Genomic DNA, 57,671 nt, shown 5'->3' on the forward strand with positions numbered 1-57,671 from the left:
GCAAGGGCATCGTGGTGCACCGCATGGATTGCCCGAACCTGGCCGAGCTGCGCAAGTCGCCTGAGCGCTGGGTGCCGATCGGGTGGGACACCACCGTCTCCGGCGACTACGACACCTCGCTCGTGGTGGAAGTGGAGAACGGCACCGGCGTGCTGGCGCAGCTGGCCGCGGCGATCGCGCAGAGTCACTCCAACATCGAGCGCGTGGATTACCTGGACCGCGACTTCAACGCCGCCGTGCTGGCATTCAACATCCAGGTGCGCGACCGCAACCACCTGGCCGAAGTGATGCGCCGCCTGCGCCGCCTGTCGGTGGTGCAGTCGGTGCGCCGGCAGTGACCCGACCCCGGTAGCGCCGGCCGCTGGCCGGCAATCGTGGTGAGGCACGCCCTGCGTGGATGATGTTCCGCGAACGTGGCGCATGGAGCCAGAGCCGTTTCCCGCCGGGGAACGGATCCGACCCCAACCCCATCACTTCACCTGTTCGCGCCAGTAGGCATGCAGCGCCGCGATATCCCCGGCGGTCAGCAGCGGCATCGCCGTCTGGATGTGCGCCAGCGGCCACTCCCACCATGCCATTTCCAGCAGCCGCGCGATGTCCTCCGCTGCGAACCGGCTGCGCAGCACCTTGGCCGGGTTGCCGCCCACGATCGCGTAAGGCGCCACGTCGCGGGTCACCAGCGCCCGGCTGCCGACCACGGCACCATCGCCAATGCGCACTCCCGGCAGGATCATCGCCTCGGCGCCGATCCACACGTCATTGCCGATGACCGTGTCACCGGCCGGGTTGAAGGCGTCATTGGCCGCAGCAAAGGCCGGCTCTTCCTGCATGTAGAAGAATGGGAATGTCGATGCCCAATCGTGCCGGTGGCCCTGATTGCCGGCCATGATGAAACTGGCGCCGCTGCCGATCGAGCAGAAGCTGCCGATGATCAGCTTGTCCACGTCATCGCGGTCAGGCAGCAGGTAGCGCGCACAATCGTCGAAGCCGTGCCTGTGGTAGTAGCCGGAGTAGTAGCTGTAGCGGCCGACCAGGATGTTGGGGTTGGTGACCATTTCGGTCAGCAGTTTGCCCTTGAAGGGCGAGTCGAACACGTTTGCCATGGTGTGGCCCTGCCGGAATCTGCAGTCAGTCTACGCAAGCCCACTCCGGGGCATGCGTGGATGACTGTTGTAGAGCCGAGCCCATGCTTGGCTGCTTTGGCTTGCAGCAGCCAAGCATGGGTTCGGCTCTACACGTGGGGCACCAGACCGGTCCAGTAGATCCACGCCACGCGCGGATGAAGCTCTCGTAGCACCGGGCCATGCCCGGCGAGCGCACAGCGCGGCATGAATGAAGGCATGGGGTTGGATCCCTCGCCGACGGAGGCGGCTCCGACCCCAGCCGACATCGCGCCTACCCGGTACAATCACCGCTCTGTTTTCCCCCCAACCCACCGGAGCGACCATGTCCCGCCAGATCATCAACACCGAAAAGGCTCCCGCCGCCATCGGCCCGTACTCGCAGGCCGTGCGCGCTGGCAACACCGTGTACTTCTCCGGCCAGATCCCGCTCGACCCCGCTACTGGCGACATCGTCGGCGCCGGCGACGTTGAAGCGCAGGCCCGCCGTGCCTTCGACAACCTCAAGGCCGTGGCCGAAGCCGCCGGCGGCTCGCTGGACAAGGTCGTGCGTCTGGGCCTGTACCTCACCGATCTGGGCGAGTTCGCCAAGGTCAACGCGGTCATGCAGGACTACTTCCAGGCCCCGTACCCGGCCCGTTCGACCATCGAAGTGTCCGGCCTGCCGAAGGGTGCCAACTTCGAGGTCGACGCGGTGATGGTCATCGACTGACCGCCACGTGGCACGCAAGGCGGCGGTCACTCCGGTCCTGTCACCGTCCGGCGAAGCATCCCTGGCGATGCTGGCGGGCGTGGGACCGGCCGTGGCCGCCAAACTGCAGGCGCGTGGCCTGGCCACCCTGCAGGACCTGTGGCTGCACCTGCCGTTGCGCTATGAAGACCGCACCCGGCTGACCCGCATCGAAGAGCTGCGCAACGGCGTGCCGGCGCAAGTGGAAGTACGGGTGGTTGCGGTCGAGCGCGGCATGCGCCACCGGCCCATGCTGAAGGTGGCGGTGGAAGACGAAGGGCAGGGCACCCTGGTGCTGCGCTTCTTCCACTTCCGCCAGCAGCAGGTCGGTCAGTTTGCAGTCGGCAACCGGCTTCGCTGCTTCGGCACGCCCAAGCCCGGCCACCTGGGCCTGGAAATCGTCCACCCCAGCTACCAGGTGCTGGGCCGCAACGACGATCCCGGACTCGGCGACCGCCTCGACCCGGTGTATCCCACCGTCGAAGGCGTGGGCCCGATGACGATGCGCAAGCTGATCGGCCAGGCACTGGACCGCCTGCCTGAGGAAAGCGCGCTGGAACTGCTGCCCAATGGTTGGCTCGATGGCCTCGGCCTGCCGTCGCTGCGCAGCGCACTGCTGACCGTGCACCGGCCACCGCCGGATGCCGATCTGGCCGCGCTGGCCGCAGGCACGCACCCGGCGCAGCGTCGCCTGGCGATGGAAGAACTGCTGGCCCACCACCTCAGTCTGCGCCGCCAGCGCATCGCATTGCAGGCGCACCATGCGCCGCCGCTGGCTGGCCCGGGCACGCTGGCCAAGGCGCTGCTGAAGCAGCTGCCGTTTGCCCTGACCGGTGCGCAGGCGCGCGTGTTCAAGCAGATCCGTGAAGACCTCGCCCGCCCCAGCCCGATGCTGCGGTTGGTGCAGGGCGATGTCGGTTCGGGCAAGACCGTGGTGGCCGCGCTGGCCGCCATGCTGGCGGTGGAGCAGGGCAAGCAGGTCGCCCTGGCCGCGCCCACCGAACTGCTGGCCGAGCAGCACCTCAACAATCTGCGTGGCTGGCTGGAACCGTTGGGCGTGCGCGTGAGCTGGCTGGCCGGCAAGGTCACCGGCAAGGCGCGCGCCAAAGTGATCGAGCAGGTGGCCAACGGCGAAGCCCAGGTCGTGGTCGGCACCCATGCGCTGATGCAGGACGCGGTGGTGTTCCAGGACCTGGCCCTGGCCATCGTCGATGAGCAGCACCGCTTCGGCGTGCACCAGCGGCTGGCCCTGCGTGACAAGGGCGCGGGCGCGCACAGCGTGCCGCACCAGCTGGTGATGACCGCCACGCCCATTCCGCGCACGCTGGCGATGTCCGAATACGCCGACCTGGATGTCTCGGCCATCGACGAACTGCCGCCCGGCCGCACCCCGGTGCAGACTGTGGCGCTGAACAACGACCGCCGTCCCGAACTGATCGAACGCATCGCCCTGGCCTGCCAGGAAGGGCGGCAGGTGTACTGGGTCTGCACGCTCATCGAGGAAAGCGAAGAGCTGGACGCCACCCCGGCGCAGGCCACCTACGAATCGCTGCAGGCGCTGCTGCCCGGCGTGCGCGTAGGTCTGGTGCATGGCCGCCTGAAGGCGGCGGAAAAGCTGGCGACGATGGTCGCGTTCAAGGCCGGCGAGATCGATCTGCTGGTGGCCACCACGGTCATCGAAGTGGGCGTGGACGTGCCCAATGCCTCGTTGATGGTGATCGAGAACGCCGAGCGCCTGGGGCTGGCGCAGTTGCACCAGCTGCGGGGGCGGGTAGGGCGCGGCTCGGCCGTGTCGCGCTGCGTGCTGCTGTACCAGGCACCGCTTTCGCAGATGGCGCGCGAGCGCCTGCAGACCATGCGCGAAACCAACGATGGCTTCGTCATCGCCGAGAAAGACCTGGAGCTGCGCGGACCCGGCGAGCTGCTGGGCACGCGGCAGACCGGCCTGGCCGGCTTCCGCATCGCCGACCTGGCCCGCGACGCCGGCCTGCTGCCCGGCGTGCACGAGCTGGCCGAGCGCCTGCTGGCCCAGCAACCGGCGCTGGCCGACCGCGTGGTGCAGCGCTGGATCGGCACCGCCGTGCGTTACGCCTCGGCGTAACTGCCATTTCCGGAATGCTCACCCACGCATCGCGTGGATCTACATCGCGCTGCGCGCGTGAGTCGCGCATGGGCCCGGCTCCACAAAGATCATTCTCGATCATCTTGTGGACGTGTCGACCAAGGCCGACACCTACCAGGGCAGGATGCTGTTCCGACAGACTGCAGGGTCTGTCGAAGGCGGGATGGGTCCGGTTGAGGGGGTGTGAGCGGCATGGATGCCGCGGCCAAGCCCCATGGATGGGTTTACGGCGTCCCCCTCAACCGGCCCCCCTCGCCATCCCCCGGAAAACCAGCTTTTGACGTTGCCGTTGCTCTTGCCTCCGCGGGTGAAGGGCGCAGCCCTGCCGAACCCCAGCCTCCGTACTTGCAACGGTCATCATCCCGGTCCACACTTCGTTGCCGATCTGAAGACGGCAACGATGACCCACAAGATCCCCCTGTTGATCGACACCGACCCCGGTGTGGACGACGCTCTGGCCCTGTTGATGGCCTTTGCCGACGAACGGCATGACGTGGTCGCCCTGACCATCGCCGCCGGCAATGTCGGCCTCGAATACACGGTCCGCAACGCCCTCAAGCTCTGCGACATTGTCGGCCGCACCGACGTGCCGGTATTTGCCGGCAGCCCCGATCCGCTGCTGCACCCGTCGATGGACGCTGCCCACGTGCATGGCCGTGATGGCTACGGTGACGTGGACCTGCCGCCGCCCAGCCGCCAGGCCGAAGCCGAGCACGCCGCGCTGGCCATCCTGCGCCTGTCGCACGAGCACGCCGGCGAACTGATGCTGGTGATGCTCGGCCCGCTGACCAATCTGGCGCTGGCGCTGAAGCTGGACCCGACCCTGCCACAGCGCATCAAGCGCATCGTGGTGATGGGCGGCGCGGTCACCTGCCACGGCAACATCACCCCGGCGGCCGAATTCAACATCGCCTTCGACCCGGAAGCGGCGCACGTGGTGTTCACCTCGTTCAAGCACCTGCTGGTGTCGGACTGGGAAGCCACCGTCGCCCATGGCCTGCCGCTTGAGCAGGCCGAGCAGTGGCTGCAGGCCGATTCCGATCGCGCCCGCTTCTACGAGCTGATCTCGCGCAAGACCCGCGCGCTGTCGGAAGACGCCAAGGGCGGCCGCTGGTACACCGCCGATGCGGTGGCCATGGCCTGGGCGCTGAACCCGGAAGGGCAGCTGCAGGTGGAATCGCGTCCCATGAACGTGGAGCTGAACGGCACGTTCAGCCGGGGTGCCACCATCGTCGACTGGAACCGCCAGACCGGCCAGCCGGACAACTGCGATCTGCTGATGGCCTACGACCAGCAGCGTTTCGAGGCTCTGGTGCGCCAGGCCCTGGGCGCGGACTGAAGTCGATTGACCCGCACCGGTTGCCCCGGGCGGCAACCGGTGCTTATAATGCCGCTCTTGACCACCAGCCCATTTACGGTGTGAGCCCATGAAGGCCGATATCCATCCGAACTACCGCGACGTCGTCTTCCATGACGTCACCTCCGATTTCAAGATCCTGACCCGCTCGACCATGGCGACGAAGGAAACCATCAAGTGGGAAGACGGCAACGACTACCCGCTGGTGAAGGTTGAAATTTCCTCGGCTTCGCACCCGTTCTACACGGGCAAGCACAAGGTCATCGACACCTCGGGCCGTATCGACAAGTTCCAGAAGCGCTACGCGCGCTGATCTGTCGATCCAGCTTCGAACCGACGGCCGCGCTCTGCGCGGCCGTTTGTTTTTCCTCAACGCCTGCCCAACGGGCGTTTGGATGGACGGAACACTGCGTTCGTGTGACAGTGTTTTTGCCGATCCGGGCCGCTCAACGGCCGGCGTCTGGCCGCCTGTCGCATACGACTTCCGTCTAGCACCCGACAAATGCTGCTGTGCGATAATGACCTGATCCCCGGCACAGGCCGAGGACGTCATTCACGTGCCTGACCAATGCGCTTGGGCAGGCGCCTTCCCATGAAGGAGCGCACACAGTGTCCGATCTTGATCAGGTCACGCTCAACGCCGGCGATAAGTCGGTCGTTCTGCCCGTCATCAAACCCACCCTTGGCAACGACTGCGTCGACATCGCGAAGCTGACCAAGGAAACGGGGTATTTCACCTACGATTCCGGCTTCACCGCGACGGCCAGCTGCAAGTCCGCCATCACCTACATCGACGGCGACAAGGGCGTGCTGCTGTACCGCGGCTACCCGATCGAACAGCTGTCGGAAAAGTCGAGCTACGTCGAAGTGGCCTACCTGCTGATCAACGGCGAGCGCCCGAGCGCCGAGCAGCTGAAGGCCTTCACCGATGAGCTGGCTGCCGAAGCCAACGTCGACGATTCGATCAACACCCTGATCGGCAGCTTCGCCAAGGATGCCCATCCGATGGCGATCCTGGCCGCTGCGATCGCGCAGCTGTCGGCTATCTACCACGACTCGCTGGACCTGTCCGACGCCGAACAGCGCCGCCAGGCCGCCGTGCGCCTGATCGCAAAGGTGCCGACCCTGTCGGCGCTGATCTACCGCCATGGCAAGGGCCTGCCGGCCAACAAGCCGGACACCTCGCTGGACTACGTCAGCCGCTTCCTGAAGCAGACCTTCGAGTCGGCTGACGGCCAGTACGATCTGAACCCGGACGTGGTCAAGGCGCTGGACCTGCTGTTCATCCTGCACGCCGACCACGAGCAGAACGCCTCGACCTCGACCGTGCGCCTGGTCGGTTCGACCGGTGCCAACCCGTACGCGTCGGTCGCCGCTGGCGTCACCGCGCTGTGGGGTCCGGCCCACGGCGGTGCCAACGAAGCCGTGCTGAAGATGCTGGAAGAAATCGGCACTGCCGACAACGTCGAGTCCGCCGTGGTCAAGGCCAAGGACAAGACCTCCGGCTTCCGCCTGATGGGCTTCGGCCACCGCGTCTACAAGAACTTCGACCCGCGCGCCAAGGTCATCGGCGAGATGACCAGCAAGGTGCTCAAGCAGCTGGGCGTGCAGGATCCGCTGCTGGACGTGGCCGTGAAGCTGGAACAGGCCGCGCTGCAGGACGAGTACTTCGTCGCCCGCAAGCTGTACCCGAATGTCGATTTCTACAGCGGCATCATCTACAAGGCGCTGCAGATCCCGACCGAAATGTTCACCGTCATGTTCGCCCTGGGCCGTACCTCCGGCTGGGTGTCGCATTGGCTGGAACAGCAGGTCGACCCGGAAATGAAGATCGGCCGTCCGCGCCAGGTCTACACCGGCAGCGACGTGCGCGACTACCAGGGCTGATCGCCCGAGGTAATTCGTGAGAAGAACGCCCCGCATCCGCGGGGCGTTTTTTTTTTGCCGCTAGCCCGGTGGGTGCCAACCTTGGTTGGCACGCGCTTCACCGCGCAAAGACCGCGTGATTCAAGGGTCTCGCCAGCTTCACAACCGCTCGCGCAGCCTCAGGACGCCAGCTGCATCCGCAGCACCTGAAATGGAGCGTCCACACCATGAGTACCCGATTCGACCCACCCGAGCGCGGCCCGCTTGGCCCCGACGTCGCCGCTGTCGTCACCGCACCCATCGTCGCGCCGCCCAGCGAAAGCGCCGTGTCCTGGGGCGCGATCTTCGCCGGTGCCGCCGCCGCTGCCGCACTCTCGCTCGTCCTGCTGATCCTCGGCGTCGGTCTCGGCTTGTCCTCGGTATCGCCGTGGTCCTTCGAGGGCGTCAGCAAGGAAACCTTCGGCTGGTCCAGCATCGCTTGGCTCACCTTCACCGCGCTGGCCGCCTCCGGCCTGGGCGGCTACCTCGCTGGTCGCCTGCGCACCAAGTGGACGCAGATCCATGGCGATGAAACCTACTTCCGCGACACCGCACACGGCTTCGTGTCGTGGGCCGTGGCAACGCTGCTCACCGCCGGTCTTCTGACCTCGGCCATCGGTGGCGTGCTGGGCGCCGGTGCAAAGGTCGCAGGTGCCACCGCAGGCGCCGCAGCGTCCACCGCCGGTGTTGCCGCGGCCGGTGCGGGTGCGGCAGCTGCAGGTGCAGGTGCAGGTGCCCCTGAAAGCGACCTCAACTATTGGGTGGATTCGCTGTTCCGCAACGCAACCACCCCGGGCCCGGACGTTGGCGCTGCGCCGCCGACCCCGCCTGCACCGGGCGCCGCCCCGGGCAATGGCCCGATGGACCCCGCTGCACCGCCGCCGCCGCCGTCGGCCGCCAGCCCCGGCCCACGCGATGCACGCATGGCCCCGCCGCCGCGCCCGATGCCGGGCGGCGGCCCAATGGGCGACCGTCGTGAGGTGCGGGCCGAAGTGAACCGCATCATCGTCAACAGCCTGCAGGGCGATGGCCTCGATCCGGCCGACACCCAGTACCTGTCGCAGCTCATCGCGCGCGAGACCGGCATGAGCCCGGCCGAAGCGCAGGCCCGTGTGACCGATGTGCAGACGCGCATGCGTGCCGCGCTGGAGAAGGCAAAGACCACCGCCAAGCAGGCGGCCGATGATGCGCGCAAAGCAACGGCTTACGCCGCACTGTGGCTGTTCATCACCCTGCTGATCGGCGCGTTCTTCGCCAGCCTCAGCGCCACCTGGGGCGGCCGCCGCCGCGACCTGTAACCCGCATTCCATGCAAGGAGACCTGCCATGAAAATGATTCTGCTCTGGCTGTTGGGCGTGCCGATTCCGCTGCTGATCCTGTACGCGATTTTCTTCTGATCGCACGCGTTTGAATGCTCTGACCATCAGGCCGCCGCAAGGCGGCCTGATGCGTTTGGCATCCGTGTAAACAACCCACGCATGGCGTGGATCTACTGGCGCTCGCTCTCCATCCGGTAGCGCCGGGCCATGCCAGCCGGTTGTTGGCGCAATCGACCACTCTCCACGCCTTCCTCGCAAACGCGCAATGCATCTTCTTGCATTCTGCAGTGAGGCAAGTTGCATTCAGTCGGATCATTGAGCCGCGTCGAGGAATGCGCTTAACAATCCGCGATTTAGGAATCGTTGAATGGATTCGTGACGGGTCGGATTTCTACCATTGTCTCCGTCGCCACTTTCCCACCCGGAAGTCGCGACGCTTCCCTTCCTCCTTCTCCTCCTGGGAGGGAAGCTCTCCCTTTACTGTCCGAGAGAGACAACCCGATGAATGCCATTCTGAAGAAGGCCGCGCTCGCTGCAGCGCTGGTCACCGCGTCGCTGTCCGCGCACGCCGCCGAATCCCACATCCAGGTCTACGCCGACGTCGACCTGACCCTGGCCCTGCTGAAGGAAGACGGCAGCGCGCTGCCCACCGAAGTGCGCCTGACCCATGTGCCGGGCCTGGGCCTGACCCCCCACACCGAGCGCGTGCGCATCTACACCAACGACGAAGACATGGACGTGGGCGTGCGTTTGATCACCGCGCCCAGCCTGGTGCGTACCGACGGCGCCGCACCGGCCGTGCCGCTCACCGTCAGCCTCATGGGGCGTGCGCTCACCGTGGCCGAGCAGGACTTCCTGGCTGCGGATCTTTATAGCGGTGCGCTGGAAGGCCATTCGGTTGTGATGGATCTCAATATCGGCCAGACCACCCGCGCCCCGTTGACCGTGGCCGGCAAGTACGAAGGCATGGTCAGCATCGCGATGGTGCAGAAGGCCGGCACCCCGTAACACCCTGTGCCGGCCCGCACGCCGGGCCGGCCTTTCCAGGCCATTCCCCATGAAAGCCCACGCACCTGCCGTCACCCGGCTGGCGGTGGCGCTCGCCCTGTCGATGGCCACGCCGCTGGTCGCGGCACGCGGCGTCCCCGCCGGTTTCGAAGATCTGGTCGAAGGCCAGACCGAACAACTCGACATCCGCCTGTTCGGTCGCAGCGCCGGGCTGTCGCCCGTGCGCGTCACCCTGGAACACGTCCAGGTGGAAGACCCCGCGCGCGTGCTGCAGGCGCTTGACCTTCCCGCCGAGGCCCAGGCCGCACTGCTGTTGGCGCTGTCGCAGCCGCTGCCGCGCAACAGCCACCTGGCCTGCCGCTACGGCAGCGGCACCGCCGGCTGTGGCTATCTGGATCCGCCGGAAGACCCCGCGGCCGTGCGCGCGCTGTACGACGAAGGCGAGGGCGCACTGCGTCTGTTCGTGGCCCGGCAGTGGATCCGCGGCGAGCCGGCCAACGACCGCTTCCACCAGATCAGCCGCAACGCCGAAAACGCCTTTCTGCACCAGCAGACCCTCAATTTCAGCGGCGGCCGCGGCTATCAGGCGCTCACTGCGCAGGGTGCCGGCACGCTGGGCCTGTTCCAGCGCGGCCACGCCATGGTCGATTGGAACTTCAACAGCCAGCAGTACCGCGGTGGCCGCCGCCGCCAGGATTTCCAGTTCGACAATGCCTATTACCGCCACGACCTGGGCCAGCAGCACTACCTGCAGGCCGGGCGCATGGACCGCCGCAACCTGTCCAGCCCGCTGGGCGGCACCTTCAGTTTCAGCATGCTGCCGATGGACCGCTTCCAGGGCCTGCGCGTGGGCACCACCCAGGCCTACGTGGATGCAGAGAGCGCCGTGCAGGCCACGCCGCTCACCGTGCTGCTGGCGCGCGATGCCCGCGTGGATGCATTCGATGGCGAGCGCCTGCTGCAGACCTTCTACCTGCAGGCCGGCATCAACGAACTGGACACCCGCCGCTTTCCGTTTGGCAGCTACACCGTGATGCTGCGCATCTACGAAGACGGCGTGCTGGTGCGCAGCGAAGACGCGCCGTTCGACAAGGGCGGCAACTGGGCCAACGGCAGCGTGCAGTGGTTCCTGCAGGGCGGCCGCCGCAACGAGCGCCGCGATGATCGCTTCAACGATGAACTGGCGGCCATGGCCGGCCTGCGCGTGCCGCTGGGGCGCGATGCGGCAGTGACCGCCGGTGTGGCTGACCTCGGCGGCTTCAGCTATGGCGAGCTGCGCCTGGACCTGCGCCGGCAGTTTGAGACCCAGGATATACGCGCCACCTTCAGCGGCCTGCGCGGCAGCGATGGCAGCAGTGGCCAGCAGCATCAGCTGTCGTACCGCCGCCATGCGTCGTGGAATGTTTACCACCAGCGCCTGCGTGGGCAGGCCTGCCAGTTCAACGATGATGCGCGCGACCGCCTGGGCTGCGCCGATTCACTCAGTGCTTCGGTGTCGCTGCCACTGGCAGGCGGCAGTGCCTACTTGGCCTACACCAAGCGCCAGACCTGGAGCCGTGGCGCGCTGCTGCGCGACGAATGGGACGACCCCATGGCCGGCCTTGACCCGCTGCTGCCGTGGCAGCCGCGCTACCAGCGCGAACCACGGCAGAGCCGCACCTGGCAGGCCAGCTACAACCGCATGCAGCGCTGGCAGGAATTCAGCGTGTCCGCGCGCGTGGGCGTGTGGCAGCAGCACAGCCGCAGCCGCCTTAATGGCGATCGCGACCGTGGTGTGTTCCTCAGCCTGTCCTTCAGCCGCCTGCAGCGCCGCGATATCGGCTCATCGCAGCGGCGCTACAGCGTGGACATGCGCCAGCCGCAGCACGCGCGCCCGGAAGTGAACTACAGCGCCGCGCAGACCCTGCGCCAGGAAGTGGATACGCAGTTCCGCGAGGCCACGCTGGAAGTGCGTGGCAACAACAACGAACGCTACAGCGCCTCGCTGGGCGGACAGCTGCAGAACCGCCTGGGTCATACCTCGATGGCGGTGGCGCACTACGCGCAGCACGGCCGCGATGAGCTGTCCTACAGCGCCACGCACAGTTCCGGGCTGGCATTGAGCCGCCGCGGCTTCTACTGGGGCGGCGGCGTGGGCGCCGATGCCGGCCTGGCCGTGCAGGTAGATACGGTGGACGACCTGGAACTGACCGGCGTGGCCGCCGAACTGCAGGTGGGCGGCCTGCGCCGGCAGAAGCTGGCGCTGGGCGAGCGCCGCCTGCTGCCGCTGTCGGCCTACCAGTCGCACCGCGCCGAAGTGCAGGACGCCAGCGCCCTGGGCAGCGATGCCGCCATCCGCGTGAGCGGCGTGGGCGGCGCGCGCCCACTGTTCCTGGCGCCCGGCCGCCTGCTGCGCCTGCCGGTGCCGATCGAGGTGACCTACACCTTCATCGGCAACGCGCGCGACGTGGCCGGCGCGCCGCTGGGCGGCGCCCGCATCCTCAACGCACCGGTGCCCGGCACCGGCGCCAACGGCGGCTTCGTCGCCGATTTCCCGCGTCGCGAACGCACGCTCTACCTGCTGCAGGACGACCGCCTGCTGCATTGCCCGCTGCAGGTGCGCGAGCGCCGCAGCGTGGTGATGCTGGTCGGCGCCGTGCACTGCGAACCGCTGGCCGTGGCCCAGCTGCCGGCGGAGATCCGCCAGCAGGCCCGCGTGACCCGGTTGCTGCAGGAACAGGCGCTGATGGCCGCCACGCCGCAGACCGCAGCAGCAGGAGGTGCGCCATGAACCGGCGTGGAGTGTGGGTGGTGATGGTGATGAGCGCGCTGATGGTGCTGGTGTGCGTGCCGAAGGCTTGGGGGCAGAGGCCGCCGGAGACGCATCCGGTGAGTACTACGCAGGACATCGTGATGACTTGGGATCGTTCTGCGATGCCGGGGGGAATTGAGTTGTGGGCGCCGAGGACACTGCTCGGCTATGACGATGCAAATGCTGCGCGTGAGTACGGAGCGCTTCACTTAGTGTGTCAATCAGAAAGCAATTCTGAAAAAGGTCTGTGTCCAACTTTAGGTCAAAACATTGATCTCGTGGGAATTCATCAGATCCGCTTGAGCTTCACTGAGCGCAGGTCAAATCTCAGAACCGAGATCTCGCTCGATGGCGCTGTTCAACGAGCTATGTCCGGCCGAGCTTGCCTTGGAGATTTCTGGCAAAACGCTCTTTATGCGCCGTGGTCAAGCTATGGAGTGCGTTGCGCAAGCGATCTGCCCGCTGGCACGGGAGGGCAGCTCCGGTTGAGCGGCGAGGAAGTGGCGAAGCTGGTCGCTGGCCATTGGCAGGCAACTCTTGAGCTGGGCCTAATGACGCCGCGAAATGGAAATGTCGCCACATACATCTTCAACTTTGACTTCACCATTACCGACCACAATGCCGCATCCATCTATTTCCCCCAGTTCGAAAGCACCACCCCGCTCGTAAACCTCGACGCCCGCTACGACCCCATCCAACAAACGGTGGGTGGTCGCACGGTCGTGGAGATGTGCCTCTACGACGGACTCGGCTCGCAAGCCTCCTACCTGGCCGTAACCGCGCGCGATATCAGCCCGCGCTCGGCAGGCAACAGCGGCTTCTCGCTCTGGCACGACAGCAGTGGCAGTGATCCCAGCCAACGCCTGGATTACACGGTCACTCTGGATCACAACGGCGCACGCGTACCGCTCAGCAACGGCGTCGAAGAACAACTGACCGGTATCGACAGTTCGCAACTGCGGCTGGTGATGCTGCCCGGCATGAGCCAGCCGGTGTTCTGCGTGAACACGCCGATGACGCTGGACATGCCGCGCGTGCCGTCGACCTCCAAACGCTCAGGCATCTATTGGGGTGACCTGCAGCTTGAACTCCGTGTGCCTGCCGGCACGCCCTGATCCCAAGGAGATTCCATGAAAGCCCTTGCCCTCTTCCTGTTGCCGCTGTCATTGCTGCTGGCGCTGCCCGCGCAGGCCAATCTGACCGTGCACCCCATGCGCTCGTCGGTGGACGCCAAGCGTGGCACGCAGATCCGCATCTACTCGCAATCCACAAAGCCGCAGTACATCCAGGCGTCGCTGAAGCGCATCGACGACGCGGCCGACCCCGGCGAGCACGAAGTAGACGTGGAATCCAGCGAAGCCGCCATCGCCATTACCCCCGGCAAGTTCGCGCTGGCCGGTGGCGGCAACCGCCTGATCCGGGTCATCCCGCTACAACCGGTGCAACAGGAAACCGCGTATCGCGTGTACTTCGAAGGCGTGCGTGGCCCGGAGGAATCTGGCGTGGATTCCACCGAGAGCGCGCAGGCCAACGTGGGCGTGAATCTGGTCTGGGGCGCACTGGTGAATGTGCTGCCCGCCGACGGCACCGTGCTGCCGCGCGTGCACGGCCGAACCCTGCGCAACGAAGGCACCCTGCGCCTGGGCATCACCAGCATCTCCGACTGCGAAGGCACGCGCTGCACCGCCCATGCGGTGTCGCGAAGCCTGTACCCGGGAAGCGAACTGACCCTGCCGTTCGAAGTGTTGCCCGGCCATAGCGTGCAGCTGCGCTACCGGCTCAGCCGCGATGGCTACCGCGAGCACGTACAGACCCTTTCCCCCTGATCCCCACACCCCGCCGCGCGCAACGGTGCCGGCGGGTCGCGTTTCCTTCCATTGTTAAGGAGAACCACCATGAACAAGATCTACCGCAAACTCTGGTCCACCGCCCGGCAGTGCTGGGTGGTTGCCAGCGAACTGACCACCGCGCGTGGCAAGGCCGCACCTGCAACCCGCGTCGGTGCCAGCCCGATCCTGCTGGCGGCCCTTGCTGGTGCACTCGTGCTGCCAGGTGCACAGGCCTCGCACTTCCTGGGCTGCGACACAAGAGCCGGGGGCCAGCTGGTTCGCTGCGCGCCGTTCGCAGGACATACCGATGGCGTGAACTACGCCGATGCTGCCAACGGTAGCGAGAACTACATGGGATTCGGCGCGGGCAACTACACTGACGGTTCCTACTCGACCAGCTTTGGCAACAGCAGCTATGCCAAGGGTGACTACGTGGCAGTGTTTGGTCACGGCGCCCGTACTACAGACGGCTATTCGGCCGTGTTTGGTGCCCGTGCGCTGGGTGACGGGTTGGGCACCAGCGCATTTGGCAACGATGCCAAAGCGCGCGGAAAGAACAGCCTTGCTTTCGGCAGTGGCGCGCAGACGGCCGATGGTGGGGGGGAAGATCGCATTGCCATCGGCGGCGATGCCCATGCTGGCAACAGCGGCTATACCGGTGCTATTTCCATTGGTGGCAGGGCCAGATCGACCTATGATGGTGTCTCCCTTGGCTTCCAGGCGAACGCACAGGCAGCTGGCGCCGTAGCACTGGGCAAGGGCGCGCAGGCACAGCAGACAGGTTCGGTAGCGTTGGGGCGCGATTCGATAGCCACGCAGACCGACACGGTCTCCGTTGGCAATGCAACGAAGAAGCGCAGGATCGTCAATGTCGCCGATGGCGCAGTGAGCAGCAGCAGCTACGACGCGGTCAACGGTCGTACGCTGCAGCGCGAGAAGAACACGCTGAACGCCAGCATTGGAACGGTGCGCACCGCTGCCAGCACCGCCAAGACGGCTGCCGACAACGCACGGTCGGTCGCAGACCGCGCGCTGGCGCAGGCCACCACCAACGGCTATGCCGTGGCCACGGGCTCGCCCATCACTGATACCAACAAGGCTACCGCCAGCGGCGACGTGTCGGTGGCGATGGGGCATTCGGCACGCGCCGAGGGTTTGGCGGCCGCCGCATTCGGCAACGGCGCAAAGGCGCTGGCCAACAATGCCATCGCCATGGGTAGCGTGGCCGAGGCCAGCGGCGCCCATGCCATGGCACTGGGTGGCAACAGCAAGGCGACCCACGACAATTCCGTCGCGCTGGGTGAGCGTTCGGTTACCACCGGGACCGACCAGATTTCGGTGGGCAACGCCACGTTGAAGCGCAACATCGTCAATGTGAAGGATGGCCGCCTGGCCGCTGGCAGCAGCGAGGTTGTCACGGGCAACCAGCTGCATGCCACCAACACGCAGGTCAATGCGGTGAAAGCCCGCTTGGACGCCGCTGCCGTGGCATTGGGCAGTGCCGCGGCCGCTGAGGGCGGTGGTGCAAGTGCCAGTGCCGCGCTCGGATCCGGCGCCAAGGCGTACAACAGCAACGGCATCGCGCTGGGTGCCGACGCACGTGCCAATGTCGATGCCGCAGGCAACAAGAGCACGGGCACCGGGGGCGTGGCGTTGGGCGCAAACAGCCGCAGCGGGAATGGGGCTGTCGCTGCCGGCCTGCGTGCATCTGCGGTTGGCGACCGCGCTGTGGCGATGGGTAACGGTGCTGCAGCCGACGCCACGCACGCCACTGCCGTGGGACACAACGCGGTGGCCAGTGCCAACCAGTCGACCGCAATCGGTAGGGAGTCAGCTGCTTCAGGTTCGTTCTCAACCGCACTCGGAAACATTGCCAAAGCAAGCGGTGCCAGTGCGGTCGCCTTGGGAGACCGTGCCCAGGCAACGCATGCTGGCAGTGTGGCCCTGGGCAATGGCTCAGTCACCACAGGCAACAACCAGGTGTCAGTTGGCACCACCACCAGCCAGCGGAAGATCGTCAATGTGGGCGATGGCGCGTTGAACGCCACCAGTACCGATGCGGTGACCGGCCGCCAGTTGCACGACACTAACCAGCGCATGAGCGGTCTGGTGAAGCAGGCATCGGCCAGCGGTAACCTCTACCTGGGTGCGGAGAACACCGGCAATGTACTGACGGTGAGCAACAAGGACGGCGGCAAGCGCTATCTCAATGGCGTGCAGAACGCCACGCTCAGCGCATCCAGCAGCGATGCCGTGACCGGCCAGCAGCTGTTTGCCACCAACAACAACGTAACCACCGCACAGGACACCGCGACGGCAGCGCGGACCGCTGCCGGTAACGCCCAGACCACGGCCAACGCGGCAGTGGCAAAGGCCGATGCGCTGGGCGGCTTGGTAAGCCAGGTATCTGCCACCGGCAACGTGCGCGTGGGTGGTGAGAACACCGGCACGACCCTGGATATTCGCAACAAGTCCAATGCCAACCGCAAGCTGAGCGGCGTGGCCGATGCCGCGCTCAATGGCACCAGCACCGAAGCGGTGACCGGGCGTCAGCTCAATACCACGAACACCAATGTGACTACGGCCCAGAACACCGCCACGGCGGCGCAGACTGCGGCAGGCACGGCACAGACCACGGCCAATTCCGCCGTGGCCAAGGCCGATGCGCTGGGTGGTCTGGTCAGCCAGGTGTCGGGCAGCGGCAACGTGCGCCTCGGTAGTGAGAATACGGGCAATGTCGTGGATGTGGCCAACAAGAACGGCGGCAAGCGTCGGGTCTACAACATCGCCGATGGCGTTGTATCGCGTGGCAGCACGGATGCGGTGACTGGTAGCCAGTTGTTCGCGACGAACGAGCTGGTGCGGGTGCAAGGCGAAGCGCTGACCGCACATGACGGACGCATTGCTGACAACCGCAGCGAGCTGCAGAAGCTGCGCGGAGAGTTCGACAACTTCGATCCTGATCTGGACGGCGTAGTGAAGTTTGATGCCGATGGCCATGTGGATGTGGCAGGCGGCAAGGTGAAAGGTGTTGCTGCGGGGGATATCAGTTCTGCGGGGAGCACGGATGCGGTAAATGGTGGGCAGTTGTTTGCGACTAATGAGCGAATCAGCTCTCTGCAGAATGCATCGAAGTTTGTGAGGGTTGGCATAGATGGTGAAAGCGAAGCGGCTGTCGCGGGAATATTTGGAGTTGCTATTGGAGATTCTGCGATTGCATCGCCTAAAAGCGAGGGGGGGACTGCACTCGGTAGCTTCTCTCAGGCGCTTGGCATCAATTCCGTGGCGCTCGGTCGCGCGGCGATGGTGCATGAACAGGCAATTGAGGGATTCGCGCTGGGTGCAAGTGCTGCAGTTGAGGTCTCTGGAGGCATAGCATTGGGGGCTCAGGCTCAAGTGAAGGCGTCGGCTCGCAACAGTGTTGCGCTTGGCTACGCTTCATTTGCTGGCGAAGAGAACACTCTCTCCATCGGTAACACTTCGATCAAGAGGCGAATTGTGAACGTCGCTCGTGGCAAGGACTCCCATGACGCTGCGACCGCTGGTCAACTTGGCGAAGCTGTTGGAATGTTTGGTGGTGGCGCAAGTTTGGATTCCAATGGGAACCTTAACTCGCCGATCTACAACATCCAAGGCGGGACGCAGAACAATGTTGGGGATGCTCTGGCGGCACTGGACAGTGCCGTGGTAACCGGTGGTGCGCGCGTGGACCGCGTGGAGCATCAGCTTCGTTCAGTGTTCCAAGATGGGCCTTCTGTCCGCTCTGATGGCTTCGGCCAGATCAACCTCTCCGGTGCCAATGGCATGATCCTGTCCAACCTGGCTGACGGCCGCGTTGCAGCGGGTAGCCGTGATGCGGTAACTGGCAATCAGCTGTTTGATGTCAAGCAGGACATCGAGAGGAATCGTGCGGGTCTTGAGGACCTCCGGGCTGGTAGTGGCGGAAATCCGTTGTTCGGTTCCATGTCTACAGCACAGGGGGGCGTGATCGACTTCGGAGATTCGCGCTTGACGGGGGTTGCTGATGGTTCGCTTTCAAGCGAAAGCCGCGATGTGGTGAATGGTGGGCAGTTGTTTGCGACCAATGTTCGGATCGATGGTCTGATTGAGCAGGCGCAATACTTCGTTGTCGGCAGCGATGGTCTCAGTGTCGCTGCTCGGGCGGGCCTCGTTGGTGTAGCTGTAGGCGATGGCGCAGAGGCGTCTCTGAGTACTGAGGGTGCCACTGCAGTTGGCACATACGCCACTGCTCGCGGTAAAAACTCAGTGGCGCTGGGGCGTGCTTCTTACGTACATGAGGAAGCAGAGGACGGATTTGCGCTTGGGGGCAGATCCCAGGTCATGACGTCTGGAGGCGTTGCACTGGGTGCAGAGGCTAGGGTGCTTAATACAGCGGCCAATGGAGTCGCGTTGGGCTTTCAGTCGGTGGCTGATGAGGCAAATACGGTATCAGTCGGCAGTGCGGGCTTGAAGCGTCGCATCGTCAACGTAGCCAACGGCCGCAACGCCACGGACGCCGCCACCGTCGGCCAGCTCCGCGGGGCGCTCGCCTCCCTCGGCGGCGACATCGACGCCAACGGCAACATCATCAATCCCACCTTCAACGTGCAGGGCGGCCAGCAGTCCACGCTCAACGATGCCCTGGCCACGCTCGATTCGGCCGTCATCACCGGTACCCAGCGCGTGGACCGCGTGGAATCGCAGCTGCGCTCGGTGTTCCAGGACGGCCCCTCGCTCCGTTCCGATGGCCTGAACCAGCTGAACCTGGCCGGTGCCAACGGCATGGTCCTGTCCAACGTGGCCAACGGCTACGTCGGTGCCGGCAGCCGCGATGCGGTCAACGGCGGCCAGCTGTACTCGTTGCAGCAGCAGCTCAATGGCCGCGTGGATGGCCTGGAGCAGCGTCTGGACGGCCAGCCGCAGGCACCGCAGTCGCGTGCGCTCACCATCGCATCGGCTGATGCCGGTGCGCCGGCCGCCGTACCTGCTGCATCGCCCGAGCCGGAGACCCCCGCCACGCCGCCGTCTGCCGCCGACAACAAGGTGGCCGACAACGGCACGCCGCCGCCGCCCACCCCGCAGGCCGATGCACCGAAGCCGGAAGCGCCCACTCCGCAGGTGGACACCGCGGAGCTGGAGAAGATGCTGGCCCGTGCCAACGAGTACAGCGATGGCATCAGCCGCGAGGTCGACCGCCGCCTGGACAAGATGGACAAGCGCTTCAACCGCATGGCGGCCATGAGCAGCGCGCAGAGCGCAATGGCCATGAACACCGCCGGCCTGAACACCTACAACCGCCTCGGCGCGGGCGTGGGCTACAGCGAGGGGGAATCGGCCATGGCCGTGGGCTACCAGCGCGTGTTGAACGACAAGGGCTCGGCCACCTTCAGCCTCAATGGTGCCTTCACCAACAGCGGCGAACGCAGCATGGGCGTGGGTGTGGGCATCGGCTGGTAAGCCATGACGCCCCGGCGTGGTGCGCGTAACGGGCCCCGCCGCGTCGGGGCATTGGCGGAGGAGATGGCAATGTACGGTTGGGTACGTCGATTCATGAGCTACCGCAGCTTCTATCTGTGGCGCGCGCGGTATCGCTATTACACCCGCCATCTGGATGCCTGGACGCTGACTACCCTGCTGTGCCTGTCGGGGATGGTCGTGGTGCTCTGGTATTACTGGCAGTTCACCAACGTGCCACCGCCGCGGGTGCATCCGCAGGCGGCGGCCCTACGGTTGGAGAGCGTCTCCCACGAGGCGATCAACCGCATCGTGCTGGTGCGCCACGGCGGCAACCCGTCGGGCCAGGAGTTCACCACTGCTGCCGGCATCCGCGCCAACGCACAGCGGACGATGCGGGTACGGCAGACGCTGGAAAGCGAAATGGTCTGGCGGCTGAAGGCCCATATGCTGGCGGACATCGCCGATTACATTGACGCCACGGATGGCTGCGCACCCTACCAGTGCACGCAGGTGGTGGACCGCATCACGTCGTTGCGGGAGGCGGCAATGGAGAACGCGGCGACCAACCGGGCGCTGCAGCGGATCCTCGATGGCCCCGACGATCTGGTGCCCTGCTTGGAAAGCAGTAACCGCCAGCGGCTGAAGACGGGATGGTCGGATCCGTTCAACGATGTCTACTACCAGACCTGGTTGCTGAATGATCTGCATACGATGCATGCGCGGATGATGACCGAGTATCCCAAACGGGCCCCGCTGCCGTGGCTGGCGGCGTGGTTGAGTGACCCGGAACCGCCGCGCGATGCAGGAATGCCGCTGTAGAGCCGGGCCCGCGCTCGGCTGCGTTCCAGCCAGACAACCAGGCAGCCCGAAGCACAGTGCGGACCAACGGTTCGCACCCACCCAGGGCAGGTGCCGCTGCGCTCGCCGGCCAAGGGCCAGCGCTACCGTCGTCATCCGCCGATGTACGCGGTGATCTCCGCTTCCGCCAGCACCTGCCGCAACTGCGCGACAGACGCGCGCCGCATCGGCTTCTCATCCACCGGCGACAACGGTGCTTGGCGCAGGGCGTCGTACGGCAGTACGGCCAGGTCGAAGGTCAGCTCCTCGGCACTGAACACCCACACCGGCACGTCCAGGCTGCGCTCGCGGTCCATGCGCAGGCGGCGTACCCGCGATTCTGCGGGAATGCCATGCTCGTCCAGGAAGCGATGCACGGCCTCCGGTTCATCGCTGTGCAGGTGCAGCTGCACGGGGCTGTTGGCGTCGGCGGTGCCGTCCAGCACCGGGCCGGCCAGGCGCGGGGAGAAGCTGTGCAGGAACTCCAGCGCACGCATTGCGGCCTCGCGACGACGCTGCAGTTCGTTGCCGTGCTGGGGCCCGGAGAACAGCCGCTGGTACTCGCGCAGGGCGTCTTCGATCTCGGTGTTGCGAGGCAGGGAGGCATCGTCGTGGATGCCGAGCCGGCTGGCGGCCTTCAACTTGGCCTGGTGGTAGTCGCGGATGCCGCCTTCGGCCATCAGGCGGGCGGCTTCGTGGGCGAGGCGGTGGCGCCGCTCGCGGGTCTGGCTGGCAGCATGCTGACGGGCGCGGTGCATGCGATGACTCCCTGTTGCGACCTGGCTACAGACTAGCGCACGGATGTGACATCTGCGTCGGTATGACCGATGTTGCTGCTCTGGCAGGTGCCGACCAAGGTTGGCCGCTACCGGGGCAGGGCAGGCCGTTGATCCTGTAGAGCCGGGCCCATGCTCGGCTCTGCAAAGGCGGGGCCAACCAGGGTTGGCACCCGCCCCACCTGCCTCTTAGAAGATATCGAACGCGGCGGCGTCGGCCTGCGGCGTATTGAGGTTCAGGTCGTAGTCGGTCAGGCGGTCCATGTCTTCCACCTTCACCCACTCGGTCGCGCCGTTGAGGGTGGCCTGGACCATGCCGCTGGGCGGATCGTTCTGCGCGATCGGGGTGTCCTTCAGCGCGGTGCGCATGTAGTCGATCCAGATCGGCAGGGCTGCCTTGCCACCGTACTCGCGGTAGCCCAGCGAGCGGAAGTCGTCGCGGCCCACCCACACGGTGGTCACGTACGGGCCACCGAAGCCGGAGAACCAGGCATCGCGGTGGTCGTTGGTGGAGCCGGTCTTGCCACCCACGTCCTCGCGGCCAAGTACCTTGGCCTGCACGCCGGTACCGCGCTGCACGACGTCGCGCATCATCGATACCAGCTGGTAGGCGGTGCGGGCGTCGATCGCGCGCGGGGCGGTGCGGGCATCCGGGTTGACCGGCGCGGCCGGGGTTTCGGTCTTGGCTTCGGCCTTGGCCGCAGCGGCCGGGTCCACCTTCGGGGCCGGGGCGCCGAAGTTGAAGCCGTCCACCACCTGGTTCACCGGCTGGTCGCTGCTGCCGGCGCACTCGCGGCAGGCCAGCGCCGGGTTTTCCTTGAACACCAGGTTGCCGTCGCGGTCGTTCACCTGGTCGATCAGCCAGGTGTCCACGCGCGAGCCGCCATTGGCGAACACGGCGTAGCCGCGGGCCACCGACAGCGGGGTGAGCGACGCGGTACCCAGCGACATCGACAGGTTCGGCGGCAGTTCCGATTCGGCAAAGCCAAACTCGCTGATGTACTTGCGCGCGTAGTCCACGCCCATGCCGTCCAGCAGGCGCACCGAGACCAGGTTGCGCGACTGCACCAGCGCTTCACGCAGGCGCATGGGGCCTCGGAAGCCGCCGCCGTCGTTCTGCGGGGCCCAGGTCTTGCCGCGGCGGTCGCGGAACACGACCGGGGCGTCGAGCACGATCGAGGCCGGGTTGTAGCCCTTGTCGAAGGCGGCCGCGTAGACGAACGGCTTGAAGCTCGAGCCCGGCTGGCGACGGGCCTGGGTGGCGCGGTTGAACTTGTTGCCGGAGAAGCTGAAGCCACCGACCAGCGCCTTCAGCGCGCCGCTGTGGGCATCCAGCGAGACCAGCGCGGACTGGCCGCGCGGGATCTGGTCCAGCAGCCACTCACCTTCCTTGGCACCGGCCCGCACGCGCACGATGTCACCGCGCTGCACCAGCTTGCCCGGGGTCTTGTTGGTCCACTTGGCGGCACCGGCCGGCAGCACGATCTCGGTGCGGTTGGCCAGCACCACGGTGGCGCTGCCATCGGCGCCGGTGCTGGCCACGATGGCCGGCAGCAGCCCGGCCTGGCCGTACATGCCGCGCAGGTGTTCGGCCAGGGCGGCCGCATCGTCACCGGCGCCCAGGGTTACCTGCTTTTCCACGCCGTGCCAGCCGTGGCGGTGGTCGTACAGCAGCAGGCCATCACGCACGGCCAGATTGGCCGCGGTCTGCAGGGTCGAGTCGATGGTGGTGGTGACGTGGTAACCCTTGTTGACCACATCGCCGCCGAAGCGGGCGATCATTTCCTGGCGCACCAGCTCGGCCACGTACGGCGCATCGACCTGCACCGGCGGCTCGTGCGCGCTGGCATGCATCGGCACCGCCTTGGCTGCATCGGCCTCAGCCTGGCTGACGAACTTCAGGTCGGCCATGCGCTGCAGCACATAGTTGTCGCGGCGCTGGCGCGCGCGTTCCGGGTTGGAGATCGGGTTGCCTGAGGACGGGAACTTGGGGATGCCGGCCAGCGAAGCCATTTCATCCAGGTCCAGCTCGTTCAGCTTCTTGCCGTAATAGAACTCGGCGGCGGCGGCCACGCCGTAGGCGCGGTTGCCGAAGAAGCTCTTGTTCAGGTACAGCTCGAAGATCTCATCCTTGCTCAGCTCGGACTCGATCTTCCGCGCCAGCAGGATCTCGGCCAGCTTGCGGGTGTAGCTGTACTCGGAACTGAGGAAGAACTGGCGGGCCACCTGCTGGGTGATGGTGGAGCCACCCGGCACGCGCTTGTCGCTGGTGGTGGCCAGCAGCCACACCGCACGGCCGATGCCCATGTAGTCCACGCCGCCATGCTCGTAGAAACGGGCGTCCTCGGTGGCCAGGAACGCCTGCTTCAGCTTCTCCGGCACGTCCTTCATGGTGATCGGGGTGCGTCGGGTCTCGCCGAACACCGCCATCAGCTTGCCGTCGGCAGCATAGACGTACATCGGCTCCTGCATTTCCACGTCGCGCAGGGTCTGCACGTCGGGAAGCTTGGAGGACACAGCGTAGTACAGACCGCCCACGGCGGCCGCGCCGATCAGCGCCAGGACCAGGACAATCAGGAAGATCCAGCGCAGCCAGCGGCGGAGTCGAGTCATCGGGTTCAGATTCCGATTGCGAATTTCGTGGTCGCAGAGTATAGATTACGCAAGGTGGCGGCTGGGGTCGGCACCGGGGAGCGCAAGGGGAACAGTCAGGGGCTGCATCGTGAATCCGTGAGGAACTTCACAGCAGGGCCGTTGCCATTTGCTAAGAATACGTTATTAATGCTCGGACGCAGGTCTTGCGTCCAAGTGCCCGTCGGCAGGGGAGAAACCGTGGGGCTCATCCCAAAAAGTCAGTCGCCGCTTGTGGGCGTCGACATCAGTTCGACTGCGGTAAAGCTTTTGCAGCTGTCCCGCAGCGGCAATCGTTTCCGTGTGGAACACTACGCTGTGGAACCTCTTCCGCCGAATGCGGTGGTGGAGAAGAACATCGTGGAAGTGGAGGCCGTGGGTGAGGCCATCCGCCGTGCGATGAACCGTTCAGGCAGCAAGGCCAAGCTGGCCGCTGCCGCCGTCGCCGGGTCGGCGGTGATCACCAAGGTGATCCCGATGCCGGCCGAGCTCGACGAGAACGACATGGAAGCCCAGATCGAGCTGGAAGCGGTCAACTACATTCCGTACCCGATCGAGGAAGTGAACCTGGACTTCGAGGTGATCGGGGCGATCCCGAACAACCCGGAGATGGTCCAGGTGCTGCTGGCCGCGTCGCGTTCGGAGAACGTGGAACTGCGCCAGTCCGCGCTGGAGCTGGGTGGCCTGCAGGCCAAGGTGATGGACGTGGAGGCCTTCGCGGTCGAGAACGCCTACGCCCTGGTCGCCAGCGAGCTGCCGGTATCCATCGACGGCGTGGTCGCGCTGGTCGACATCGGCGCCACCATGACCACCCTCAATGTCCTGCGCGGTGGCCGCAGCCTGTACAGCCGCGAACAGGTGTTCGGTGGCAAGCAGCTGACCGACGAGATCATGCGCCGCTACGGCCTGAGCTACGAAGAGGCCGGCCTGGCCAAGCGCCAGGGCGGGTTGCCGGAAAGCTACGAGATGGAAGTGCTGGAGCCGTTCAAGGAGGCGACGGTCCAGCAGATCAGCCGCCTGCTGCAGTTTTTCTATGCCGGCAGCGAGTTCAATCGCGTCGATCACATCGTGCTGGCCGGCGGCTGCGCAGTGTTGGGCGGCCTCACTGAGATGGTCGAGGAACAGCTGGGCGTGCCGACCGTGGTCGCCAACCCGCTGGCACAGATGACCCTGGGCCCGAAGGTGAACGCGCATGCGTTGGCCCAGGATGCCCCCGCGCTGATGATCGCGACCGGTCTGGCGCTGAGGAGCTTTGACTGATGGCACGCATCAATCTATTGCCCTGGCGCGCCGAGCGGCGCAAGCAACGCCAGCGCGAGTTCTACGCAATGCTGGGCATGGCCGCGATCGGTGGCCTGCTGCTGTCGTTGATGATCTGGTTCTATTACGACCGCCAGGTGAGCGGCCAGATGGACCGCAATGCCTATCTGTCGGCCGAGATCGAGAAGGTCAAGGAACAGAACAAGGAGATCGATCGCCTTGACGCGCAGAAGGACCGCTTGCTGGCGCGCAAGAAGGTGATCGAGGAACTGCAGGCCAAGCGTTCGCAGATGGTCCATCTGTTCGACGCGCTGGTGCGCACCATCCCCGATGGCGTGGTGCTGACCGCACTGAAGCAGGAAGGGGATGTGCTGACCCTGGAAGGGCGGACCCAGTCCAACGCCCGCGTTTCGGCGTATATGCGCAACCTGGAGACCTCCGGCTGGATGACCAACCCGGAGCTGTCGATCATCGAGGCGCGTGAGCCAGAGAAGGACAAGGACGGCAAGCTGGGTCCGGTGACCGATATCAAGGCGTTGCCGTATGTGTTCGTGGTCAAGGTGAAGCTGCCGGCCCAGAGCGAAGAGGTCGCGGCGACCCCCGGCCTGAACGCGGATGGCACGGTGGCTGCCGCACCGTCGGCACCGGCTCCGGTGGCACCGCTTGCCGCCAGCCCGGACGCTGCCGCATCGGCTGCGGGCCACACCGCGGCGCCGCCGGCATCGGCGCCTGCAGCACCCGCTGCCAGCGCTCCGGCCGCTGCCCCGGCCAAGCCGGATCAACCGGCCGCACCGGCGGCCAAGCCGGCCCCGAAGCCTGAGGGGAGCCGCTTGGCGCAGCCGCCGCAGGCCTTCTCTGCGCCGCTGCGGGGGGACCGCGCATGAGCCAGAAGATCGATCTGAAGAACCTGGATTTCAACGACATCGGCAACTGGCCGCAGAAGGCCAAGATCGTCTTCTGTTCGCTGCTGGCGCTGGTCATCATGTTCCTGGCGTGGATGCTGCTGATCAGCGGCAAGCGCGAGGAACTGGCCGGCCTGGAGTCGAAGGAAGTCGAGCTGCGCGCCGAGTTCACCAAGCAGCAGGAGCGTGCGGTGAACCTGGCACCGCTGAAGCAGCAGCTGGCGCAGATGGAGCAGGTCCTGCAGCAGATGCTGCGGCAGCTGCCAAGCAAGACCGAAATGCCAGATCTGATCATCGATATCTCACAGACCGCGCTGTCCAGCGGCCTGACCAACGAGCTGTTCGAGCCGGAGCAGGAGCAGGTCAAGGAGTTCTACGCCGAAAAGCCGATCAAGCTGCGGATGGTGGGCAGCTACCACCAGTTCGGCGCCTTCGTCAGTGGCGTGGCCTCGCTGCCGCGGGTGGTGATCCTGACCATGCACGACATCAACCTCAAGCCCAAGGACAAGACCAAGGGCAACGTTCGCAGCGGCGCGCTGGAACTGTCCGGTACGGTCAAGACCTATCGCTATCTGGACGAAACCGAAGTGCAGGCCCAGCAGGCTGCAGCCGATGCTGAGGCGAAGAAGAAGGGCAAGGGGGCCAAGAAGTGATGCGCACGTACATCGCACGCAGTGCAATGGCGTTGACGGTCCTGTTGCTGGCGGCCTGTGGTCGTGGCGTGACCAGCACGCCTGGCGATGCACCCAACCTCGAGAAGTGGGTGGAAGGCGAGCGTGCGCGACCGGCACAGCCGCTGGAGCCGCTGCCGGTGATGCAGCAGTTCGAGACCTTCGAGTACTCCGCGCAGGGCATGCGCGATCCGTTCACCGATGCCTGGACCAATCCGCAGCAGGGGAACGGCGGATTGCGTCCGGATCCAAACCGACGCAAGGAGCCGCTGGAAGGCTTCCCGCTGGACGCGCTGGACATGGTCGGTACCATCGGCACCGGCGGTGGCACCGTGGCGCTGGTGATGGGGCCGGACAAAGTGACCTACCGGGTGCGCCCGGGCGGCTACCTGGGGCAGAGCGACGGGCGGGTCACGGCGGTCTTCGAAGACCGCGTGGAGCTTATCGAACTGGTGCCGGATGGCGCGGGCGGCTGGCTGGAACGGCCGGCAATGCTCTCGCTTGAAGATCAATGATCGTTTACTGGGGATAGCACGATGACCTTTCACCAAGCCAAGGGGCTGCGTCCCATCCGGCGCTCTACCTTGAACCGTGTCAGCGCGCTGGGAGTCGCGCTGATGCTGGCCTGCGCTCCGGCGCTGGCCGCCGCACCGGCGGAGAAGCCGGTGGGCACCACTGTTGCCCCGCCCACGGCGCCGGCCGGCCTGTCGGTGTCCAAGATCGACTTCAAGCGCGGTGACGATGGCGCCGGTCGCCTGATCGTGCAGTTCGACGGTCAAGGCGCTATCCCGGATCTGCGCACGCAGGGCAACAGCGTCGTGGTTGATGTTGGCAATGCCCGCTTGCCGGCCAACCTGCAGAAGCCGATGAACGTCACCGACTTCGCCACGCCGGTGCAGCGCATCGATCCGAAGCCGTCCGGTGCCGGCACCCAGCTGGTGTTGAGCACCGGCGGTGCAGTGGAGTCGCTGGCCTACCAGAGCGGCAACGAGTACGTGGTCGAGATCAGCCCGCGGCAGGCTCCGGCCGCTGTCGGTGCGGTCACTGCCGGCAGCGTCACCCAGGCCGCAAAGGCCGTCGGCCAGCGTGGCTTCACCGGCAAGCCGGTGACCTTCAACTTCCAGGACGTGCCGGTGCGCACCGTGCTGCAGTTGATCGCCGAGGAGTCCAACCTCAACGTGGTGGCCTCAGATTCGGTGCAGGGCAATGTGACCCTGCGCCTGGTCAATGTGCCGTGGGACCAGGCACTGGACATCGTTCTGCGTGCCAAGGGCCTGGACAAGCGCCGCGACGGCAGCGTGATCTGGGTTGCTCCGCAGGCCGAACTGGCCAAGTTCGAGCAGGAGAAGGAAGACGCGCGCATCGCCATCGAGAACCGCGAAGACCTGGTTACCGACTACGTCCAGATCAACTATCACAGCGCTACGCAGATCTTCAAGGCACTGACCGAGGCCAAGGGGATTGGTGGCAGCAGCGGGGGCGGCGGCGGTGGCAGTGGTGGTTCGGCCTCGCAGGAAGACAGCGGCTTCCTGTCCGCACGCGGTCGCATCGTTGCCGATGAACGTACCAATACGCTGATGATCAGCGACATCCCGAAGAAGATCGCACGCATGCGTGAGCTGATCGGGGTGATTGATCGTCCGGTCGACCAGGTACTGATCGAAAGCCGCATCGTCATTGCCACCGATACCTTCGCTCGCGAGCTGGGTGCGAAGTTCGGCATCAGTGGCAGCCGTGACAATGTGTACTTCGGTGGCAACCTGGATGCCAATGCCGACACCATCAAATCGCAGGCCGATACGGCCGCTGCCAATGCCAAGGCCTATCGCGACTGGCAGGCCGGTGGCAGTGTCGGGCCGGCGCCGGTTCCGCTAATGTCGGCGATCAAGCGTGGCCTGAACTTCAACCTGCCGGCCGCATCGACGGCGACCCCCGGTTCGCTGGCGCTGTCGATCCTCAACGCCGGCTACCTGTTGGACGTCGAGCTCTCGGCGATGCAGGAAGAGGCCCGCGGCGAGGTGATCTCCAATCCGCGCGTGGTCACCACCAACCAGCGTGAGGCGCTGATCAAGCAGGGCAAGGAAATCGGCTATGTCACCATCAGTGGTGGTGGTGCTACCGGCGTCTCCACGCCAAACGTGCAGTTCAAGGAAGTCGTGCTGGAACTGAAGGTCACGCCGACGATCACCAACGACAACCGCGTGTTCCTCAACATGCAGCTGAAGAAGGATGAAGTGGAACGCCTGATCCAGCTGCAGGGCTATGGGACCGTGCCGGAGATCAACCGCCGTGAAGTCAATACAGCGGTGCTGGTGGACGACGGCCAGACCGTGGTCATTGGCGGTGTGTACGAGTTCACCGACCGCAGCAGCGTGAGCAAGGTCCCGTTCCTGGGCGACGTGCCCTTCCTGGGCAACCTGTTCAAGCAGCGTGGCCGCAGCAAGGACAAGGCCGAGCTGCTGGTGTTCGTGACCCCGAAGGTGCTGCGCGTGGCCAAGTAGAACTGGGCCAGCGCACCCGCCACACGAAGAAGGGCTGCCATGTGCGGCCCTTCTTCGTTCATGCCGGATGACATCGGTGGGGATGAGTCCGTAGATCCACGCCATGCGTGGATGGGATACCCGTTCAGCCGTTCTTGATGCCAATCGCAAGGCACCCTGCGATGATGTCGGGAACCCGTGCCGTCCTGCGCCGGTCAAAGGCCCCCATGAACCTGCCTCCGCCGATGCCCGAAACCGTTTCGCCGCCGCCCTCGCCGGCCACCTCCCGCCTGCATGGCGCCTTCAGCGCGCTGCGTGATGCCCTGTCTGCCGAGATCGTCGGTCAGGCCGCGCTGGTTGAACGCTTGCTGATTGCATTGCTGGCCGACGGCCACCTGCTGGTGGAAGGCGCCCCGGGCCTGGCCAAGACCACAGCGATCCGTGCGCTGGCTTCGCGCCTGGAAGCCGACTTCGCGCGCGTGCAGTTCACGCCGGACCTGCTGCCCGCCGACCTGACCGGCACCGAGATCTGGCGCCCGCAGGAGGGCCGCTTCGAGTTCGTGCCCGGACCGATTTTCCATCCCATCCTGCTGGCCGACGAGATCAACCGCGCACCGGCCAAGGTACAGTCGGCCCTGCTGGAAGCGATGGGCGAGCGCCAGGTCACCGTTGGGCGCCATACCTATGCACTTCCATCGCTGTTCCTGGTGATGGCCACGCAGAATCCGATCGAGCAGGAAGGCACGTTCCCGCTGCCGGAAGCGCAGCTGGATCGTTTCCTGATGCACGTACGCATCGGCTACCCCGACCAGGCGGCCGAGTCGGAAATCCTGCGGTTGGCCCGCGAGCGCGCCCGCGGCGCCCTCGGCGAGCCCGCACCCGCACCGCAGAAACTGCCGATGCAGGATGTATTCGACGCCCGCCGCGAAGTGCTCGGCCTGCACATGGCACCGGCGCTGGAGCGCTACCTGATCGAGCTGGTGCTGGCCTCGCGCGATCCATCGCGATACGACGCGGGTCTCGCGCGCCGCATCGCCTGGGGCGCCAGCCCGCGTGGCTCGATCGCGCTGGAGCGCTGTGCCCGTGCGCGTGCCTGGCTGGCCGGTCGCGAATTCGTCACCCCGGATGACGTCCGCGCAGTTGCCGCCGATGTGCTGCGCCATCGCGTGCTTCCCAGCTACGAGGCCACCGCCGAGGGCTGGGATGGCGAGCGCCTGGTGCAGGAGCTGCTGTCCCGGGTGCCGGCACCCTGAGCCTGCGCATGTCCGATCCATCCCAGCAACGTGCCGCCACCGTCAGCGACGGAGACGGGCTGCGTCCGCAGTTGTCCGAGCTGGTGGCGCTGCGCCGGTTGGCGCAACGTCCGCCGCCGCCGCGTCGCGGCCGTGCCGGCAATGCCGGGCAGGCGCCGTCGCCGCTGCGTGGACGCGGAATGGAGTACGCCGAGTCGCGCGAGTACGTGGCCGGTGACGATGCGCGCCATATCGACTGGCGGGTCACTGCGCGCACTGGTCGAGCCCATACCAAACTGTTCCAGGCCGAGCGCGAACGGGTCAGCCTGATCGTCGCCGACACCTCCCCAGCGCTGTATTTCGGCACCCGCGTGCGCTTCAAGTCGGTACAGGCCGCACGTGCCGGCGCCGTCGCCGCATGGTCGGCGCAACGTCGTGGCGACCGGGTCGGTGCGCTGCGTGGCAGCGACCGTGAGCCGCCGATCGCGCCTGCTGGCGGGCCGCGTGGTGTGCTGCGCGTGCTTGACGCGCTCAGTCGCTGGTACGCGCAGCCGCCCGCCGATGATCTCGGCCTGGAGCGCGCGTTGGACCACGCGGGGCGCGTGCTGCGCCCAGGAGCACGCATGCTGGTGCTGGCCGATCCGCAGCAGGCCATTCATGTTCCGCCGGCGCGCTGGAGCGCGCTGGCCCAGCACCATGACCTCAGCCTGGTGCTGCTGGTCGATCCGTTGGAGATGCAACCGCCGTCGGCTGCGCTGCAGTTCCAGGCCGCGCAGCAACGCGTTGGCCTGGACCTGCGCCGCGGCGACGTGCAGGCCCGCTGGCAGTCCCATTTCGTCGAACCGCTGCAGGAGCTCCGGCGTCAGCTCGGTGCGCGCCGCGTCGATGTGCAGGTGCTGTCCACCGATGCGCCAAGCGATGCCTGGCTGGCACCGTCGCCCACCGAGGTGCCGGCATGAGTGCCACCCTGCCGCTGCGCGACGTGCAACTGCCGCCAGCACCATCGTGGTGGCCGCCAGCGCCGGGCTACCTGATGATCGGCGGTGTGGTGCTGCTGCTGATCCTGTTGCTGTCCCTGCTGTGGTGGAAGCGCCGCCGTCGTCGCCAGCGCTGGTTGCAGGCGTTCGACCAGGAACTGGCCACCGTCACCGATGCCACGGCCGAACTGGCAGCCATCGCCGGCCTGCTGCGGCGTGCAGCACGACAGGCACAGCCGGGCAGTGAATCCCTGCGCGACGCGGCCTGGTGGCAGCGCGTGGACCCGCAGGGCACATTGCCGGATGCCCGCCGCAGCCTGCTGGCCGAAGGTGCCTATCGCCCCCGCGTGGACGCCGGTGACGTGGCGGCAGTGCGCAGCTGGGCGCGCGAGCGTTATCTGGCGATGCTGCTGGAGCGCCGCCGATGAACCTGCTGGCAAGTTACTGGCCGTGGCCGGACCTGCAGCTGGCGTGGCCGCTGGCGCTGCTGGCATTGCCCCTGCCCGTGCTGATGCATTGGTGGAAGCGTCGCGCCGAGCCGGGCGCGGCATTGCGCGTACCGTATGCCGCAAGCGAGCTGGAAGCGCTGTCCGGTGGCGGTCGCGTCGATGTGTCGTGGCTGCGCACGCTGCTGTTGTGGCTGGCCTGGTGTGCGCTGTGCATCGCGCTGGCGCGCCCACAGCAGCTGGGTGAAGCGATCACGCCGCCGCAGCAGGGCCGGCAGATGATGCTGGCGATGGATGTGTCCGGCAGCATGGGCGAGGGCGACATGGTGCTGGGTGGCCAGGCGGTGGATCGACTCACCGCCGCCAAGGCGGTGCTGGCCGATTTCCTCGACCGCCGTGCCGGCGATCGCATCGGCCTGCTGATCTTCGGAGACCGCGCCTACACGTTGACGCCGCTCACCGCCGATCTGGCCAGCGTGCGTGATCAACTGCGTGACAGCGTGGTCGGGCTGGCGGGCCGCGAGACGGCCATCGGCGATGCGATCGGCCTGGCAGTGAAGCGCTTGCGCAGCCAACCCGAAGGGCAGCGCGTCCTGATCCTGATGACCGATGGTGTCAGCAATGCCGGCGTACTGGAGCCGTTGCGTGCGGCCGAAGTGGCGCGTGCCGAAGGCGTGCGCATCCATACCGTCGCCTTCGGTGGCGATGGCAGCATGCGCTTCCTCGGCATTCCCATTTCCGCCGACCAGGACCCGGTCGATGAGGCCACGTTGAAGAAGATCGCCAGCATGACCGGCGGCCAGTTCTTCCGCGCACGCGATACCGCGCAGCTGGCCGGCATCTACGCCGAGCTCGACCGGCTGGAGCCGATCGCGGCGAAGGGACCGAGCCTGCGCCCGCGCGAGGAACGCTATGCATGGCCGCTGGGCCTGACAGTGTTGTTGGGCGCCTTGGCTTGGCTGTGGCCGGAGCGACGCCGATGATTGCCCTGGCCGCGAATCTTCCCGACTGGAACGCGCTGCACTTCCTGCGTCCGGAATGGCTGTGGGCGTTGCTGGTATTGCCGGTGATCATCGCGCTGACGCTGTACCGGCAGCGGCGCGGCAATGCGTGGCGGCACGCTGTGGATGCGCACCTGTTGCCGCATCTGCTGGCGACCGGTCAACGTCGTCGCGCGCGCTGGCCGTGGGCGATGGTGTTGGGCTGGACCCTGGCGTCGCTGGCGATGGCCGGGCCGAGTTGGCGCCAGCAGGCACAACCGATGTTCCAGCCGAGCGCCCCGCTGGTGGTGGTGCTGGACCTGTCCAGCCGGATCACCGCCACCGATCTGCCGCCGTCGCGGCTGCTGCAGGCGCGGGCGAAGCTGGGCCAGCTGCTGCGCGCGCGCCAGGGCGGGCAAGTCGGGCTGGTGGTCTATGCCGACGATGCCTACACCGTGGCGCCGTTGACCGACGACGGCAGCAACGTCGCGCTGTACCTGGATGCCTTGTCGCCGGATGTGATGCCGCGCGATGGCGCGCGTGCCGACCGCGGTATCGACTGGGCGACGCGGTTGATTCGGCAGATCGGCGCGCCACAGGGGCAGATCCTGCTGGTCAGCGATCAGGCCGATGGTGAAGCTGCGCTGGCGGCATCACAGGCACGCGGGCTCGGCCTGCAGGTGTCGGTGTTGGGCCTGGGTACACCGACGGGTGCTGCGTACCGTGACGGCGCCGGCCAGATCCGCCAGGCGGCGCTGGCGGAAGGCAGCCTGCGCGCGGTGTCCACCGCAGGTGGTGGCCGCTATGCGCGCATCGCCGCCGATGACAGTGATCTGCGCGCGCTGGGCGTGCTGGATGCACGCGAAGGCAGTGCGTCGCAGCGGCCGGGCGAAGGCAAGCAATGGCGTGATGAGGGATTCTGGCTGTTGCCACCGCTGATGCTGCTGGCACTGCTGGCCTTCCGCCGTCGTGCGGTGCTCGCCGCCGTGCTGGCGGTGGGCGTGCTGCCCTGGATGGGCGAGGTACACGCACAGGCGTCCGCAAGGCCGCCGCCGCAGGGCACCCTGTGGAAGCGCAGCGACCAGCTGCAGCACCAGCGCCTGATCGAGGGCGTGCAGGCGTACCGCAGTGGTGACTTCGCCGCTGCGCGCAAGCAGTTCGAGGGCATCGACAACGATGCAGGCTGGTACAACCTCGGCAACACGCTGGCGCGTGAAGGCAACTACGACGAAGCAATCGCAGCCTACGACCGCGCGTTGGCGCTGCACCCGGGTATGGCCGATGCGGTGGCCAACCGTGCCGTGGTCGATGCCGCGCGCAAGCGCAAGCCGCCCGGCAGCAAGGGGCAGGATCAGCAGAAGTCGCAGGACGGGCAGCAGAAGCAACAGCCGAGCCCACAGGGCCAGCCACCGCAACCGGGTCAGAAGGACCCCGGACAGGGCCAGCCTTCACCGGGCCAGCAGGGCCAGCCCAGGCACGGCGATGACAAGGCGTCCTCGAATCCGCAGTCCGGCGAGCGCGGCCGCGATGGCCAGCAGGCGCCGCCGCAGGCCGAGGATGCCAAGGCGCAGGCACAGGCGGATGCACAGCAACGCCTGCGCATGCAGCAGGCCATGCAGCAGGCAGGCGAGGGCAAGACGGACAAGGACGGCAAGCCGGCCTCTACCGGCGACGTCCGCACCCCGGGCCAGCGCGAAGAACAGCAGGCGGTTGAGGCGTGGATGCGGCGCGTGCCGGATGATCCGGGTGCGTTGCTGCGGGCCAAGTTCCAGCTGGAAAACGAACGCAGGAAGAGGGAAGGGCGATGACGCGGGCGAACAACATGCACGGGCGCTGGCCGCAGCAGGTCCTGGCGGCACTGCTGCTGTGGCTGCCGCTGTTGGCGTGGGCACAGCCGCGGGCATGGCTCGATCGTGATCGCATCGCGGTGGGCGATACGGTCACGCTCAATGTCGAGAGCGATCAGGGCGCACCGGACTTCACACCGCTGCGCAGCGACTTCGACCTGAGCGGGCAGACCAGCAGCCGTCAGGTGGAGTGGAGCAATGGCAGCATGCAGCAGCGCAACCTGTACGGTGTCGCGCTGACCCCGCGGCGCAGTGGCGCGCTGGTGATTCCCGGTCTGGTGGTCGGCAGCGCACGCACCGCACCGCTGACCCTGCAGGTGGATGCAGCCACGGTGGCTGGTCCCGGCAGCAACGCGATGGCCTTCATCGAGACGGTGGTCGATGACGAAACGCCCTACGTCCAGCAGAGCGTGGGCGTGGTGGTGCGGCTTTACTTCGCCGCACAGCTGGCCTCCGGCGAACTCGTGCTGGATACGCCGGCCGGTGCGTCGCTGCAGCGGGTGGGCGATGACCGCACCGATGTGCGTCAGGTCAATGGCCGGCGCTATAACGTGGTCGAGCGCCGTTTCCTGCTGATTCCCGAACGCAGCGGCGCGTTGCGGTTGGCCGGTGCGCGCTTCAGCGGACGCAGTGCCGGTGGTTTCTTCGACGATTTCTTCGGGGGGGGCGACGGGCGCATGAATGCCACCAGCGCCGACCGCACCCTGCAGGTGCAGGCACAGCCGGCGCAGGCACCGCAGCCTTGGCTGCCGCTGCAGAGCCTGCAGCTGCGCTATACCAGCGCGCCGACCCGTGCCCGTAGCGGCGAGGCCGCGAACGTGGTGGTCGAGGCCGTTGCCGAAGGCGCGACCCGCGCTCAGTTCACCGACCTGCCGGTGCCCGACCTCGGCAGCAGCGCGCAGGTGTTCGCCGAACCGGCGCAGTACGAGGAAACCTTCAATGGCAGCACGCCGAGGCTGAAGATCACCCGTCGCTATTCGATCGTGCCGCGCCAGCCGGGGGCGCTGGTGGTGCCGGGGCCGCGGCTGCCCTGGTGGGATGTGCGCAACGGCAAGGCACAGGAAGCCCGGTTGCCGGACCTGACACTGGAGGTTGCGGCCGGTAGCGGTGGCGCCGCTGCTTCGCCGGCGCCGCTGCCTCCGATTGATACCAATGCGGCATTGCCGGGCACCGATGCCCAGGACAGCCGTATCGCGGCGACCGATCCGCGTGCCAGCGGCCTGTCCGAACGGCCATGGCCCTGGATGGGCGCAGCGATCGGCGTGACGTTGCTGTGGTTGCTGACCCTGCTGTGGGGCTGGCAGCGTGGCCGCCGCCCCCGTGCTGCCGCGCCCGCGCTGGGCACACCGGCTGTGCCGACTGTGGCGAGCGGACGTGCCGGCTTGGCCGAGCTGCGCCGCGCGCTGGATGGCGAGGGCTTCGATCAGGTCGAAGCGCAGTTGTGCGCGATGGCCGGCGTTGAACGTATCGAGCAGGTCATCGCCCGGCTTGATGACCCGTCCCAGCGCGAGGTGTTGCAGGCGCTGCAGCAGGCACGCTGGGGCGGGCAGGGCGATCTGGCATCGCTGCGCGCGCGCCTGCGCGAGGCCTTCCGTGACGGACCGCACTGGTCGGCCATTGCTGGCCCCGCCGACACTGGCCTGGCGCCGCTGTATCCACCGCGGCGAACCTGAACCGGCGTCGCTTGCGGGCTTTGTTAGAGTGCATTCATTTTTCGAGGAAACCCGCGTATGACAGCAGCTGCTGCCGACAAGAAGAAGTTGCCCCTGCATTGGAAGATGGGCATCGGCTTTGCGATCGGCCTGGTCCTGGGACTGATCGTGCACGCCCTGGGCGGCAGCGTCGATGGTCTGCAGGCCGGTGCCAAGTGGGTAATGGACTACGTCACCACCCCCGCGTCGGGCCTGTTCCTCAACCTGATCTTCATGCTGATCGTGCCGCTGATCTTCTCGGCGCTGATCATGGGCGTGTCGGAGATGGGCGACATCCGCGCCCTCGGCCGCATCGGCTGGAAGACCCTGGCCTACACCGTGCTGCTGTCCGGCATTGCGGTGGGCATCGGCCTGGTGCTGGTCAACGTGCTCAAGCCAGGCGCCGGCGTCGACCCGCAGACGGCGGCGCTGATGCTGTCGGAGAACGCCGAGCGCAGCAAGGAAATCGTCGCTGGCATCCATGGCACGCCGAAGGGCATGGACATGCTGCTGTCGATCGTACCGAGCAACGTGCTGCAGGCGGCGTCGGACAACGGCGCGATCCTGTCGCTGATGTTCTTCGCGCTGATGTTCGGTATCGGCATGGTGCTGACCGACAACGAGAAGGTCGCCCCGCTGCGTCGCGCCATCGAAGGCGTGTTCGAAATCTCGATGACCCTGATCAACCTGGTCATCCGCCTGGCCCCGTACGCGGTGGCCTGCTTCATGTTCAACCTGGCCGCACTGTTCGGCTTCGAGCTGATCATCCGCCTTGGTGCCTACGTGGGCGTGGTGGTGCTGGCGCTGGGCCTGCACATGATCGTGACCTACGGCACCGCGGTGTGGCTGTCCGGCCGTTCGCCGCTGTCGTTCTTCCGCGATACCCAGGAAGCGACGGTGATGGCCTTCTCCACCGCCTCCAGCAATGCCACCCTGCCGACCGCGCTGCGCGTGGCCGACCAGATGGGCCTGCCGCAGCGCGTCTCGCGCTTCGTGCTGACCGTGGGCGCCACCGCCAACCAGAACGGTACCGCGCTGTTCGAGGGCGTGACGGTGATCTTCCTGGCCCAGTTCTTCGGCGTGGACCTGAGCATCGGCCAGCAGTTCATGGTGATGGCCGTCTGCATCCTCGGCGGCATCGGTACCGCTGGCGTGCCGTCAGGCTCGCTGCCGGTGGTGGCGATGATCTGCGCCATGGTCGGCGTGAACCCGCTGGGCATCGGTCTGATCCTGGGCGTGAACCACTTCCTGGACATGTGCCGCACCGCGCTGAACGTGACCGGCGATCTGGCCCTGACCACCTTGGTGGCCAAGGGCGAGTCGCACGACGGTCCGGCGCTGGCCCCGCACCAGGACTGAGCGCGGGACCACTGCTGGTGACCTGATCGGGGTCGGATTCCATTCCTCTGGGAATGGATCCGACCCCTTTTCACATGCGGAATCCAGCGGAAATCCTGACGTTGCAGGCCAGCCGCCGGCACGACCGGGCACGGTGGGCTGACCCCCCGCCCGGCGACTATGGGACAATAGGCCGCCCGCACGTCCGCGGCCGCCTCCCGATTCCGACAGAACCATGACGCAGCCTACCCGTCGCCAGTTGGCCAACGCCATCCGCTTCCTTGCCGCCGATGCGGTTGAAACCGCAAAGTCCGGCCACCCCGGCATGCCCATGGGCATGGCCGACATCGCCGAAGTCCTCTGGAACGACTACCTCCGCCATAACCCGAGCAATCCGCACTGGTTCAACCGCGACCGTTTCGTGCTGTCCAACGGCCACGGTTCGATGCTGCAGTACGCGCTGCTGCACCTGAGCGGTTACGATCTGCCGATCGAGCAGCTGAAGCTGTTCCGCCAGCTGGGCAGCCACACCGCCGGCCATCCGGAACGCCATGAGACCCCGGGCGTGGAAACCACCACCGGCCCGCTGGGCCAGGGTTTCGCCAATGCCGTGGGCTTCGCCTTGGCCGAGAAGCTGCTGGCACAGCGCTTCAACCGCCCGGAGCTGGAAGTGGTCGACCACCGCACCTGGGTGTTCATGGGCGATGGCTGCCTGATGGAAGGCGTGTCGCATGAAGCGGCGTCGCTGGCCGGTACCTGGGGCCTGCACAAGCTGGTCTGCTTCTGGGACAACAACCACATCTCCATCGACGGCAACGTCGAGGGCTGGTTCACCGACAACACCCCGGAGCGTTTCGAAGCCTACGGCTGGAACGTGGTCCGTGACGTCGACGGCCATGACCCGGAAAGCATCAAGGCCGGCATCGAGGCCGCGCTGTCGCAGAGCGACAAGCCGACCCTGATCTGCTGCCGCACCACCATTGGTTTTGGTTCGCCGAACAAGGGGGGCAAGGAATCCAGCCACGGTGCCCCGCTGGGCAAGGACGAACTGGAAGCCACCCGCAAGCAGCTGGGCTGGGAATACGGCCCGTTCGAGATCCCGCAGGCGATCTACGACGGCTGGCGCGCCGATGGCGCCGGCACCCTGCGCCAGGCCGAGTGGGAACAGCTGTTCGACAAGTACGCCAGCCAGTACCCGGGCGAAGCCGCTGAACTGACCCGCCGTTCGCACGGCGAGCTGCCGGCCGACTTTGTTGCCAAGGCCGACGCCTACATCGCCCAGGTGGCCGCTGAAGGCCCGACGATCGCCTCGCGCAAGGCCTCGCAGCTGGCGATTGAAGCGTTTGCGCCGCTCCTGCCGGAAATCGTCGGCGGCTCGGCCGACCTGGCGCACTCCAACCTGACCTTGTGGAAGGGCAGCACATCGGTTGCCAGCGACGACGCCAACGCCAACTACGTGTACTACGGCGTGCGCGAGTTCGGCATGACCGCCATTGCCAACGGCCTGGCCCTGCACGGTGGCTTCATTCCGTTCGACGCCACCTTCCTGGTGTTCAGCGACTACGCCCGCAACGGCGTGCGCATGAGCGCGCTGATCCCGGCCCACGCCATCCATGTCTACACCCACGACTCGATCGGCCTGGGCGAAGACGGCCCGACCCACCAGCCGGTGGAGCACCTGGCCTCGCTGCGCTACATCCCGAACAACGACGTGTGGCGCCCGTGCGATGCCGTTGAATCGGCAGTGAGCTGGAAGGCCGCGATCACCCGCCAGGACGGCCCGAGCTGCCTGGTGTTCAGCCGCCAGAACCTGCCGCACCAGCCGCGCAACGCCGAGCAGATCGCACAGATCGAGCGCGGCGGTTACGTGCTGGCCGATGCCGCCGGTACCCCGGACGTGATCCTGATCGCCACCGGTTCGGAAGTCTCGCTGGCCACCGAAGCCAAGGCCCAGCTGGATGCGGCCGGCCTCAAGACCCGCGTGGTCTCGATGCCGTCCACCGACGTGTTCCTGCGCCAGGATGCGGCTTACCGTGAATCGGTGCTGCCCAACGCCGTGCGCAAGCGCGTGGCCGTGGAAGCCGGCGTCACCGGTTTCTGGCGCCAGTTTGTCGGCCTGGACGGCGCGGTGATCGGTATCGACACCTTCGGTGCTTCGGCCCCGGCCGATCAGCTGTACAAGCACTTCGGCATCACTACCGCCCACGTGGTGGAAGCCGCCAAGGCCCTGTAAGCAGCTTCGCGGAGCAATGAAGAAGGGCCGGCGCACGCCGGCCTTTCCTTTTCTCAGGCGGTATGCGCCAGCGCCAGGCGCAGCAGGCGTGCGTTCAAGCGCTCGTCGAAATTCTTCGGCGCCTGCAGGCCCATGCGTTGCAGGTACACCGCATCGCCGTCGCCGGCCGGTTGTCGCAGCGCGGCCCAGACCGTGCGCAGCTTGTCGCCACGGGTCTGCGTGTTGGCCTTCAGCCAACCCAGTGCCTTCACCAGCGCCTGCTCGATCTCGTTGAAATCGCTGCCGAGCGGATAGTCCGGCAGGCTGCCATCGGCGCGGAACGGTGCCAGTGCCGCGGCCAATGCCTGCGGCGTGTTGCGCTGCAGGCGCTCGGGATCCGGCTGCGTGGCCTTCAACAGCTTGCGCGCGGCCTGCGCCTGTTGCAGCAGGCCACCTTGGAACGGCGCTTCGGTGATCGCCGTCATCGCATGCACGCAGTCCTCGTCGGTCAAGCCACGCAGGTCGGCGATGCCGTATTCGTTGAGGTAGATATCGCGAAGGTGGCGCGGAATAGTGGTGTGCCCGTAGTTCCAGCGCACGTTGGATTCGCGTTGGCCCTTGTCATCGCGCGCGGCGCGGAACATCAGCACGCTGCGCGCTTCCGGCAGGGCATGTGCCATCGCCACGAAGTTGTACTGGCCGCCCACGCCGGATACCACGCGACCATCGTCCAGCGCATCTGAGACGGCGGCGCCCAGTGCGGTGGCCATCATGCACGAGTTGAAGAATCGGGCATGCCGGCGTTGCAGGCGTTCCAGCCTCTCGTTGCCGCCGTACAGCTGGTTGATCTCGCTGATGCGGCGCATGCCGATCGCGCGGCACTCATCCTCCGGCAGCGTGCGCAGCCACTCGTAGAATTCTGGCGAGCCGAGGTAGAAGGCGCCGTGCAGGTATTCGCCCTCGGCAGCCAGCGTGGCGTGGTCGATCGACAGCGTGCTGCCGTTCTCGATGCGTTGCATCAGCGCCAGGTCGTCGTGCACCTTGCGCTTGATCACCCCGGTCTGCACCAGCCGGCGGAAGCCCTCGTTGAGCATTTCGCTGCAGCCGTACAGGCCGACCTCGAACGGATCCAGCCCGCCGATTTCCTGCACCAGCGGGTGGCTGGCCAGCTGCGGGTCCAGTGCATGCAGTACGCGGCGGTAGCGCGCATTGTCGGTGTGGCGCAGCACAAGCGCATGGCTCAGTGCATCGGCCAGCGTGCCGATGCCGATCTGCAGGGTACCGCCGTCGCGGACCAGGGTGCTGGCATACAGGCCGATGGCGTAGTCGGCATCGCCGACCGGCTGCCGCGGCAGGCCGAACAGTGCCGGGTACGGCGGTGGCGGGGTGATCACCAGATCGAAGAACGACACATCCACCGTGGCCGAACCGCCCAGGTAGGGCAGCTGCGGGTCGATCTCGGCGATCAGCAGGGGCCGCGGAAGGCCACGCGCTGCAATGGCATCGAGCGTGTCCTGGGTGATGTCGTTGTTGCACGACAGCGACAGCCGGCGATCACCCGCCCGCATCGCCACCTTCTGCACGATTACCTGCGGCGCGCGCTGGGCGACCGCGTCGGCGGCGTGGGTGTAGTTCAGGCTGGTATAGCTGGACTGCGCCTGGCGCGAACCGAGCAGGGCGCCGGATTGCATGTAGAACTCTTCCACCTGCACATGTGCCGGCAGCGCGTCGCGTGCGATCGCATCGGCATAGGCCAGACGCGGGAAATCGTCGCCGAAATGGCGCTGCGCGAACGGTGCCATGAAGCGCGCTTCCAGGCCGTTGCCGCGCGCCTTCGGCGGGTTCAACGATAGCGCGGTATACAGCTGCAACGGCCGCGACGGGTCGTGCTCGACGCGCGCGTACAGGGCATTGAGCAGCCGGTGCGGCTTGCCCAGTGCCAGCGGTGCCCCGATCCGCAACGGCCCTTCCACGCGCGCAAACAACCAGTCGACAGCGGCGTCCAGGTCGGTGAGGTGTTCGGTCATGCGCGGCAGTCCTGCGTGTGGGGGAGTGCTGGCATTACAGCATGTCGGGCTTGAACCGCCGTCGACGCGAGACTTCGGCGCCGGCCACCATGAACTGCCCATCGCCGCGGTAGTGCACCGTGCGCGGCAGCTTCGGCCGTGGCGCTACGTGTGCGCGCACGATTTCCCAGATGAACAGGTTGCTCGATGCCACCTGGCTGTCGTCGTACAAGCGGCATTCGAAGTTCGAGTGGCATTGCCCGACCAGTGGCGCGCCGACCTCGCGTGCGGGCAGCGCGTCGAGGCCGAACCGGGCGAACTTGTCGACCTCGCGGCCGCTGCAGTTGCCGATGTCGACCACGGTATCGAGCAACTCCACGCCGGGGAGGTTGATCACGCACTCGCCACTGCCGACGGCCAGTGCATGGCTGTGGTTCTCATTCCACAGGTAGGTGGCGACCAGCGACGGCGAGAAGCCCATCACCATGTGCCAGCCCATCGTCATCAGGTTGCGCTGGCCGCGCCAGGCGGTGCTGACCAGCACGATCGGGCCGGGTTCGAGGAAGCGGCGGGCCTGCTCGACCGGAAAGTCCTTCTTGGGCAGCGCTTTCATCCGGGGCCTGGTGGCGGGAGGAACCGATGCTGGCTCAGCCGGGATGAACCCACAGTCGAGGAGCTTGACAGGCGGATTGATTACGCGCGTAATCGCGCTGTCGATTACGGATGTAAATCATGCCGCCGATCAGCGAAGCCGAGACCGTTGTGATGGAGGTGCTGTGGCAGCAGGCACCGCGTAGCGCCGAAGACGTGGTTGCCGCGCTGGCGCATCGCGACTGGGCCGAGCCGACCATCAAGACCCTGCTCAACCGACTGCTGACCAAGGGCGCGATCGCCGCCGAGCGTGACGGCCGGCGCTACCTGTACCGGCCGCTGCTGCGGCGGCAGGCGTGGGTGGAAGCGCAGAGCCAGGACTTCATTGGCCGCGTCTTCGAGGGCCGCGTGGCGCCGCTGGTGGCGCACTTCAGCGAACGTGGGCAGCTGAGCGCGCAGGACATTGCCGAACTGAAGAAGCTGATCCAGGGGCTGGACCATGACTGAGCTGCTCGATGGGCTGTGGCAGGCCAGCCTGTGGCTGGCAGTGGGCGCGCTGTTGCTGGCGGCACTGCGACCGCTGCTGGTGAGCCTGGGCGGCGCCGGGCTGGCCTATCGCAGCTGGTGGCTGCTGCCGTTGCTGCTGGTGACCTTGCTGCTGCCATTGCCACGGGCTGCGGTGTTGCAGCACGTGCCGACAGTGCCGCTGAAAGTGGTGCCGGGGGCCGTGGATGGACTGACCGGGCAATCACTTCCGTGGGTCCTGCTGGTGCTGCTGGCATGGGCGCTGGGCATGGGTATCTGCCTGCTGCGCGAACTGCGTGCGCAGCACCGTTTCGAACGCAGCATGGGCCCACTGCGTGCGCGCGCCGACGGCAGCTGGCAGGCCAGCGGGGATCCCGGGCTGCCGGCGCTGGTCGGCCTGTGGCGGCCGCGCATCGTGGTCGGCCCGGCATTCGATCAACAGTTCACCGCACGGGAACGGCACCTGATCCTGCAGCACGAGGACAACCATCGCCGCCATGGCGACCACTGGGCCAACGGTTTCCTGCTGCTGATGCGCGCAGTGTTCTGGTTCCACCCGCTGCTGCCATGGGCCGCGCGCCGCTTCCTGCGCGATCAGGAACTGGCCTGCGATGCCCGCACCATCGGTCCGCAGCCTGCGCTGCGCGGCCTCTATGCCAGCACGCTGCTCAAGGCGCAGCTGGTCCACCCGGTTGCGCCCGCGGTTTGCCATTGGCGTAGCCAACCCGTGTTGAAGGAGCGTATCGCCATGTTGAAGCAGTCCAAGCGGAAGGCATTGTTGTGGGTGCCGGGGCAGGTGCTGGTGGTTGGGGTGTGCGTGGGAATGGGCGCAGTGGCATGGGCCAGCCAGAGCGGTGCGATGGCGGATGGCGTCGCCGTGGCCGTCATGGACCGGGAGATCCAGGTCGACAAGATGCCGCCGCCGTCGTATCCGAAGTCGGCAGTCGAACAGCGCCAGGAGGGGGTGGTGACCCTGCGCGTTGAAGTGGATGCCAAAGGCCATCCCAGCGATGTCCGCGTGCTCGGCGCAACCAATCCAGGCGTGTTCGATGCGGCGTCGATCGCCGCTGCGCGGAGCTGGAACTATCGCCCCGCGATGAAGAATGGCAAGCCGGTCGCAGGAGCGGTGAAGATACCGATCACCTACGCCATGGACGGCAACGAGGACGGCCAGTGAAGTCCGCGCCGCTGACGCTGGTGGTGATCCTGCTTGCAGGATGCGCGACCCGGGAGCGCGTGACCACTGTCGACACCCGCAGCGAGAATGTCGGCCACCAGCGCCTGGAGCCCCATGCAGGCGGAGGTGCTGGGCAGATCCAGCCCTATACCCTGGCCGACAGCGAGGGCTACCGGATGCCGCAGTTGCACATGGCACCCGATCCGGTGGTGGGCGAGAGTGACCCGCGCACATCACTGCCGCCGACTACGGTCTGCCTGCAGGTGGTGGTGGATGCGCAGGGCAGCGTTGAACGCAGCATGCCGCTGACCGACCGGAGCGAATGCAGCGCGGGTGGAGCGCCGGAGAATGCGCCCCTGCTGCAGGCCGCGCAGGAGGCGGTGGCGACGTGGCAGTACAAGCCCGCAGCGGTCTGTCACTTCGCAGCGGGCAAGGTGCCGGCGGATCGCGGCGACTGCCGCAGCGCCGAGCGCGTCGAGCCGGTGGCCGTCACCCTGCAGTACGCCTTCACCTTCGAGATCGTGAAAGGCAAGCATGTCGTGCGCACGCAGGGCCGGTAGCGCGCGCATGCCCGGCGAGCGAAGCGGCGCGTGTCAGGCCCCGCCCTGGATGTTGGCCTTCACCGCCGGCTGCATCAGCGCCGGTTCGGCCAGCGTGGCATCGCGGGCCTGGCGCACGCTGACGAACTCGGCCTCGGCCACGCCGTCATGCACGTGGATGTTGTGCGCGCGTTGTTCGCCGATGGTGGTTTCGTTGGCGAAATCACGACCGCCCGGACCGTAGTCGTGGCAGACGAATACGCGGGTGGCGTCGGGCAGGGCCAGCAGGCGCTGGATCGAGCGGTACAGCTGCGCGGCATCGCCGCCCGGGAAATCGCACCGGGCGGTGCCGCCGTCTGGCATGAACAGCGAGTCGCCGGTGAACAGTGCATCGCCGATCAGGTAGGCGACGCTGTCGCTGGTATGGCCGGGCACGGCGATCACGCGTCCATCCAGTCCGCCAAGGGCGAAGGTCTCGCCATCGCTGAACAGGTGGTCGAAGATGTCATCCGCAGCAGGAAGCTGCAGACCATAGCGTGGTGCAAACGTGGCCTGCACCGCACGGATGCCTTCGCCGATGGCGAGCGTGGCCTGCGGAAAGCGCTGCTTGAGGCGACGCCCCGCCGACACATGGTCGGCGTGGGCGTGGGTTTCCAGCAGCCAGCGCAGTTGCAGGCCCTGCTGTTCGATGGCCTGCAGCACCTCGCGCAGCGGTGACTCGCTGCTGGCATCGGTGTCCGGGTCGTAGTCCAGGACCGGGTCGATCAGCGCGGCCTCGCCGCTGGCCGGGTCGCTGGCCAGGTAGCTGAAGGTATTGCTGTCACGGTGGAAGAACGACTGCACCTGGACTGACATTGGAACGCTCCTCAGCGCGTGCCAAGCACGCGGTTCAGCAACTGCGCCAGGTTCTCGCCGGCCAGTCGCAGCTGCGCTTCGGCCAGCGGCCGGTAGCGCTCGGTGTATTCATCACCGATTTTACGCGTGGCCGGATAAACGCCAGCTTGCATGGAAATGCGGCAGCTGGCCTCGGCCCACGTCTGCGGGTCGCGCTGCGGATTGGACTGGCGTGCCAGCTTCGGCGCGCGCAGTCCCTGCAGCAGCGGCAGGTAGCTGTTGTCGTCCAGCTTGCGGGTGTTGAGCATGCCGCTGTCCCACAGCGAGTGCAGGTTGGTACCGCGGTTGCCGAACTGCAGCTGGAAGTCGTTGCCGCCCTTGTCGTGCGCATAGCCGGCGTGCATCGGCTGGTGGATGTCGCCGACCAGGTGAACGACGAACTTCAGCGCCTGCAGGCGCTCACCGTCGGTCAGGCTGCGGTCGCCGAGGATGGCACTCTGCGCCTTCAGTGCCTCGACGATGCAGTTGCCGTTCCTGCAGTGCTTGGGTGCCTCGTAGTGGCAATCGTCTTCGGCGATGTTGACGTAGTGCCAGCCGGCCGAGCGACGGCCCAGGCCGGGGTCCTTGGCGCGCAGCTGGTCGGCCCAGGGCGCGATGCTGGCCAGGGTCGCGTCGGGCTCGGTGGCCAGCAGGCGGTCTACTTCGGCGCGGGCAGCGGGGTTGAGACGGGCGTCGGCGACTTCGGCGACAAGGCGGTGGCCTTGTGCGCCCCAGGCATGGGCCGGGGCGGCGACGGACAGCAGGGCCGGCGCCAGGGCGGCGGCCAGGAACAGGGAGTGCAGGGCTTTCATGCGCATATTCTAGCGGGGTGTCACAGGCCCGGGCTTGACCGGGTCGGGCGTTCGCCACATGGCCTTGATGCGCCGACCGCTAGGGTGACCCGGGCACATGCGGGGAGGGGCCGATGGCGATCACCGACAGGCGCATCATGGCCGGGCATCCCGATGACGACGGGTTTGCCGCCGCGTTCAACGCCCAGGTGGTCTGGCGCATGCGCTGGGCCTGCGCGGTTGCCGGCGCGCTGTCGCTGGGGTTTGCCGTGCTGGACACGTTCTGGCTGCCTGCCGAGGTCCACGCGATGGTGTTGCGCTGGCGGCTGGGCGTGCTGCTGCCGGTACTGCTGCTGGGCGTCGTGCTGACCTTCGTGCCGGTACTGCGGCGCCACCTGCAGTGGTTGGGTGGCAGCGTCGTGCTGGTGAGCGGGCTGGCGCTGGTGACGATGATCTGGACCGCGCACCGCGCCGGCGTGAACTACCCCTACGAAGGCATCAGCCTGTTCCTGCTGCTGAACTATTTCCTGTGCGGGTTGCGCTTCGGGGTCGCGACGCTGACGGGCACGCTGATCGCGCTGGCGTTCGTGCTGGCCGAGCTGCAGGTCGGCCGGCACTGGGCGCAGATGCTGCAGAGCGTGATGTTTGTCCTGGCCAGCAACCTGGCCGGCATTGTCGGCAGCTACATCTCCGAACGGCAGACGCGCGCCACGTGGCGGGCCGAGCAGCGCCTTGATGCGTTGGCCAACCACGATGGCCTGACCGGCCTGCTCAACCGCCGCGCCTTCGATCGCCGGGCCAACCAGATCTTCCAGCGCTATCTGCGTACACCGCATGCGCGTGGCGCACTGCGCATCGCCATGATCGATATCGACTACTTCAAGCGCTACAACGACCACCACGGTCATCCCGCCGGCGACACCGTCCTGCATGCGGTGGCAACCACCCTGGCCGCGCAGTTGCGCGGTAGCGACTCGGTGGTCGCGCGCTATGGCGGCGAAGAGTTCGTGGCGCTGGGGCATTGGGTGCCGGGAGAGCCTGAATCGGCGCCGTTCGAGCAGTTGCGGAAGCAGGTGCAGGCGCTCGCGATCGCGCATGCCGACTCGGATGCGGCGCCAGTGGTCAGCGTGAGCATCGGCGTCGCGCGCTGGCATGACGACGGTGGCGACACGCTGGAACAGGCGTTGGCGCGCGCCGACGCGGCGCTGTATCGCGCCAAGGAAGGCGGTCGCAACCGGGTGGAAGTGGCGGCAGACCAATGACCGGCAATCGATCCGTTCCATGTAGTCACGGCAACGCGCCCGTCGGTAGATCCACGCCATGCGTGGATGAACCATCCCGTCGGAAAAAAAGGCCCCGGCAAATGCCGGGGCAACATGCTGCTAGGGTGCTGGTAACGCGGTGGGCGGAGGCGAAGCCCCCGCCGTGAAAACACCGCTTAGAACTTGAAGACGTACGACGCGCCGTAAACCAGCGGATCAATGTTGACCGTGCCGATCTTCTCGCCGTTCAACTTCACCTTGCTGTCGATGTCGATCCAGCGCATGTCCACGCGCAGGGCGCCCTTCTCGCCGATCGCAAAGTCGACGCCGGCATGTGCGGCCAGGCCCCACGAATCCTGCAGCTTCAGCTTGCTGCCGGCCAGCGCGCCGGTGGTGTCTTCGCTGAAGAAGGTCGTGTAGTTCACGCCGGCGCCGATGAACGGCGACACCTTGCCCTTGCTGTTGAAGTGATACTGCAGGGTCACCACCGGCGGCAGCTGCTTGGTGCTGCCCACGCGGCCCAGACCGTTGATGTTGATGTCATGCTTGAACGGGAGTGCGGCCAGCACTTCGATGCCCAGGTTGTCGGCGATGAAGTACTCGCCGGTGATGGTCGGCTTGACGTCGTTGTCGACGTCGACCTTCAGGGTGTGGCCGGCCAGCCAGCCGTTGTTCGACTTCGGCGCCACCTGGTGGACGCCGGCCGAGACGGTCCAGTCACCCTTGGACTGGGCCATGGCCGGGGCGGCGGCGAAGGACAGGGCGGCGGCCAGGCCGGCCAGGATCAGGGGGGAGGTCATGCGCATGGGGGTGATCTCGTTGCTGGGTGGATGGCGACAGTCTCGGCCTCACGCCGCGCTAACGCTTTGATCCGGATCAAATCCTGTCCGCCGGCCCTCTGGCGGCCGGGGCTGGACCCCGGTGGCCAGCCCCGGTTTGCTAGACTTGTGGGCCCTATCCATCCCGCCGCACCCGTCGCGGCTGCAGGAGCTTGAGAACATGGCAATCAAGGTTGGTATCAACGGTTTCGGTCGCATCGGGCGTAACGTCCTGCGCTCGGCGGTGCTGAACTTCGGCGACGACATCGAAATCGTGGCCATCAACGATCTGCTGGAGCCGGATTACCTGGCGTACATGCTCAAGTACGACTCCGTGCACGGCCGCTTCAAGGCCGATGTGGCCGTGCAGGGCAACGACCTGCTGGTGAACGGCAAGAAGATCCGCCTGACCCAGGAACGCGACCCGGCCAACCTGAAGTGGGACGAAGTCGGCGCCGACGTGGTGCTCGAAGCCACCGGCCTGTTCCTGACCAAGGAAACCGCGCAGAAGCACATCGATGCGGGCGCGAAGAAGGTCATCATGTCGGCCCCGTCGAAGGACGACACGCCGATGTTCGTGTTCGGCGTGAACGACAAGACCTACGCCGGCCAGGCCATCATTTCCAACGCGTCGTGCACCACCAACTGCCTGGCCCCGCTGGCCAAGGTCATCAACGACAAGTGGGGCATCAAGCGTGGCCTGATGACCACCGTGCATGCGGCCACCGCCACCCAGAAGACCGTCGATGGCCCGTCCAACAAGGACTGGCGCGGCGGCCGTGGCATCCTGGAAAACATCATTCCGTCGTCCACCGGTGCGGCAAAGGCCGTCGGCGTGGTCATTCCGGAACTGAACAAGAAGCTGACCGGCATGAGCTTCCGCGTCCCGACCTCGGACGTGTCGGTGGTCGACCTGACCGTCGAGCTGGAAAAGGAAGCCACCTACGCCGAGATCTGCGCCGAAGTGAAGGCACAGAGCGAAGGCGCGCTGAAGGGCATCCTGGGCTACACCGAAGACAAGGTGGTGGCCACCGATTTCGTGGGTGAAACCCACACCTCGGTGTTCGACGCCGACGCCGGCATCGCCCTGGACGGCACCTTCGTCAAGCTCGTGTCGTGGTACGACAACGAGTGGGGCTACTCGAACAAGTGCCTGGAAATGGCCAAGGTTGTCGCCGCCAAGTAAGGCCGGCGAAGATCGCACGCGGACCCCGGCCTGGCCGGGGTTCGTCGTTTATGGGGCCAGCCCTGTCGTAGCATGGCCCGGTTGACCGCTGCCGCTGGGGCGCGGGATCGCAATGGAAGCACGCAATGGAAGCATTGATAGCCCTGGTCGTACTGGTCCTGCTGGCCATCCCGCTGCTGCTGGTGGTGGCGCTGGTGATGATTGCCGGCCTGCGCCGCCGTGTGGCCGCGCTGGAAGGTGTCCTGGCCGTCCGGCCTGCCGCTGCGGCCACCGCCACCGAAGCGGCGCCTGCTCGGCCGGCGGCGGCGGCGACACCACAACCGCCGCCGGCGCCGCAGCCGCCGGTGTCTGAAGCCCCGCCTGCCGAGACGCCTGCGCCCCGTCCCGTCACGCCGCCGCCGGTACCGGTGGCGCCACCGCTGCCGGCCGAACCGGCATTGCCGAATTTCATCGAACGCGGCATCGGCGCGGTCAAGCGGTGGTTCACCGAAGGCAACGTGCCGGTGAAGATCGGCATGCTCGTGCTGCTGGCCGGTGTCGCCGCGCTGCTCAAGTACGTCAGTGACCAGGGCTGGCTGGTGCTGCCGATCGAACTGCGCCTGGCCGGTGTCACCGTGGGTGCGCTGGGCCTGCTGGCGTTCGGCTGGCACCAGCGCGAGCGCCGGCGCCTGTTCGCACTGGCACTGCAGGGCGGTGCCATTGGCGTGCTGCTGCTGACCATCTTCGCCGCGTTCAAACGGTTCGAGTTGCTCAACCCCGGGTTTGCCTTCGCCAGTTCGATCGCGCTGGTGGCAGGCCTGTGCGTGCTTGCGGTGGTGCAGAACTCGCGAACGCTGGCGGTGCTGGGCATCCTGGCCGGCTTCATGGCGCCGCTGTGGCTGTCCACCGGCAGCGGCAACCATGTGGGGCTGTTCAGCTACTACGCCGTGCTCAATGCCGGCATCTTCGCCATCGCCTGGTTCCGCCCGTGGCGCGCGCTGAACCTGCTCGGATTCGCCTTCACCTTCGGCATCGGTACGTTCTGGGGCGTGCTGCAGTACGCACCGGACAAGTTCGGCAGTACCGAACCGTTCCTGCTGCTGTTCTTTGCCTTCTACCTGCTGATCCCACTGTTGTACGCACGCCGGCAGCCGGCCGGGCGCCGCGATCTGGTCGACGGCAGCCTGGTGTTCGGTACGCCGCTGGTCGCGTTCTCGCTGCAGGCCGGCATGCTGCATGAGCAGCCGATGACGCTGGCATTGTGCGCGCTGGGGCTGGCGGCGATCTACGCAGTGCTGGCGTGGGCGTTGATCAAGCGTGCGTCGTACACCGTGCTGGCGCAGTCGCATGCGGTGTTGGCGGTGGGCTTTGCCACGCTGGCGGTACCGCTGGCGCTGTCGGCACGCGCCACCGGTGCCGTATTCGCGTTGGAAGGTGCCGGCCTGGCCTGGCTGGGGCTGCGCCAGAAACGCTGGCTGCCACAGGTGTCCGGTGCCTTGCTGCAGCTCGGCGCTGCGTTCGCCTTCGTGGCTGGCGGCGACCACTGGCACGAGGACCTGCGTTTCCTGCTCAATCCGACCGCCATCGGCGCGCTGTTGCTGGCACTGGCGGGATTCGCCTCGGCCTGGAGCTATCAGCGCAGGCCCCGGCACGAGATCGCACTGGTCTACTACCTGTGGGGCCTGCTGTGGTGGCTGGGTGGCCTGGCGCACGAGATCATCCGCTTCTTCCCGTATCGCAGCGAAGTGGATGCGCTGCTGGTACTGGCTGCAGTCACCGCATGGTTGGCGGCCGAGATGCAGCGCCGGCAACCGGCGCGCGCGCTGGGGGTGACCGCGCTGGTGATGCTGGCGCTGGCCTTCCCGCTGGCCCTGCTGCAGAGCGATGCGCATCAGCAGCCGTTTGCCGGCTACGGCGCACTGGCCTGGGCGTTGTTTGCCGTGCTGGGTGTGCGCACCCTGCTGTGCCTGCGCCAGGGCGGCGACACCGTGGCACGCATCGCGCAGTTCCTGTGGTGGCTGCTGTGGCCGTCGCTGCTCTCGTTGCTGGCGCTGTGGGGCGGTGGCGAGGCCAACCTGGCGCAGGGCTGGACCACCTTGCTGGTCACACTGCCGTGGCTGCTGATGGCGGCCCTGTCGCTGTGGCGCTGGAACGCGCTGCGTTGGCCGCTGGGTGAAGCGTTCGACAGCGTGCGCGCGCTGCTGCAGTGCGTGCTGTTCGGCCTGTTGTCGGTCGGCTGGCTGTTCGGCCAGCTGTTGCCGGGCGATGCCGCGCCACTGCTGTGGCTGCCGGTACTGAACCCGGCCGAGATCGGGCAGTGGCTGAGCCTGCTGCTGCTGGTGCGCTGGCTGTACAGTGACCAGGCGCCGCAGGCCCTGCTGAACATCCGCATGCCGCTGCTGTCACTGGCAACCTTCGTCGCATTGACCAGTGTGGTGCTGCACGGCGTGCACCAGTGGGGTGGCCTGGCGTGGAATGCGTCGATGTTGCGCTTCAGCCTGGCGCAGACCAGCCTGACCGTGCTGTGGAGCGTGCTCGGCGTGATCGCCTGGGTGTGGGGCTCGCGTCGCGGCCAGCGCGTGCTGTGGATGGTGGGTGCGGTGCTGATGGGCGTGGTGCTGGCCAAACTCGTGATTGTCGATCGCCAGCATCTGGGCAACCTGCTGGGTATCGCATCGTTCATCGCCTACGGCCTGCTGTGCACGGTCGTGGGCTATCTGGCACCGGCACCGCCCAGCGCGGCGCCGGCCGTGGAGGAAAAGCAATGAGGACGTGGAGCAGAGCGCTGCTGCCGGCACTGTTCGGCCTGCTGGGCGCCGTCGCGGTGCAGGCCGCCGATTATCGGACGCAGTACGCCGAGCAATGGCCGCTGACCTTGTCCAGCGCGCAGTCCGGTGCCTACCGCGTCGTGCTGGAGCCAGCGATCTACCGTCGTGCCGGTGCGGCCGATCTGGGTGACCTGCAGGTGTTCAACGCCGCCGGCCAGTCATTGCCTTCGGCGCTGCTGGCACCCGATCAGCCGCTGGCGCAGCCGCCGGTACAGCGTGAACTACCGTGGTTCGTGCTGCCGCCGCTGGCCGAAGCGCAGCGCAACGATCTGCAGCTGCTGACCGAGCGTGATACCGACGGCCGCGTGCGCCGGGTCGAGGCACGCGTGAGTGGCAGTGCGGTGGCGAACGGGCAAGGCGGTTGGTTGATCGACGCCAGCGTGCTCGGCCAGCAGCCGGTGGCGGCCCTGGTGCTGGACTGGGCCGACGCCGGCCAGCCGCTGCAGGCGCAGGTGCAGCTGGATGCGAGCGACGACCTGCAGCATTGGCGTTTGATCGGGCGTGACATCCCGCTGGTGGACCTGCAGCGCGCCGGCAAGCGCTTGCTGCAGCGTCGCCTGCAGGTGGATGGCGAGGCACGCTACCTTCGCGTGCTGGCACAGGGCGACGCACGCCTGCCGTCCCTGCGCAGCGTGCTGGCCGAATTGCCGCCGGCGCCGGCCACCGTACCGTGGGAATGGCTGTCGCTGGAACCGACGTCGAGCGGCAAGGGCGAGTACACCTTCGAGCTGGACGGTCGTTTCCCGGTGGCGCGTGCCGACGTGGCCAGCACTGACAACAGCCTGGTGCAGTGGACGCTGTTCAGCCGTGATGATCCGGGCGCGGAGTGGCAGCGGCGCAGTGCGCCGTGGATCGCTTACCAGCTGCAGCAGGGCGCGCAGGGCCAGCGCCAGCAGTCGGCGGCGCAGCCGCTGGGGGACGTGCATCGTGACCGCTACTGGAAGCTGGTGGCCAACCCTGCAGAAACCGGGACGGCGCCTACCCTGCGCCTGGGCTACCAGCCGGAAGTGTTGGTGTTCCTGAGCCAAGGCGCTGCGCCGTATGCGCTGGCGGTGGGCAGTACGACTGCGCGCCGGGTGGAAGCCCCGATCGGTGTGCTGATCGAGGAGCTGCGGCAGCGCAATGATCCTGCTTGGCAGCCGACGCTGGCACGCCTGGAAGGCAGCGCGGAGCCGCTGGCCGGCGACGCCGCGCTGAAGCCGCAGCACGACTGGAAAGCTTGGTTGCTGTGGGCATTGCTGGGCCTGGGCGTGCTGGTGGTGGGCGGTCTGGCGCTCAGCTTGCTTCGGCAGAAGCCTGCGCCTTCGGCGTAGGTTCCGGCGAACGGCGCAGCCCCTGGTGGGTGGGCGGTTGGTCGCGTAGAGCAGAAGCCGCGCTTGGCCGGCCGGGTGGGTTGTCTGGGGGACGCCGTAAATACGTCCCTGTAGGCTCGGTCGCCGCATCCATGCGGCTCACGCCCCCAGCCAACCCACCCGCCCGGCCTTTGACAGTTTCCGGTTGCGTCCGCCCACGTAGAAGAAAAAAGAAAATCAAAAGCGGGTCGCGCGCTGCGCGCACTCGCTGCGGGGTCAGGTCCGTTTTCCGCAGGAAAGCCGATCTGACCCCGTTCTTTCTCCATCCGACATCAGAAACCGCTCTTGCCTTCGCTTTTGCCATCTGCTCGCCTCATGAACCTGTCGAGGCCGGGGTGCTGTGGGGTGGCAGGGGTGTGAGCCGCATGGATGCGGCGACCAAGCCCCATGGACGGGTTTACGGCGTCCCCTGCCATCCCGCAGCACCCCGGCCCACCTGCAGCACCACGAAGCGCCAGCGCTTTGGCTGTTGCTGTTGCTGTTCGCCTCTGCCTGCCGCAGGCATCGGCCCTCCCGCCACCGGCAGCCGATACAATGGCCGTCTGCCGCATCCCGGCATCCCGTCCCTGAGCCAAAGAGTTGCCCATGTCCATCGTCCGCATGACCGACCTCGACCTCTCCGGCAAGCGCGTGCTGATCCGCCAGGATCTGAACGTGCCGATCGAGAATGGCCGCATCACTTCCGAACAGCGCATCACCGCTTCGCTGCCGACGCTCAAGCGCGCGCTGGAGCAGGGCGCGGCGGTGATGGTCACCTCGCACCTGGGGCGCCCGAAGGAAGGCATTTGGAGCGAAGCCGATTCGCTGGCGCCGGTTGCCGCGCGCCTTTCCGAACTGCTCGGTCGCGAGGTTCCGCTGGTGCGCGACTGGGTCGATGGTGTCCAGGTGCAGCCGGGCCAGCTGGTGCTGCTGGAAAACTGCCGCATGAACGTGGGCGAGGGCAAGGACGACGAAGCGCTGTCGAAGAAGTACGCCGCGCTGTGCGATGTGTTCGTGATGGACGCCTTCGGCACCGCGCACCGCGCCCAGGCCTCCACCCACGGCGTGATCCGTTTCGCGCCGGTCGCCGCTGGCGGCCCGCTGCTGATGGCCGAACTGGACGCGTTGGCGCAGGCGCTGGGCGCGCCGGCCAAGCCGCTGCTGGCCATCGTCGCCGGCAGCAAGGTCAGCACCAAGTTGGAACTGCTGGCCAACCTGGTCGGCAAGGTCGATCAGCTGATCGTCGGTGGCGGCATCGCCAACACCTTCATCGCGGCCGCCGGCTACAAGGTCGGCAAGTCGCTGTACGAACCGGATCTGCTGGATACCGCGAAGAAGATCGTCGCCGACGCCAAGGCGCGTGGCGCCGACATCCCGCTGCCGGTCGACGTGGTCACGGCCAAGCAGTTCCTGCCCGATGCCGTTGCCGAAGTGAAGGCCGTTGATGCCGTCGCCGAAGACGACCTGATCCTGGACATCGGCCCGCAGACCGCCGCGCAGTACGCGCAGCTGATCGAGAAGGCTGGCACTGTGGTCTGGAACGGCCCGGTCGGTGTGTTCGAGTTCGAGGCCTTCAGCAAGGGTACCGAAGCGCTGGCCCGTGCCATCGCCAGCTCCAAGGCTTTCTCCATCGCCGGTGGTGGTGACACCCTGGCCGCGGTCGACAAGTTCGATGTCGCCAAGGACGTGAGCTACATCTCCACCGGTGGCGGCGCGTTCCTGGAGTTCCTGGAAGGCAAGACCCTGCCGGCGGTGGCCGCACTCGACGCGCGCGGCGCATGAGTGCCGACCCGCGCAAGGATGTCCTGTTCTTCGACCTCGACGGTACGCTGATCGATTCGCAGGTCGGCATCACCACGTGCATCGCCTATGCGCTGCAGAAAATGGACCATCCGGTGCCGCCGCAGGAGATCCTGCTGGGCTGGATCGGCCCGTCGTTGCGTACCACTTTCGCGCCGCTGTTCGTTGAACCGGCAAGGGTGGAACAGGCCGTGGGCTACTACCGTGAACGGTTCGACGCCGAGGGCTGGTGCGAGCACACGGTGTATCCGCAGGTGGAAGACACCCTGCGCACGCTGCATGGTCGCGGCCACCGCTTGGCGGTGGTCACGGCCAAGAACGAGCCGCATGCGCGCCGCATCCTTGCCCACCTGCCGTTTGGTGGGCTGTTCGAGGAAATTGTCGGCTCCACCCTGGACGGTTCACGCAGCCACAAGCCGGAGCTGGTCGGCGAGGCATTGCGCCGGTTGCAGGTGCAGCCCGCACAGTGCTGGATGATCGGCGACCGCCGCATGGACATCGAAGGCGCACGCCACCACGGCCTGCGCAGCGTTGGCGTGCTGTGGGGTTTTGGCGGTGAAGCGGAGCTCGCCGAAGCCGGCGCCGGCCAGCTGGCGCGCGAGCCGGCTCAGCTGATGACGCTGCTGGCATAAGCTCCTGTAGAGCCGAGCCCACGCTCGGCTCTACGGAATGCCCTGCGCCACCGTATGTCCTGGGGTTGTCCGTTCGATGACCCGCGAAGTCAGGCAGCACAAGGCTGTAACCGTATACATGCGGCGTGAAGGATGTGCTAATTTCCGTTCTTTATCGGGAGAGGCCCATTCACCATGTTCGAGCGTCAGCGTCGCACCAAGATCCTTGCCACCCTCGGTCCGGCCACCGATCCGCCGGGCGTGCTGGAGGATCTGTTCCGCGCCGGCGTCAACGTGGTGCGCCTCAACTTCAGCCACGGTGACCCGTCGGGCCAGGCCAAGCGTGCCGCCGAAGTGCGTGCCGCCGCGGCCCGCGTGGGCGTGGAAGTGGGCATCCTGGCCGACCTGCCGGGCCCGAAGATCCGTATTGAGCGTTTCGCCGAAGGCAAGGTGCAGCTGAAAGCGGGCGACCGTTTCGACCTGATCGCCAGCGAGAACGCCGGCCCGGGTAATGCCAGCCAGGTCGGTGTCAGCTACCTCGGCCTGCCGCAGGACGTGGGCCCGGGCGATGTGCTGCTGCTCGACGACGGCCTGATGCAGCTGCAGGTGGTGGAAGTGCAGGGCGACCGCATCGTCAACACCGTGCTCAACGATGGCGTGCTGTCCGACCGCAAGGGCCTGAACAAGCAGGGGGGCGGCCTGTCGCTGGGCGCGCTGACCGAACGCGACAAGGAACTGATCGGCATCGTCGCCAAGATCGGTGTCGACTTCATCGCCGTGTCGTTCTGCCGCAACGCGCAGGACATGAACGATGCGCGCGACATCGCCCGCTCGCACGGCTGCGACGCCGCGCTGGTGTCGAAGATCGAGCGCACCGAGGCGATCGAGAATCTGGAAGAAATCGTCGAGGCCAGCGACGTAGTGATGGTCGCTCGTGGCGACCTCGGCGTGGAAATCGGCGACGCCGAGCTGCCGGGCCTGCAGAAAAAGATCATCAAGGCCTCGCTGGCGCAGAACAAGGTGGTGATCACCGCCACGCAGATGCTGCAGTCTATGGTGGAAAGCCCCATTCCGACCCGCGCCGAAGTGCTGGACGTGGCCAACTCGGTCATCGATGGCACCGATGCGGTCATGCTGTCGGCCGAAACCGCCGCCGGCGCCTACCCGGTGAAGGCGGTCGAAGCGATGGCCCGCATCTGCCTGGGTGCCGAACGCCAGTTCCAGACTGAGACGGACTTCAACGCCTCGCCGCGCAATCTGGAACGCGCCGACCAGGCCATCGCCATGGCCACCATGTTCCTGTCGCAGCACGTGGGCGTGCGCGCCATCGTGGCGATGACCGAATCCGGTGGCACGGCCCGCTACCTGTCGCGTTTCCGCGCCAAGGCTCCGGTGTTCGCGGTCACCCGCCATGACGGCGCCCGTCGCCAGATGG

44 protein-coding genes (2 of these 44 only partly in view) are annotated in these 57,671 nt (G+C 66.8%); 36 read left to right on the forward strand and 8 right to left on the reverse strand.

The features are described 5' to 3' along the window. A protein-coding gene (locus QZ853_RS10035) for a bifunctional (p)ppGpp synthetase/guanosine-3',5'-bis(diphosphate) 3'-pyrophosphohydrolase (protein WP_295572571.1) crosses the window boundary here: on the forward strand, positions 1-338 show its 3' portion. Its footprint begins 1,825 nt before the window's first position; only the last 338 of its 2,163 coding nucleotides appear in the window; its start codon lies beyond the left edge, outside the window; it ends in the stop codon at positions 336-338. A gap of 132 nt (positions 339-470) precedes the next feature. On the opposite strand, the gene catB is transcribed toward QZ853_RS10035, so the two are convergent. Then, positions 471-1,103 carry a type B chloramphenicol O-acetyltransferase gene (catB, locus tag QZ853_RS10040; RefSeq protein ID WP_295572574.1) on the reverse strand — a complete coding sequence of 211 codons (633 nt, stop codon included), beginning with the start codon at positions 1,101-1,103 and terminating at the stop codon, positions 471-473. A gap of 343 nt (positions 1,104-1,446) precedes the next feature. On the opposite strand from catB, the gene QZ853_RS10045 reads away from it, so the two are divergent. From QZ853_RS10045 to QZ853_RS10100, 12 genes are all read left to right on the forward strand, one after another. Next, positions 1,447-1,833: a RidA family protein gene (locus tag QZ853_RS10045; RefSeq protein ID WP_005410875.1), complete on the forward strand. Its 387-nt coding sequence runs from the start codon at positions 1,447-1,449 to the stop codon at positions 1,831-1,833. A 7-nt stretch (positions 1,834-1,840) separates the two neighbouring features. Continuing rightward, on the forward strand, positions 1,841-3,952 hold the full coding sequence (gene recG, locus QZ853_RS10050) for an ATP-dependent DNA helicase RecG (protein ID WP_295572578.1): 2,112 nt from the start codon (positions 1,841-1,843) through the stop codon (positions 3,950-3,952). Positions 3,953-4,373: 421 nt separating this feature from the next. After that, the gene (locus tag QZ853_RS10055; protein ID WP_295572580.1) at positions 4,374-5,312 is read left to right on the forward strand and encodes a nucleoside hydrolase; all 939 of its coding nucleotides are present in this window, start codon (positions 4,374-4,376) and stop codon (positions 5,310-5,312) included. Positions 5,313-5,400: 88 nt separating this feature from the next. Then, on the forward strand, positions 5,401-5,643 hold the full coding sequence (locus QZ853_RS10060) for a type B 50S ribosomal protein L31 (protein ID WP_010484049.1): 243 nt from the start codon (positions 5,401-5,403) through the stop codon (positions 5,641-5,643). Between the two features lie 296 nt (positions 5,644-5,939). Beyond that, positions 5,940-7,217 (forward strand): citrate synthase, encoded by a 1,278-nt coding sequence (locus QZ853_RS10065; protein ID WP_049404024.1) that lies wholly within the window; start codon positions 5,940-5,942, stop codon positions 7,215-7,217. A gap of 206 nt (positions 7,218-7,423) precedes the next feature. Then, positions 7,424-8,533 carry a hypothetical protein gene (locus QZ853_RS10070; RefSeq protein ID WP_295572582.1) on the forward strand — a complete coding sequence of 370 codons (1,110 nt, stop codon included), beginning with the start codon at positions 7,424-7,426 and terminating at the stop codon, positions 8,531-8,533. Positions 8,534-9,055: 522 nt separating this feature from the next. Then, a complete protein-coding gene (locus tag QZ853_RS10075) occupies positions 9,056-9,562 on the forward strand; it encodes a CS1 type fimbrial major subunit (RefSeq protein WP_295572584.1) in 507 nt (168 codons plus the stop codon). Positions 9,563-9,611: 49 nt separating this feature from the next. Then, entirely contained in the window at positions 9,612-12,332 is a 2,721-nt protein-coding gene (locus tag QZ853_RS10080) for a TcfC E-set like domain-containing protein (protein ID WP_295572586.1), read from the forward strand. Next, a complete protein-coding gene (locus QZ853_RS10085; protein ID WP_295572589.1) occupies positions 12,329-13,468 on the forward strand; it encodes a CfaE/CblD family pilus tip adhesin in 1,140 nt (379 codons plus the stop codon). The genes QZ853_RS10080 and QZ853_RS10085 overlap by 4 nt, the downstream gene beginning before the upstream one ends. Before the next feature lie 15 nt (positions 13,469-13,483). Further along, a complete protein-coding gene (locus QZ853_RS10090; protein ID WP_286069694.1) occupies positions 13,484-14,179 on the forward strand; it encodes a pilus assembly protein in 696 nt (231 codons plus the stop codon). A 69-nt stretch (positions 14,180-14,248) separates the two neighbouring features. Continuing rightward, positions 14,249-19,639, forward strand: coding sequence for an ESPR-type extended signal peptide-containing protein (locus QZ853_RS10095; RefSeq protein ID WP_295572591.1), 5,391 nt, complete (start codon positions 14,249-14,251; stop codon positions 19,637-19,639). A 69-nt stretch (positions 19,640-19,708) separates the two neighbouring features. Further along, complete coding sequence (locus tag QZ853_RS10100) at positions 19,709-20,458, forward strand: hypothetical protein (RefSeq protein WP_295573475.1); 750 nt, start codon at positions 19,709-19,711, stop codon at positions 20,456-20,458. 131 nt (positions 20,459-20,589) lie between these two features. Here the strand turns inward: QZ853_RS10100 and QZ853_RS10105 are convergent, their stop codons facing one another. Together QZ853_RS10105 and QZ853_RS10110 are read right to left on the reverse strand one after the other, a co-directional pair. Continuing rightward, entirely contained in the window at positions 20,590-21,234 is a 645-nt protein-coding gene (locus tag QZ853_RS10105; RefSeq protein WP_295572593.1) for a hypothetical protein, read from the reverse strand. 207 nt (positions 21,235-21,441) lie between these two features. Further along, on the reverse strand, positions 21,442-23,865 hold the full coding sequence (locus QZ853_RS10110) for a penicillin-binding protein 1A (protein WP_295572595.1): 2,424 nt from the start codon (positions 23,863-23,865) through the stop codon (positions 21,442-21,444). Between the two features lie 219 nt (positions 23,866-24,084). On the opposite strand from QZ853_RS10110, the gene QZ853_RS10115 reads away from it, so the two are divergent. The 13 genes from QZ853_RS10115 (at position 24,085) to tkt (ending at position 39,940) form a co-directional block, all read left to right on the forward strand. Then, positions 24,085-25,143 (forward strand): pilus assembly protein PilM, encoded by a 1,059-nt coding sequence (locus tag QZ853_RS10115; protein WP_345777900.1) that lies wholly within the window; start codon positions 24,085-24,087, stop codon positions 25,141-25,143. Continuing rightward, the gene (locus QZ853_RS10120; protein ID WP_295572599.1) at positions 25,143-26,027 is read left to right on the forward strand and encodes a PilN domain-containing protein; all 885 of its coding nucleotides are present in this window, start codon (positions 25,143-25,145) and stop codon (positions 26,025-26,027) included. Before QZ853_RS10115 ends, QZ853_RS10120 begins: the two co-directional genes overlap by 1 nt. Next, entirely contained in the window at positions 26,024-26,698 is a 675-nt protein-coding gene (pilO, locus tag QZ853_RS10125) for a type 4a pilus biogenesis protein PilO (RefSeq protein WP_295572601.1), read from the forward strand. Before QZ853_RS10120 ends, pilO begins: the two co-directional genes overlap by 4 nt. After that, entirely contained in the window at positions 26,698-27,231 is a 534-nt protein-coding gene (locus tag QZ853_RS10130; protein ID WP_295572604.1) for a pilus assembly protein PilP, read from the forward strand. The genes pilO and QZ853_RS10130 overlap by 1 nt, the downstream gene beginning before the upstream one ends. Positions 27,232-27,252: 21 nt before the next feature. After that, complete coding sequence (locus tag QZ853_RS10135) at positions 27,253-29,217, forward strand: type IV pilus secretin PilQ family protein (RefSeq protein WP_295572606.1); 1,965 nt, start codon at positions 27,253-27,255, stop codon at positions 29,215-29,217. 206 nt (positions 29,218-29,423) lie between these two features. Then, positions 29,424-30,449 carry a MoxR family ATPase gene (locus tag QZ853_RS10140; protein ID WP_295572609.1) on the forward strand — a complete coding sequence of 342 codons (1,026 nt, stop codon included), beginning with the start codon at positions 29,424-29,426 and terminating at the stop codon, positions 30,447-30,449. An 8-nt stretch (positions 30,450-30,457) separates the two neighbouring features. Beyond that, positions 30,458-31,387 (forward strand): DUF58 domain-containing protein, encoded by a 930-nt coding sequence (locus QZ853_RS10145; RefSeq protein WP_295572611.1) that lies wholly within the window; start codon positions 30,458-30,460, stop codon positions 31,385-31,387. Next, on the forward strand, positions 31,384-31,833 hold the full coding sequence (locus QZ853_RS10150) for a DUF4381 family protein (RefSeq protein ID WP_295572614.1): 450 nt from the start codon (positions 31,384-31,386) through the stop codon (positions 31,831-31,833). Before QZ853_RS10145 ends, QZ853_RS10150 begins: the two co-directional genes overlap by 4 nt. Then, positions 31,830-32,834, forward strand: a complete 1,005-nt coding sequence (locus tag QZ853_RS10155) for a VWA domain-containing protein (protein WP_295572617.1) — start codon at positions 31,830-31,832, stop codon at positions 32,832-32,834. The genes QZ853_RS10150 and QZ853_RS10155 overlap by 4 nt, the downstream gene beginning before the upstream one ends. Further along, positions 32,831-34,639 (forward strand): tetratricopeptide repeat protein, encoded by a 1,809-nt coding sequence (locus QZ853_RS10160; protein WP_295572619.1) that lies wholly within the window; start codon positions 32,831-32,833, stop codon positions 34,637-34,639. The genes QZ853_RS10155 and QZ853_RS10160 overlap by 4 nt, the downstream gene beginning before the upstream one ends. After that, entirely contained in the window at positions 34,636-36,351 is a 1,716-nt protein-coding gene (locus QZ853_RS10165) for a BatD family protein (protein WP_295572621.1), read from the forward strand. Before QZ853_RS10160 ends, QZ853_RS10165 begins: the two co-directional genes overlap by 4 nt. A 57-nt stretch (positions 36,352-36,408) precedes the next feature. Further along, complete coding sequence (locus QZ853_RS10170) at positions 36,409-37,728, forward strand: dicarboxylate/amino acid:cation symporter (protein WP_295572624.1); 1,320 nt, start codon at positions 36,409-36,411, stop codon at positions 37,726-37,728. A 214-nt stretch (positions 37,729-37,942) separates the two neighbouring features. Then, complete coding sequence (tkt, locus tag QZ853_RS10175) at positions 37,943-39,940, forward strand: transketolase (RefSeq protein ID WP_295572627.1); 1,998 nt, start codon at positions 37,943-37,945, stop codon at positions 39,938-39,940. 53 nt (positions 39,941-39,993) lie between these two features. On the opposite strand, the gene QZ853_RS10180 is transcribed toward tkt, so the two are convergent. Both QZ853_RS10180 and QZ853_RS10185 read right to left on the reverse strand, forming a co-directional pair. After that, positions 39,994-41,946, reverse strand: a complete 1,953-nt coding sequence (locus QZ853_RS10180; protein WP_295572629.1) for an acetyl-CoA hydrolase/transferase C-terminal domain-containing protein — start codon at positions 41,944-41,946, stop codon at positions 39,994-39,996. A gap of 34 nt (positions 41,947-41,980) precedes the next feature. Beyond that, a complete protein-coding gene (locus QZ853_RS10185; RefSeq protein ID WP_295572631.1) occupies positions 41,981-42,538 on the reverse strand; it encodes a flavin reductase family protein in 558 nt (185 codons plus the stop codon). Positions 42,539-42,657: 119 nt separating this feature from the next. Between QZ853_RS10185 and QZ853_RS10190 the strand changes: the two genes are divergently transcribed. From QZ853_RS10190 to QZ853_RS10200, 3 genes are read left to right on the forward strand one after another with little or no spacing between them, the layout of a single operon-like run. Further along, positions 42,658-43,023 carry a BlaI/MecI/CopY family transcriptional regulator gene (locus tag QZ853_RS10190; protein WP_295572634.1) on the forward strand — a complete coding sequence of 122 codons (366 nt, stop codon included), beginning with the start codon at positions 42,658-42,660 and terminating at the stop codon, positions 43,021-43,023. Further along, positions 43,016-44,218: a TonB family protein gene (locus tag QZ853_RS10195; RefSeq protein WP_295572637.1), complete on the forward strand. Its 1,203-nt coding sequence runs from the start codon at positions 43,016-43,018 to the stop codon at positions 44,216-44,218. The genes QZ853_RS10190 and QZ853_RS10195 overlap by 8 nt, the downstream gene beginning before the upstream one ends. Next, positions 44,215-44,778, forward strand: a complete 564-nt coding sequence (locus tag QZ853_RS10200; RefSeq protein ID WP_295572639.1) for a hypothetical protein — start codon at positions 44,215-44,217, stop codon at positions 44,776-44,778. The genes QZ853_RS10195 and QZ853_RS10200 overlap by 4 nt, the downstream gene beginning before the upstream one ends. Positions 44,779-44,811: 33 nt before the next feature. On the opposite strand, the gene QZ853_RS10205 is transcribed toward QZ853_RS10200, so the two are convergent. Both QZ853_RS10205 and QZ853_RS10210 read right to left on the reverse strand, forming a co-directional pair. Further along, complete coding sequence (locus QZ853_RS10205; protein WP_295572642.1) at positions 44,812-45,612, reverse strand: MBL fold metallo-hydrolase; 801 nt, start codon at positions 45,610-45,612, stop codon at positions 44,812-44,814. Positions 45,613-45,623: 11 nt separating this feature from the next. Beyond that, positions 45,624-46,442, reverse strand: coding sequence for a S1/P1 nuclease (locus QZ853_RS10210; RefSeq protein WP_295572644.1), 819 nt, complete (start codon positions 46,440-46,442; stop codon positions 45,624-45,626). Between the two features lie 113 nt (positions 46,443-46,555). Between QZ853_RS10210 and QZ853_RS10215 the strand changes: the two genes are divergently transcribed. Beyond that, positions 46,556-47,683 (forward strand): GGDEF domain-containing protein, encoded by a 1,128-nt coding sequence (locus QZ853_RS10215; RefSeq protein WP_295572646.1) that lies wholly within the window; start codon positions 46,556-46,558, stop codon positions 47,681-47,683. 176 nt (positions 47,684-47,859) lie between these two features. Here the strand turns inward: QZ853_RS10215 and QZ853_RS10220 are convergent, their stop codons facing one another. After that, the gene (locus QZ853_RS10220) at positions 47,860-48,489 is read right to left on the reverse strand and encodes an OmpW family outer membrane protein (RefSeq protein ID WP_295572649.1); all 630 of its coding nucleotides are present in this window, start codon (positions 48,487-48,489) and stop codon (positions 47,860-47,862) included. Between the two features lie 193 nt (positions 48,490-48,682). Between QZ853_RS10220 and gap the strand changes: the two genes are divergently transcribed. From gap to pyk, 6 genes are all read left to right on the forward strand, one after another. Then, positions 48,683-49,687 (forward strand): type I glyceraldehyde-3-phosphate dehydrogenase, encoded by a 1,005-nt coding sequence (gap, locus tag QZ853_RS10225; RefSeq protein ID WP_019660012.1) that lies wholly within the window; start codon positions 48,683-48,685, stop codon positions 49,685-49,687. A gap of 125 nt (positions 49,688-49,812) precedes the next feature. Then, positions 49,813-52,434 carry a DUF2339 domain-containing protein gene (locus QZ853_RS10230; RefSeq protein ID WP_295572652.1) on the forward strand — a complete coding sequence of 874 codons (2,622 nt, stop codon included), beginning with the start codon at positions 49,813-49,815 and terminating at the stop codon, positions 52,432-52,434. Beyond that, on the forward strand, positions 52,431-53,807 hold the full coding sequence (locus QZ853_RS10235; RefSeq protein ID WP_295572655.1) for a DUF3999 domain-containing protein: 1,377 nt from the start codon (positions 52,431-52,433) through the stop codon (positions 53,805-53,807). Before QZ853_RS10230 ends, QZ853_RS10235 begins: the two co-directional genes overlap by 4 nt. Positions 53,808-54,431: 624 nt before the next feature. After that, entirely contained in the window at positions 54,432-55,607 is a 1,176-nt protein-coding gene (locus tag QZ853_RS10240; protein WP_295572658.1) for a phosphoglycerate kinase, read from the forward strand. Next, the gene (locus QZ853_RS10245; protein ID WP_295572661.1) at positions 55,604-56,257 is read left to right on the forward strand and encodes an HAD hydrolase-like protein; all 654 of its coding nucleotides are present in this window, start codon (positions 55,604-55,606) and stop codon (positions 56,255-56,257) included. Before QZ853_RS10240 ends, QZ853_RS10245 begins: the two co-directional genes overlap by 4 nt. A gap of 174 nt (positions 56,258-56,431) precedes the next feature. Continuing rightward, positions 56,432-57,671: the 5' portion of a pyruvate kinase gene (pyk, locus tag QZ853_RS10250; protein ID WP_295572663.1), read on the forward strand. Its footprint extends 227 nt past the window's final position; the window shows 1,240 of its 1,467 coding nt (coding positions 1-1,240); it begins with the start codon at positions 56,432-56,434; its stop codon lies beyond the right edge, outside the window.

This window comes from uncultured Stenotrophomonas sp., from assembly GCF_913778665.1.
In the GTDB taxonomy this organism is placed as follows: Bacteria; Pseudomonadota; Gammaproteobacteria; order Xanthomonadales; family Xanthomonadaceae; genus Stenotrophomonas.

Bases quoted from the DNA above. Each gene is read 5' to 3' on its own strand.
- QZ853_RS10045 (WP_005410875.1), top strand. From the start codon at position 1,447: ATGTCCCGCCAGATCATCAACACCGAAAAGGCTCCCGCCGCCATCGGC.
- QZ853_RS10210 (WP_295572644.1), bottom strand. From the start codon at position 46,442: ATGAAAGCCCTGCACTCCCTGTTCCTGGCCGCCGCCCTGGCGCCGGCC.
- QZ853_RS10075 (WP_295572584.1), top strand. From the start codon at position 9,056: ATGAATGCCATTCTGAAGAAGGCCGCGCTCGCTGCAGCGCTGGTCACC.
- QZ853_RS10195 (WP_295572637.1), top strand. From the start codon at position 43,016: ATGACTGAGCTGCTCGATGGGCTGTGGCAGGCCAGCCTGTGGCTGGCA.
- QZ853_RS10090 (WP_286069694.1), top strand. From the start codon at position 13,484: ATGAAAGCCCTTGCCCTCTTCCTGTTGCCGCTGTCATTGCTGCTGGCG.
- QZ853_RS10080 (WP_295572586.1), top strand. From the start codon at position 9,612: ATGAAAGCCCACGCACCTGCCGTCACCCGGCTGGCGGTGGCGCTCGCC.
- gap (WP_019660012.1), top strand. From the start codon at position 48,683: ATGGCAATCAAGGTTGGTATCAACGGTTTCGGTCGCATCGGGCGTAAC.
- QZ853_RS10190 (WP_295572634.1), top strand. From the start codon at position 42,658: ATGCCGCCGATCAGCGAAGCCGAGACCGTTGTGATGGAGGTGCTGTGG.
- QZ853_RS10130 (WP_295572604.1), top strand. From the start codon at position 26,698: ATGCGCACGTACATCGCACGCAGTGCAATGGCGTTGACGGTCCTGTTG.
- QZ853_RS10100 (WP_295573475.1), top strand. From the start codon at position 19,709: ATGTACGGTTGGGTACGTCGATTCATGAGCTACCGCAGCTTCTATCTG.
- QZ853_RS10230 (WP_295572652.1), top strand. From the start codon at position 49,813: ATGGAAGCATTGATAGCCCTGGTCGTACTGGTCCTGCTGGCCATCCCG.
- QZ853_RS10160 (WP_295572619.1), top strand. From the start codon at position 32,831: ATGATTGCCCTGGCCGCGAATCTTCCCGACTGGAACGCGCTGCACTTC.
- QZ853_RS10150 (WP_295572614.1), top strand. From the start codon at position 31,384: ATGAGTGCCACCCTGCCGCTGCGCGACGTGCAACTGCCGCCAGCACCA.
- QZ853_RS10105 (WP_295572593.1), bottom strand. From the start codon at position 21,234: ATGCACCGCGCCCGTCAGCATGCTGCCAGCCAGACCCGCGAGCGGCGC.
- QZ853_RS10245 (WP_295572661.1), top strand. From the start codon at position 55,604: ATGAGTGCCGACCCGCGCAAGGATGTCCTGTTCTTCGACCTCGACGGT.
- QZ853_RS10165 (WP_295572621.1), top strand. From the start codon at position 34,636: ATGACGCGGGCGAACAACATGCACGGGCGCTGGCCGCAGCAGGTCCTG.
- QZ853_RS10070 (WP_295572582.1), top strand. From the start codon at position 7,424: ATGAGTACCCGATTCGACCCACCCGAGCGCGGCCCGCTTGGCCCCGAC.
- QZ853_RS10110 (WP_295572595.1), bottom strand. From the start codon at position 23,865: ATGACTCGACTCCGCCGCTGGCTGCGCTGGATCTTCCTGATTGTCCTG.
- QZ853_RS10215 (WP_295572646.1), top strand. From the start codon at position 46,556: ATGGCGATCACCGACAGGCGCATCATGGCCGGGCATCCCGATGACGAC.
- pilO (WP_295572601.1), top strand. From the start codon at position 26,024: ATGAGCCAGAAGATCGATCTGAAGAACCTGGATTTCAACGACATCGGC.
- QZ853_RS10220 (WP_295572649.1), bottom strand. From the start codon at position 48,489: ATGCGCATGACCTCCCCCCTGATCCTGGCCGGCCTGGCCGCCGCCCTG.
- QZ853_RS10205 (WP_295572642.1), bottom strand. From the start codon at position 45,612: ATGTCAGTCCAGGTGCAGTCGTTCTTCCACCGTGACAGCAATACCTTC.
- QZ853_RS10185 (WP_295572631.1), bottom strand. From the start codon at position 42,538: ATGAAAGCGCTGCCCAAGAAGGACTTTCCGGTCGAGCAGGCCCGCCGC.
- catB (WP_295572574.1), bottom strand. From the start codon at position 1,103: ATGGCAAACGTGTTCGACTCGCCCTTCAAGGGCAAACTGCTGACCGAA.
- QZ853_RS10085 (WP_295572589.1), top strand. From the start codon at position 12,329: ATGAACCGGCGTGGAGTGTGGGTGGTGATGGTGATGAGCGCGCTGATG.
- QZ853_RS10145 (WP_295572611.1), top strand. From the start codon at position 30,458: ATGTCCGATCCATCCCAGCAACGTGCCGCCACCGTCAGCGACGGAGAC.
- QZ853_RS10095 (WP_295572591.1), top strand. From the start codon at position 14,249: ATGAACAAGATCTACCGCAAACTCTGGTCCACCGCCCGGCAGTGCTGG.
- QZ853_RS10055 (WP_295572580.1), top strand. From the start codon at position 4,374: ATGACCCACAAGATCCCCCTGTTGATCGACACCGACCCCGGTGTGGAC.
- QZ853_RS10240 (WP_295572658.1), top strand. From the start codon at position 54,432: ATGTCCATCGTCCGCATGACCGACCTCGACCTCTCCGGCAAGCGCGTG.
- QZ853_RS10235 (WP_295572655.1), top strand. From the start codon at position 52,431: ATGAGGACGTGGAGCAGAGCGCTGCTGCCGGCACTGTTCGGCCTGCTG.
- QZ853_RS10170 (WP_295572624.1), top strand. From the start codon at position 36,409: ATGACAGCAGCTGCTGCCGACAAGAAGAAGTTGCCCCTGCATTGGAAG.
- QZ853_RS10155 (WP_295572617.1), top strand. From the start codon at position 31,830: ATGAACCTGCTGGCAAGTTACTGGCCGTGGCCGGACCTGCAGCTGGCG.
- QZ853_RS10060 (WP_010484049.1), top strand. From the start codon at position 5,401: ATGAAGGCCGATATCCATCCGAACTACCGCGACGTCGTCTTCCATGAC.
- QZ853_RS10135 (WP_295572606.1), top strand. From the start codon at position 27,253: ATGACCTTTCACCAAGCCAAGGGGCTGCGTCCCATCCGGCGCTCTACC.
- tkt (WP_295572627.1), top strand. From the start codon at position 37,943: ATGACGCAGCCTACCCGTCGCCAGTTGGCCAACGCCATCCGCTTCCTT.
- QZ853_RS10120 (WP_295572599.1), top strand. From the start codon at position 25,143: ATGGCACGCATCAATCTATTGCCCTGGCGCGCCGAGCGGCGCAAGCAA.
- QZ853_RS10140 (WP_295572609.1), top strand. From the start codon at position 29,424: ATGAACCTGCCTCCGCCGATGCCCGAAACCGTTTCGCCGCCGCCCTCG.
- QZ853_RS10180 (WP_295572629.1), bottom strand. From the start codon at position 41,946: ATGACCGAACACCTCACCGACCTGGACGCCGCTGTCGACTGGTTGTTT.